General features: G+C 55.0%; 55 protein-coding genes, 1 tRNA gene and 1 pseudogene (1 of these 57 only partly in view). 26 read left to right on the top strand and 31 right to left on the bottom strand.

What is annotated here, in order from left to right; all coding sequences use genetic code 11:
* From EV102420_RS15485 to EV102420_RS15470, 4 genes are all read right to left on the bottom strand, one after another.
* Positions 1-63, bottom strand: the beginning of a protein-coding gene (locus EV102420_RS15485) for a hypothetical protein (protein WP_042393389.1). 360 nt of this gene lie to the left of the window's left edge; 63 of the gene's 423 nt are visible here — the first part of the coding sequence; it begins with the start codon at positions 61-63; its stop codon lies beyond the left edge, outside the window.
* Positions 60-758, bottom strand: coding sequence for a hypothetical protein (locus tag EV102420_RS15480; protein ID WP_042393387.1), 699 nt, complete (start codon positions 756-758; stop codon positions 60-62). The genes EV102420_RS15485 and EV102420_RS15480 overlap by 4 nt, the downstream gene beginning before the upstream one ends.
* Before the next feature lie 365 nt (positions 759-1,123).
* The gene (locus EV102420_RS15475) at positions 1,124-2,152 is read right to left on the bottom strand and encodes a virulence RhuM family protein (protein WP_147282679.1); all 1,029 of its coding nucleotides are present in this window, start codon (positions 2,150-2,152) and stop codon (positions 1,124-1,126) included.
* 249 nt (positions 2,153-2,401) lie between these two features.
* Positions 2,402-2,496 (bottom strand) — tRNA-Sec (locus EV102420_RS15470).
* 287 nt (positions 2,497-2,783) lie between these two features.
* Here EV102420_RS15470 and EV102420_RS15465 point away from each other — a divergent pair.
* Positions 2,784-4,178 carry a glycoside-pentoside-hexuronide family transporter gene (locus EV102420_RS15465; RefSeq protein WP_042393385.1) on the top strand — a complete coding sequence of 465 codons (1,395 nt, stop codon included), beginning with the start codon at positions 2,784-2,786 and terminating at the stop codon, positions 4,176-4,178.
* A gap of 12 nt (positions 4,179-4,190) precedes the next feature.
* The gene (gene yicI / locus EV102420_RS15460) at positions 4,191-6,509 is read left to right on the top strand and encodes an alpha-xylosidase (protein ID WP_042393383.1); all 2,319 of its coding nucleotides are present in this window, start codon (positions 4,191-4,193) and stop codon (positions 6,507-6,509) included.
* Between the two features lie 11 nt (positions 6,510-6,520).
* On the opposite strand, the gene EV102420_RS15455 is transcribed toward yicI, so the two are convergent.
* The 7 genes from EV102420_RS15455 to gmk form a co-directional block, all read right to left on the bottom strand.
* Positions 6,521-8,200, bottom strand: a complete 1,680-nt coding sequence (locus EV102420_RS15455) for an AsmA family protein (RefSeq protein WP_042393381.1) — start codon at positions 8,198-8,200, stop codon at positions 6,521-6,523.
* A 120-nt stretch (positions 8,201-8,320) separates the two neighbouring features.
* Positions 8,321-9,712, bottom strand: a complete 1,392-nt coding sequence (gene xanP / locus EV102420_RS15450; protein ID WP_042393379.1) for a xanthine/proton symporter XanP — start codon at positions 9,710-9,712, stop codon at positions 8,321-8,323.
* Between the two features lie 103 nt (positions 9,713-9,815).
* Positions 9,816-11,897 (bottom strand): ATP-dependent DNA helicase RecG, encoded by a 2,082-nt coding sequence (gene recG / locus EV102420_RS15445; protein ID WP_042393377.1) that lies wholly within the window; start codon positions 11,895-11,897, stop codon positions 9,816-9,818.
* A gap of 4 nt (positions 11,898-11,901) precedes the next feature.
* Positions 11,902-12,591, bottom strand: a complete 690-nt coding sequence (gene trmH, locus EV102420_RS15440; RefSeq protein WP_042393375.1) for a tRNA (guanosine(18)-2'-O)-methyltransferase TrmH — start codon at positions 12,589-12,591, stop codon at positions 11,902-11,904.
* 4 nt (positions 12,592-12,595) lie between these two features.
* On the bottom strand, positions 12,596-14,704 hold the full coding sequence (gene spoT / locus EV102420_RS15435) for a bifunctional GTP diphosphokinase/guanosine-3',5'-bis pyrophosphate 3'-pyrophosphohydrolase (RefSeq protein WP_042393373.1): 2,109 nt from the start codon (positions 14,702-14,704) through the stop codon (positions 12,596-12,598).
* An 18-nt stretch (positions 14,705-14,722) separates the two neighbouring features.
* Positions 14,723-14,998 (bottom strand): DNA-directed RNA polymerase subunit omega, encoded by a 276-nt coding sequence (rpoZ, locus tag EV102420_RS15430; RefSeq protein ID WP_042393371.1) that lies wholly within the window; start codon positions 14,996-14,998, stop codon positions 14,723-14,725.
* Between the two features lie 54 nt (positions 14,999-15,052).
* On the bottom strand, positions 15,053-15,676 hold the full coding sequence (gmk, locus tag EV102420_RS15425) for a guanylate kinase (RefSeq protein WP_042393369.1): 624 nt from the start codon (positions 15,674-15,676) through the stop codon (positions 15,053-15,055).
* A gap of 256 nt (positions 15,677-15,932) precedes the next feature.
* On the opposite strand from gmk, the gene ligB reads away from it, so the two are divergent.
* Positions 15,933-17,612, top strand: coding sequence for an NAD-dependent DNA ligase LigB (gene ligB, locus EV102420_RS15420; RefSeq protein WP_042393367.1), 1,680 nt, complete (start codon positions 15,933-15,935; stop codon positions 17,610-17,612).
* A 9-nt stretch (positions 17,613-17,621) separates the two neighbouring features.
* Here ligB and EV102420_RS15415 read toward each other — a convergent pair whose 3' ends face one another.
* On the bottom strand, positions 17,622-18,347 hold the full coding sequence (locus EV102420_RS15415) for a 4'-phosphopantetheinyl transferase family protein (protein ID WP_042393366.1): 726 nt from the start codon (positions 18,345-18,347) through the stop codon (positions 17,622-17,624).
* Between the two features lie 473 nt (positions 18,348-18,820).
* Here EV102420_RS15415 and EV102420_RS15410 point away from each other — a divergent pair, with 473 nt between their 5' ends.
* Positions 18,821-19,729 (top strand): DUF8812 domain-containing protein, encoded by a 909-nt coding sequence (locus EV102420_RS15410; protein ID WP_042393363.1) that lies wholly within the window; start codon positions 18,821-18,823, stop codon positions 19,727-19,729.
* The gene (locus EV102420_RS15405; RefSeq protein WP_052512375.1) at positions 19,726-20,184 is read left to right on the top strand and encodes a lysozyme inhibitor LprI family protein; all 459 of its coding nucleotides are present in this window, start codon (positions 19,726-19,728) and stop codon (positions 20,182-20,184) included. Before EV102420_RS15410 ends, EV102420_RS15405 begins: the two co-directional genes overlap by 4 nt.
* Before the next feature lie 65 nt (positions 20,185-20,249).
* Here the strand turns inward: EV102420_RS15405 and EV102420_RS15400 are convergent, their stop codons facing one another.
* The 8 genes and pseudogenes from EV102420_RS15400 to EV102420_RS15365 all read right to left on the bottom strand — a co-directional run bounded on the left by EV102420_RS15400 (position 20,250) and on the right by EV102420_RS15365 (position 26,582).
* Positions 20,250-20,906 (bottom strand): HD domain-containing protein, encoded by a 657-nt coding sequence (locus tag EV102420_RS15400; RefSeq protein ID WP_042393361.1) that lies wholly within the window; start codon positions 20,904-20,906, stop codon positions 20,250-20,252.
* A 52-nt stretch (positions 20,907-20,958) separates the two neighbouring features.
* Positions 20,959-21,999, bottom strand: a pseudogene (locus EV102420_RS15395) (bifunctional transcriptional activator/DNA repair enzyme AdaA); the annotation flags it as partial.
* Positions 21,986-22,747, bottom strand: coding sequence for an isocitrate lyase/PEP mutase family protein (locus EV102420_RS15390; protein ID WP_042393359.1), 762 nt, complete (start codon positions 22,745-22,747; stop codon positions 21,986-21,988). The pseudogene EV102420_RS15395 and the gene EV102420_RS15390, both read right to left, overlap by 14 nt.
* A 175-nt stretch (positions 22,748-22,922) precedes the next feature.
* Positions 22,923-23,396, bottom strand: coding sequence for a DUF943 family protein (locus EV102420_RS15385; RefSeq protein ID WP_042393358.1), 474 nt, complete (start codon positions 23,394-23,396; stop codon positions 22,923-22,925).
* A 146-nt stretch (positions 23,397-23,542) separates the two neighbouring features.
* A complete protein-coding gene (locus EV102420_RS15380) occupies positions 23,543-24,004 on the bottom strand; it encodes a DUF943 family protein (RefSeq protein WP_306302608.1) in 462 nt (153 codons plus the stop codon).
* Positions 24,005-24,048: 44 nt separating this feature from the next.
* Positions 24,049-24,522 carry a DUF943 family protein gene (locus EV102420_RS15375; RefSeq protein WP_042393354.1) on the bottom strand — a complete coding sequence of 158 codons (474 nt, stop codon included), beginning with the start codon at positions 24,520-24,522 and terminating at the stop codon, positions 24,049-24,051.
* Entirely contained in the window at positions 24,512-25,357 is an 846-nt protein-coding gene (locus EV102420_RS15370) for a YPO3983 family protein (RefSeq protein ID WP_042393353.1), read from the bottom strand. Before EV102420_RS15370 ends, EV102420_RS15375 begins: the two co-directional genes overlap by 11 nt.
* Before the next feature lie 361 nt (positions 25,358-25,718).
* Positions 25,719-26,582, bottom strand: a complete 864-nt coding sequence (locus tag EV102420_RS15365; RefSeq protein ID WP_042393351.1) for a YicC/YloC family endoribonuclease — start codon at positions 26,580-26,582, stop codon at positions 25,719-25,721.
* 124 nt (positions 26,583-26,706) lie between these two features.
* Between EV102420_RS15365 and rph the strand changes: the two genes are divergently transcribed.
* Positions 26,707-27,423, top strand: a complete 717-nt coding sequence (gene rph, locus EV102420_RS15360) for a ribonuclease PH (RefSeq protein WP_042393348.1) — start codon at positions 26,707-26,709, stop codon at positions 27,421-27,423.
* Positions 27,424-27,513: 90 nt separating this feature from the next.
* On the top strand, positions 27,514-28,155 hold the full coding sequence (pyrE, locus tag EV102420_RS15355; protein ID WP_042393346.1) for an orotate phosphoribosyltransferase: 642 nt from the start codon (positions 27,514-27,516) through the stop codon (positions 28,153-28,155).
* A 60-nt stretch (positions 28,156-28,215) separates the two neighbouring features.
* On the opposite strand, the gene slmA is transcribed toward pyrE, so the two are convergent.
* From slmA to coaBC, 3 genes are read right to left on the bottom strand one after another with little or no spacing between them, the layout of a single operon-like run.
* Positions 28,216-28,812, bottom strand: a complete 597-nt coding sequence (gene slmA, locus EV102420_RS15350) for a nucleoid occlusion factor SlmA (RefSeq protein WP_042393345.1) — start codon at positions 28,810-28,812, stop codon at positions 28,216-28,218.
* Between the two features lie 39 nt (positions 28,813-28,851).
* A complete protein-coding gene (dut, locus tag EV102420_RS15345; protein WP_042393343.1) occupies positions 28,852-29,310 on the bottom strand; it encodes a dUTP diphosphatase in 459 nt (152 codons plus the stop codon).
* The gene (gene coaBC, locus EV102420_RS15340) at positions 29,288-30,499 is read right to left on the bottom strand and encodes a bifunctional phosphopantothenoylcysteine decarboxylase/phosphopantothenate--cysteine ligase CoaBC (RefSeq protein ID WP_106403938.1); all 1,212 of its coding nucleotides are present in this window, start codon (positions 30,497-30,499) and stop codon (positions 29,288-29,290) included. Before coaBC ends, dut begins: the two co-directional genes overlap by 23 nt.
* Before the next feature lie 209 nt (positions 30,500-30,708).
* Here coaBC and radC point away from each other — a divergent pair, with 209 nt between their 5' ends.
* The 4 genes from radC (at position 30,709) to mutM (ending at position 32,892) form a co-directional block, all read left to right on the top strand.
* Complete coding sequence (gene radC, locus EV102420_RS15335) at positions 30,709-31,368, top strand: RadC family protein (RefSeq protein ID WP_077776546.1); 660 nt, start codon at positions 30,709-30,711, stop codon at positions 31,366-31,368.
* A 216-nt stretch (positions 31,369-31,584) separates the two neighbouring features.
* Positions 31,585-31,821: a 50S ribosomal protein L28 gene (rpmB, locus tag EV102420_RS15330; RefSeq protein WP_002436699.1), complete on the top strand. Its 237-nt coding sequence runs from the start codon at positions 31,585-31,587 to the stop codon at positions 31,819-31,821.
* Between the two features lie 22 nt (positions 31,822-31,843).
* Complete coding sequence (gene rpmG, locus EV102420_RS15325) at positions 31,844-32,011, top strand: 50S ribosomal protein L33 (RefSeq protein ID WP_003024094.1); 168 nt, start codon at positions 31,844-31,846, stop codon at positions 32,009-32,011.
* Positions 32,012-32,082: 71 nt separating this feature from the next.
* Entirely contained in the window at positions 32,083-32,892 is an 810-nt protein-coding gene (gene mutM / locus EV102420_RS15320) for a bifunctional DNA-formamidopyrimidine glycosylase/DNA-(apurinic or apyrimidinic site) lyase (RefSeq protein WP_042393337.1), read from the top strand.
* A 49-nt stretch (positions 32,893-32,941) separates the two neighbouring features.
* Here the strand turns inward: mutM and coaD are convergent, their stop codons facing one another.
* Both coaD and waaA read right to left on the bottom strand, forming a co-directional pair.
* Entirely contained in the window at positions 32,942-33,421 is a 480-nt protein-coding gene (gene coaD / locus EV102420_RS15315) for a pantetheine-phosphate adenylyltransferase (RefSeq protein WP_042393335.1), read from the bottom strand.
* Positions 33,422-33,430: 9 nt separating this feature from the next.
* Complete coding sequence (waaA, locus tag EV102420_RS15310; RefSeq protein WP_042393333.1) at positions 33,431-34,708, bottom strand: lipid IV(A) 3-deoxy-D-manno-octulosonic acid transferase; 1,278 nt, start codon at positions 34,706-34,708, stop codon at positions 33,431-33,433.
* 319 nt (positions 34,709-35,027) lie between these two features.
* On the opposite strand from waaA, the gene rfaQ reads away from it, so the two are divergent.
* From rfaQ to EV102420_RS15275, 7 genes are read left to right on the top strand one after another with little or no spacing between them, the layout of a single operon-like run.
* Positions 35,028-36,098: a lipopolysaccharide core heptosyltransferase RfaQ gene (gene rfaQ, locus EV102420_RS15305; RefSeq protein ID WP_072015279.1), complete on the top strand. Its 1,071-nt coding sequence runs from the start codon at positions 35,028-35,030 to the stop codon at positions 36,096-36,098.
* Positions 36,095-37,219: a glycosyltransferase family 4 protein gene (locus tag EV102420_RS15300; protein WP_042393328.1), complete on the top strand. Its 1,125-nt coding sequence runs from the start codon at positions 36,095-36,097 to the stop codon at positions 37,217-37,219. The genes rfaQ and EV102420_RS15300 overlap by 4 nt, the downstream gene beginning before the upstream one ends.
* A complete protein-coding gene (rfaP, locus tag EV102420_RS15295) occupies positions 37,212-38,009 on the top strand; it encodes a lipopolysaccharide core heptose(I) kinase RfaP (RefSeq protein WP_042393327.1) in 798 nt (265 codons plus the stop codon). The genes EV102420_RS15300 and rfaP overlap by 8 nt, the downstream gene beginning before the upstream one ends.
* Positions 38,010-38,052: 43 nt before the next feature.
* Positions 38,053-39,447 (top strand): O-antigen ligase family protein, encoded by a 1,395-nt coding sequence (locus EV102420_RS15290; protein WP_052512374.1) that lies wholly within the window; start codon positions 38,053-38,055, stop codon positions 39,445-39,447.
* Complete coding sequence (locus tag EV102420_RS15285) at positions 39,444-40,454, top strand: glycosyltransferase family 9 protein (protein WP_042393325.1); 1,011 nt, start codon at positions 39,444-39,446, stop codon at positions 40,452-40,454. Before EV102420_RS15290 ends, EV102420_RS15285 begins: the two co-directional genes overlap by 4 nt.
* Positions 40,455-40,472: 18 nt before the next feature.
* Positions 40,473-41,579, top strand: a complete 1,107-nt coding sequence (locus EV102420_RS15280; RefSeq protein ID WP_052512373.1) for a glycosyltransferase family 9 protein — start codon at positions 40,473-40,475, stop codon at positions 41,577-41,579.
* Positions 41,580-41,609: 30 nt separating this feature from the next.
* On the top strand, positions 41,610-42,305 hold the full coding sequence (locus tag EV102420_RS15275; RefSeq protein ID WP_042393323.1) for a lipopolysaccharide core heptose(II) kinase RfaY: 696 nt from the start codon (positions 41,610-41,612) through the stop codon (positions 42,303-42,305).
* 7 nt (positions 42,306-42,312) lie between these two features.
* Here EV102420_RS15275 and rfaC read toward each other — a convergent pair whose 3' ends face one another.
* The 3 genes from rfaC to rfaD are packed head-to-tail and all read right to left on the bottom strand — an operon-like array spanning position 42,313 to position 45,257.
* Positions 42,313-43,266, bottom strand: coding sequence for a lipopolysaccharide heptosyltransferase RfaC (rfaC, locus tag EV102420_RS15270; protein ID WP_042393321.1), 954 nt, complete (start codon positions 43,264-43,266; stop codon positions 42,313-42,315).
* Positions 43,267-43,269: 3 nt separating this feature from the next.
* The gene (rfaF, locus tag EV102420_RS15265) at positions 43,270-44,316 is read right to left on the bottom strand and encodes an ADP-heptose--LPS heptosyltransferase RfaF (protein ID WP_042393320.1); all 1,047 of its coding nucleotides are present in this window, start codon (positions 44,314-44,316) and stop codon (positions 43,270-43,272) included.
* A gap of 8 nt (positions 44,317-44,324) precedes the next feature.
* Positions 44,325-45,257, bottom strand: a complete 933-nt coding sequence (gene rfaD, locus EV102420_RS15260) for an ADP-glyceromanno-heptose 6-epimerase (protein WP_042393318.1) — start codon at positions 45,255-45,257, stop codon at positions 44,325-44,327.
* A gap of 215 nt (positions 45,258-45,472) precedes the next feature.
* On the opposite strand from rfaD, the gene kbl reads away from it, so the two are divergent.
* The 3 genes from kbl (at position 45,473) to EV102420_RS15245 (ending at position 48,867) form a co-directional block, all read left to right on the top strand.
* Positions 45,473-46,669, top strand: a complete 1,197-nt coding sequence (gene kbl, locus EV102420_RS15255) for a glycine C-acetyltransferase (protein WP_042393316.1) — start codon at positions 45,473-45,475, stop codon at positions 46,667-46,669.
* A gap of 9 nt (positions 46,670-46,678) precedes the next feature.
* Positions 46,679-47,704: an L-threonine 3-dehydrogenase gene (gene tdh, locus EV102420_RS15250; RefSeq protein WP_042393315.1), complete on the top strand. Its 1,026-nt coding sequence runs from the start codon at positions 46,679-46,681 to the stop codon at positions 47,702-47,704.
* 128 nt (positions 47,705-47,832) lie between these two features.
* Positions 47,833-48,867: a glycosyltransferase gene (locus EV102420_RS15245; protein WP_042393313.1), complete on the top strand. Its 1,035-nt coding sequence runs from the start codon at positions 47,833-47,835 to the stop codon at positions 48,865-48,867.
* Here the strand turns inward: EV102420_RS15245 and EV102420_RS15240 are convergent.
* From EV102420_RS15240 to gpmM, 3 genes are read right to left on the bottom strand one after another with little or no spacing between them, the layout of a single operon-like run.
* Positions 48,864-49,772 (bottom strand): divergent polysaccharide deacetylase family protein, encoded by a 909-nt coding sequence (locus EV102420_RS15240; RefSeq protein WP_106403937.1) that lies wholly within the window; start codon positions 49,770-49,772, stop codon positions 48,864-48,866. The genes EV102420_RS15245 and EV102420_RS15240 overlap by 4 nt on opposite strands.
* 36 nt (positions 49,773-49,808) lie before the next feature.
* Entirely contained in the window at positions 49,809-51,077 is a 1,269-nt protein-coding gene (gene envC, locus EV102420_RS15235) for a murein hydrolase activator EnvC (protein ID WP_042393309.1), read from the bottom strand.
* Positions 51,078-51,086: 9 nt separating this feature from the next.
* Positions 51,087-52,634 carry a 2,3-bisphosphoglycerate-independent phosphoglycerate mutase gene (gpmM, locus tag EV102420_RS15230; protein WP_042393307.1) on the bottom strand — a complete coding sequence of 516 codons (1,548 nt, stop codon included), beginning with the start codon at positions 52,632-52,634 and terminating at the stop codon, positions 51,087-51,089.
* A 249-nt stretch (positions 52,635-52,883) separates the two neighbouring features.
* Here gpmM and EV102420_RS15225 point away from each other — a divergent pair, with 249 nt between their 5' ends.
* From EV102420_RS15225 to cysE, 5 genes are all read left to right on the top strand, one after another.
* Complete coding sequence (locus EV102420_RS15225; RefSeq protein ID WP_042393305.1) at positions 52,884-53,315, top strand: rhodanese-like domain-containing protein; 432 nt, start codon at positions 52,884-52,886, stop codon at positions 53,313-53,315.
* A 14-nt stretch (positions 53,316-53,329) separates the two neighbouring features.
* Positions 53,330-53,581 (top strand): glutaredoxin 3, encoded by a 252-nt coding sequence (grxC, locus tag EV102420_RS15220; protein WP_042393302.1) that lies wholly within the window; start codon positions 53,330-53,332, stop codon positions 53,579-53,581.
* 32 nt (positions 53,582-53,613) lie between these two features.
* Positions 53,614-54,081 (top strand): protein-export chaperone SecB, encoded by a 468-nt coding sequence (gene secB / locus EV102420_RS15215; protein ID WP_042393300.1) that lies wholly within the window; start codon positions 53,614-53,616, stop codon positions 54,079-54,081.
* On the top strand, positions 54,081-55,100 hold the full coding sequence (gene gpsA, locus EV102420_RS15210) for an NAD(P)H-dependent glycerol-3-phosphate dehydrogenase (protein ID WP_042393298.1): 1,020 nt from the start codon (positions 54,081-54,083) through the stop codon (positions 55,098-55,100). The genes secB and gpsA overlap by 1 nt, the downstream gene beginning before the upstream one ends.
* A gap of 70 nt (positions 55,101-55,170) precedes the next feature.
* The gene (gene cysE, locus EV102420_RS15205) at positions 55,171-55,989 is read left to right on the top strand and encodes a serine O-acetyltransferase (protein WP_042393296.1); all 819 of its coding nucleotides are present in this window, start codon (positions 55,171-55,173) and stop codon (positions 55,987-55,989) included.
* The last annotated feature ends 6 nt before the right edge of the window (positions 55,990-55,995 follow it).

The following is a 55,995-nucleotide window of genomic DNA, read 5'->3' as shown; positions in this document are numbered from 1 at the left end:
GTAAACTAAACCTACAACGATAGCGATCAGCGCTGTGAGTAAAATCTTGTTAGATGTTTTCATATTATTGGTGCCCCCTTTCCAAACTGTATAAAGCTTCCATCGCGTGATGAGACACCAACATTTCCTGATTTCCAGTCAGTAAAAGGGCGAATGGTTTGCATAAAACTAGGCAAAGACCCTTTGTGCGGTTTGGCATTAGAAAAGTGCTCAGGATCAGGGAACAGAAGAGGCTGGAAAGTTTCATTTTTCCATGATCCTATTTTTCCGTAATAGTCCCATCGCTTGAGAGCCTCCTCTTTACTAACTGGGCGTAGCATTGGGAAAGGATTTATACACGACATAATGCGATAAAACCCGAGCAAATCAGAAACAAGATCTTCACCACTAAATCCGCTATCAGTTATTAGGTTGTTAGGGAATGAACCTTGACAGCTTTCAAATTGTTTGGCTAACGTCATCATCGTCGTAAGCGCAATACTTTGGCGCTCAGGATATGTGCGGCCTTTCTTTACACGAAATCTTATGAATTTTCCTATCCGTACAACACGATGCTTGTCTGCCATTGACTGAGAATAAGTTACATCGTAGTACGCATTTCTTTGAGATTCGCCTTTTTGAAACTGGTTCCATAGCTTTAAAATGTCTGAACCTTGAGCATGGCCCAGATCCACCCACCCTAGAACTTCTGTATAAATTAGTCCCCTACGACTTGTTGATGCCAGTGAACCATCAATTATATCTTCTCGTATACTCATCTTAAAAACCCCTTCATCCCTACTTTCGTATCATTAAGAAATCCATGGTGATAAAGTTTATCTGCTTTTTGTTTGGTTTGTCTGTACTTAAAATGCCATATGTGTAAACCAAAATATAGAGCAAATGCTTTATCATAGAGCCAAGAAAAAGTGATAAAGGTGTTACGGATAGGGGATTCACCATATCTAAGTAAGATAAAAGATGTATTGAATTTGTCAGAAGGAAGCGAAAAATTTTGGCGGAAGATCACAGTAGTTGCATTTGATATTTAACCCATTGATGTAAAATAAATATTTCGTTTTCTATAAATGCCCCCTACGCAACCCAAGATGGTTTCGCTTGCGGGGGGCGGGGGCATCCAAAGCTACTTTTTGGCCTCTTTTTCCCACTGAAGCAACGCAGCGATATCCTTCTCACCTTCGGCTTCTTTTAAGCGCCGTTGTTGTTCGACAAATTGACTATATTCTGCCTGCGCTTTTTCATCGGCCAGTTTCTTGCTGATTTTACCAGTACCTTGTAAGACATCTCGGTCGTTAAATTGCAGGAACTGATCTAGCTTGTCTTGCCAGTCATGGATAAAGATCTGCTTACGGCGACGGGCCTGATCCTCGGCAAAATCCAGCCACATGTTAACTACGCGGTTAAGTTCACTGACCTCATCCTGGTTAAGATAGTTTTTAGCTACCGTTACATCGCATTTACGTACCTCATCGCCTTTGTAATTGGTTAAGCCCATATGCGGTTTATTGGCGTCAGCGCGTTTGTGGATGAGTTCAGCGGCAGTATGACCAGTGCAGGCGAAATGCAGCTTGTTCTGGATGGTTTGGAAAAACTGTGTGGTTTCCTTCAGGGAAGGCTGATAGTCGGCGGCTAACGCAAAGATCTCCCGCACCCGCAGATACACCCGCCGTTCGCTGGCACGAATATCGCGGATGCGTTCCAGCATCTCATCAAAGTAGTCAGGTACAACGGATGAACCAACGGGCGGATTTTTCAACCGCTCATCGTCCATCACAAAACCTTTGATCAGATATTCCTGGAGCGTTTGGGTTGCCCACTGGCGGAACTGAGTGCCTCTGATGGAGCGTACTCGATAACCTACGGCAAGAATAAGCGGTAAGCTAAAATACTGAACTTGATATTTTTTTCCATCGGCGGCAGTTGTTCGGTAAAACCGAACAACTGAATTCCCATCAAGTTCACCATCTTCGAAGATGTTCTTTATATGTCCGCTGATGGTTGCTTTAGCTTTACCATAAAGTTCGCAAATCATTGCCTGGGAGAGCCACAGCGTATCGCTTTCGAAACGACACTCGATGCGTACTTTGCCATCGCCACTGGTGAACATCAGAAATTCGCCTGCTGGTGATTGCATTAAGTTTTCATCCGCCATAGCCCCTCCACGTTAGCTTCTCTAAGCACGTATCAATCTGCTTAGTATGCCAGAGATTTAGGATGAACCCTGCTGCGATAGCACTTATCGCTCATTGCATTAAACAATGTTTCGAGCTCGAATATCAGGCGAGGAGTAACAGATTTTCCGATCTAACAGCAAGGTCTACTTTCGAAGAATGTTATTGATAATAAATACAGATATTGCAGGAGATTTTGCTTAGAAGAGTGCAGTTCAAAAGAAGCAAACTGGCGGAAGATCACAGGAGTCGAACCTGCCCGGGGCCGCTGGCGGTCCCAACTGGATTTGAAGTCCAGCCGCCTCACCGGAGACGACGATCTTCCGCGCCTGCATTGCTACATGGAGGCGGGCGCATTATAGCTACTTTCCCGCCTTTACACACATCTATTAGCGCTTTTTTCACTGTCCCGTTTCGTTGCCACCTGCCGTTTCGGTTAAAACCCCATAGTTTCCGCAAGTTACAATCAAATCCGTCCGTTTAGCCTACCGCGATCACAGAAAACAAGAATCGTAATTTGATAACCAGAAAACGGAATACCCGCGCCAGGAGGGATGGTTTACAACGACGTCAACCGGTCTCAGAACGCTTTGTTACTGAAGGATAAGAAAAATGAACAGTCAGGTTATTTCTGTAAAGGAGAAGATTGGCTACGGCATGGGCGATGCCGCCAGCCATATCATCTTTGATAACGTCATGCTGTACATGATGTTTTTCTACACCGACATCTTTGGTATCCCTGCCGGCTTTGTTGGCACCATGTTCCTGTTGGCCCGTGCGCTGGACGCCATCTCCGACCCCTGCATGGGCCTCATCGCTGACCGTACCCGCAGCCGCTGGGGCAAGTTCCGCCCGTGGATCTTGTTTGGCGCTATCCCCTTCGGTGTCGTCTGCGTGTTGGCCTACACCACGCCGGACCTCAGCCACAACGGCAAGCTGATCTACGCCGCCGTGACCTATACGCTACTAACGCTGCTCTATACCGTAGTTAATATCCCCTACTGCGCCCTCGGCGGCGTGATCACCAATGACCCGAGCCAGCGTATCTCGCTCCAGTCCTGGCGCTTCGTGTTGGCAACGGCGGGCGGCATGCTCTCTACGGTGCTGATGATGCCGCTGGTACATCTCATCGGCGGCGAGAATAAAGCACTGGGCTTCCAGGGCGGCATCGCGGTGCTCTCAGTGGTGGCGTTCCTGATGCTCGCCTTCTGCTTCTTTACCACCCGCGAGCGTATTCAGGTGCCGCCGAGCACCACGCCAATGCGGGAAGACCTGCGTGATATCTGGAACAACGACCAGTGGCGCATCGTGGGCTTCCTGACGCTGCTAAACATCCTCGCGGTCTGCGTACGCGGCGGGGCGATGATGTACTACGTCACCTGGATCCTCGGCCAGCCGGAGGTGTTCGTCGCCTTCCTCACCACCTACTGCGTCGGCAACCTGATCGGCAGCGCGCTGGCGAAACCGCTCACCGACTGGAAGTGCAAGGTCAGCGTCTTCTGGTGGACCAACGCGGCGCTGGCGGTGCTGAGCGTGGCGATGTTCTTCGTCCCGATGAGCGCCAGCCTGCTTATGTTTGGGTTTATCTTCGTGATTGGCGTCCTGCACCAGCTCGTGACGCCGATCCAGTGGGTCATGATGTCCGACACCGTCGACTACGGCGAGTGGTGCAATGGCAAACGCCTGACCGGGATCAGCTTCGCCGGCACGCTGTTCGTGTTGAAGCTGGGCCTGGCTCTTGGCGGGGCGGTGATCGGCTGGGCGCTAGCAGGCGGCGGCTACGATGCGGCGGCAAAAGCGCAGAACGGCACCACCATCACCATCATTATTGCCCTCTTTACCCTCGTCCCGGCGGTCTGCTATCTGCTGAGCGCCATTATTGCCAAACGCTTCTACACCCTGAAGACCCCATTCCTCACCGCCATGATGCAGCAGCTCGCCGTGGGCGCGCGCCGCAACCAGCAGGCGTTTGACCAGGAATCGATCGGCAAAGAATTAACGCATTAAAAGGAACAGAGCATGAAAATCAGTGATGGAAACTGGCTTATTCAACCCGGACTTAACGTCATCTCTCCGGTGCAGGTCTTTGACGTGGAGCAGCAGGGCAGCGAGCTGCTGATCCACGCCTCCCCGCGTGACGTGCGCGAGCGGACGTGGCAGCTGGATACGCCCCTCTTTACCTTGCGCCTCTTCTCCCCGCAGGAGGGGGTGATCGGCGTACGGATGGAGCACTTCCAGGGTGCGCTGGATAACGGCCCGCACTACCCGCTGAACCTACAGTCAGACGTAGAGGTTGAGCTGCAAAACGACGAGGCGTTCGCGTCTCTGACCTCTGGCAATCTCACCGCGCGGGTCACCAAAGGCGAAACCTGGTCGCTGGATTTTCTGCGCAACGGCGTGCGGATCACCGGCAGCCAGCTGAAGAACAGCGGCTATGTGCAGGATGCGCATCATGGGAAAAACTACCTGTTCGAGCGGCTGGATCTCGGCGTCGGGGAAGCGGTCTATGGCCTGGGCGAGCGCTTTACCGCCCTGGTGCGCAACGGCCAGACGGTGGAGACCTGGAACCGCGACGGCGGCACCAGCACCGAGCAGGCGTACAAGAATATTCCCTTCTATCTCACCAATCGTGGCTACGGTGTGCTGGTGAACCATCCCGAATGCGTCTCCTTTGAGGTGGGATCGGAGAAGGTATCGAAGGTGCAGTTCAGCGTTGAGGGCGAGCATCTTGAGTACTTCGTAATCGACGGCCCGACGCCAAAGGATGTCCTGAACCGCTACACGCAGCTTACAGGTCGCCCGGCGCTGCCGCCCGCGTGGTCATTTGGTCTCTGGCTCACCACCTCGTTTACTACCAACTACGACGAGGCCACGGTAAACAGCTTTATCGACGGCATGGCCGAACGCAATCTGCCTCTGCACGTCTTCCATTTTGACTGCTTCTGGATGAAAGCCTTCCAGTGGTGCGATTTTGAGTGGGACCCGGTGACCTTCCCGGATCCAGAGGGGATGATCCGCCGCCTGAAGGCGAAGGGGCTGAAAATCTGCGTCTGGATCAACCCCTACATCGGCCAGAAGTCGCCGCGCTTTAAGGAATTGAAAGAGAAGGGCTACCTGCTCAAGCGCCCGGACGGCTCGCTCTGGCAGTGGGACAAGTGGCAGCCAGGGCTGGCCATATATGACTTTACCAATCCCGAAGCCTGCCGCTGGTATGCCGACGAGCTGAAGAAGCTGGTGGCGATCGGCGTTGACTGCTTTAAGACCGACTTTGGCGAGCGCATCCCTACTGATGTTCAATGGTTCGACGGATCCGATCCGCAGAAGATGCACAACCACTATGCCTACATCTACAACGAGCTGGTGTGGAACGTGCTGAAAGAGACGGTGGGCGAGCGCGAGGCGGTGCTGTTTGCTCGGTCTGCTTCAGTCGGTGCGCAGCAGTTCCCGGTGCACTGGGGTGGCGACTGCTACGCCAACTACGAGTCGATGGCGGAGAGCCTGCGCGGCGGGCTGTCTATTGGCCTCTCCGGGTTTGGTTTCTGGAGCCATGACATTGGCGGCTTTGAGAATACCGCTCCGGCACATGTCTATAAACGGTGGTGCGCGTTCGGGCTGCTCTCCAGCCACAGCCGCCTGCACGGCAGCAAATCCTACCGTGTGCCCTGGGCCTATGACGAAGAGTCCTGCGACGTGGTGCGCCACTTTACCCAACTGAAGTGCCGCATGATGCCCTATCTCTACCGCCAGGCGGCGCTGGCTCGTGAGCAGGGTACGCCGATGCTGCGGGCGATGATGCTGGAGTTCCCGGACGATCCCGCCTGCGACTACCTTGACCGTCAGTATATGCTCGGCGACGCCGTGCTGGTCGCGCCGGTCTTCTCCGAGGCGGGTGACGTGCAGTTCTATCTGCCGGAAGGGCGCTGGACGCACCTGTGGCGCAACGATGAGCTACAGGGTAGCCGCTGGTACAGACAGCAGCACGACTTTATGAGCCTGCCGGTCTATGTGCGCAACAACACGCTGCTGGCGTTGGGAAGTAACGACCAGCGGCCTGACTATGCGTGGCATGAGGGAACCGCCTTCCAGCTCTTTGCTCTTGAAGAAGGGTACGAGGCCATCTGTGAGGTGCCGGGTGACGACGGCGCGGTGGTGTTTACCCTGAAGGCGACGCGCGAGGGCAATACGCTGCGCGTAGTGAGCTCCGGCGAGGCGCAGCGCTGGACGCTTTGCCTGCGCAACGTGCAGAAGATCGGCGGCGTGAAAGGCGGCACATCCGCTGGCAGCGAGTGGGGTGTGGTAGTGAGCGCCGAAGGGAGCACGCTCACTATCGAGCTGTAGGCCCGGCAAGCTTACTGCACGATTTCGCCGTTACGCATCGTCTGAGTGAGCTGCTGCTTCATGACGTCGATCGCTTTCAGCTCGCCGTTCACGGTTGGCTTCAGCGGTGCCTCGGCGTTGACCCTGCCGGTGGCGGTGAGCTGGATATTACCGCCGCCGGAGAGGGGCAGCGCAGGCCAGCCCCACTGCTGCAATATGCCGAGCGGAATGCCGCGCCCGTTGAGGTTAACGTTTACCTGCCGCTCTGGTCCCTGCGAGACGGTCGCGGTCCCTTCCAGCAGACCCTGCCCGGTGAAGGCGCTCAGTTCGCTGATGTTGACCGTACTGCGGTCGGCGGCCAGCGCCAGCGACGGACGACGAACGTCGACGCGGTTAAAGGTCGCGGCGGCGGCGTTGAGCTTGGCGCTGCCGCCCCACACGCCCCACTGGCGATCCCGCGCCAGCTGCAGGTTCGCACCATAGCCATCCAGAGCGGTGATCTGCCACGGAAACGCAGGATCGATGTCGATCACCAGGTTACGGCTGGCGCTAAACCTTTTCAGCGTCACGCTGTTCAGCCAGCCGGGAAGCTGCTCCATCCACAGCTGTTTCCAGTTAGTCGGCAGGGTATATTCCAGACCCGCCAGCGCCGTGTCGTCCAGCACCAGCGCTTTACCGTCCCGCAGCCAGTTGCCCGAGGTACGCACCATGCCACCCTCCCAGCGGGAGGTAAACTGGCGCAGCGCCATGCCCTGCGGAGAGAATTCGGCGTTAAAAATCGGATCGAAGAGGTGCAGCGAGCCAAAGATAAACTCGCTGGCGTTCATCGAGAGTCGGCCATCCTCGCTCTGCCAATCGCCCTTTGTCAGGGTCAGGCTGCGGGCGCTGAGGTCGAGATCGGTCACCGCCCAGTCCGGCCCTTGCAGGCGGGCATCGGTTACTTCGAGGCGGCCTATTTGCAATGAGGGCAGGGTAGTCAGCGGGGCGAAGAACTCGGTCAGGGATTTATCGCTCTGCAAACGAATGTCGTTCAGGCGCAGGCTATCGACAATCCAGCCTCCGTCGGCGGTGCGGCGGGCCGTGCCGGTGAGCGATCCGCGCGCCATATCCGCGCCGATAGTGCTCAGGGTCACGTCGCTATTATCAATGCTGCCCTGAATCAGCACGTTGCTGACGGGGACACCGTTCAGCGTCATCGAGCCAGCGCTGAACTGGATCTGCGCTTTGCTGCCCATCACGTTGCCTGCTATCGGTTCCCAGGGCGTGATACCGCCGGTTACCCGCTGGGCGCTAAGATCCCAGCCGGTAGCCGGGCTGTTGAAGGCCATATCGCTCAGTAGCAGGCGATCGGCCTTGAGTGGCAGCGGCGCGGTGGCAGGCGAGAGGTTGAGCGTTCCATCCTGAAGCAAAATAGTGTCCGCGTGCAGCGGATCGGTGAACTGACGGCTGCTGAAGCCAATGTCCACGCGCTTCGCTTCCAGCGTCGCGGGCTGGTCTTTGCGGCCAAATTTGACGTTGGTAAGCAGCAGATGGGAAGGAGAGGAGAAGCGGTGATCGGCGGCGTCAAAGGCGAGGTGATAGTCGGTGTTGCTACTGACCCATTTACCAACCTGCGTTGCACCCCAGCGCGTCTGAACCAGAAAATAGCAGGCCACAATCGCCAGCAGCAGGGCGATCGCGATGTAGAGCAGCATTTTTCCAATCAGTTTCATGGTCTTCCTTCCCAATGAGCATACAAGGAGTTTATGCACGATTTGTGCGCAATGCTCAAGGAAGGAATGGTGAGACAGTGTTACGGCGGCAGCGGGTGAATACCGCTGCCGCGAGGGACGTTAGTTCTTCTCAGGCGGGAAGACAAGGTTCAGTACGATAGCGGTAATACCGCCCGCGGCGATGCCGGAGGAGAGCAGGTTTTTCAGCCAGTCCGGCGCAAACTGCAGGATCAGCGGCTGCTGGGAAACGCCGAGACCAACGGCCAGCGACAGGGCGATAATCATAATCGCACGGCGGTTCAGCGGCTCGCGGGAGACGATACGCACCCCGGAGGCGGCAATAGTGCCGAACATCACCAGGGTAGCGCCGCCGAGCACCGGCTCAGGAATGTGCTGAACGAAGCCGCTTACCGCCGGGAAGAGGCCGAGCACGATCAGCATCAGCGCCACGATAAAACCGACGTAGCGGCTGGCGACGCCGGTCAGCTGGATCACGCCGTTGTTCTGGCCAAAGCAGGAGTTCGGGAAGGTGTTGAACACCGCCGAAACGAAGGAGTTCAGGCCGTTAGCCAGCACGCCGCCCTTCAGGCGCTTCATATAGAGCGGACCAGAGACCGGCTGCTCAGAGACGTCGGAGGTCGCAGTGATGTCGCCGATGGTTTCGAGGGAGGTGATCATAAATACCAGCATCAGCGGCAGAAGCAGGCTCCAGTCAATGCCCAGACCGTAGTAGAGCGGGGTCGGGATCATGATCAGGTCGCTGCTGGTCGGGGCGCTGTTCTGCGGCAGCATGCCCATCCACCAGGCCAGCAGGTAGCCTACCGCCATGGCGATCACCAGCGAGGCCACGCGCAGGTAAGGATTACGCTGGCGGTTAAGTAGGATAATCACTGCCAGCACCACGCCTGCCAGCAGCAGGTTTTTCGGTGCGCCGAAGGTGTGATCCGCCATTGCGCCGTAGCCGCCGCCGATGGAGGTCAGGCCAACCTGAATCAGCGACAGGCCGATAATCATTACCACCACGCCGGAGACTAGCGGGGTGATCACCCGGCGAGCCAGGTGCAGTACGCGGGAGATGACCATTTCCGTACAGCTCGCCAGCATCAGGGTGCCGAACAGCGCCGCCATCATCGTTGGGACGTCCGCGCCGCCGGTTTTCAACGCCGTACCGCCCATGATCAGCGGGGCAACAAAGTTAAAGCTGGTGCCCTGAATCGACAGCAGGCCTGAACCCACCGGACCCCAGGCCTTAATCTGGATAATCGAGGCGACGCCGGAGGCGAACAGCGACATGCTGATAATGTGCTGCGTATCCTGGGCGGGCAGGCCGAGTGCCTGGCAGATCAGCAGTGCCGGAGTGATGACCGCAACAAACATCGCCAGCAGGTGCTGGCAGGCGGCAAAAAGGGTTTGCGCCAGCGGCGGACGGTCTTCCAGACGGTAGATCAGTTCGCTGTTGTGTGGCTGCGCAACCGGTTGCGCATTTTCAGACTCGACGGTGTTAACGGACATCTCAGGCAATTCCACGGTGGAAAAGCGGGCATTTTAGCTGAGCGACCCGTAAAAGCAAACGATTGCATTTATAAATTTTACAAGGTGTTTCTGAGAGGCATTATCAGGCGTTGGAATAACGCTCGGTTTCCGGCATCCAGCGCTCAATCAGCGCTGCGGCCTGCTCCGGGTAGCGTTCGTGAATATGCCGGGCAAGGCGCTGTACTTCAGGGATCATTGCCCGGTCACGCAGCAGATCGGCAACCTTAAACTCGGCATTACCGGTCTGACGGGTTCCGAGTAGCTCACCGGGGCCGCGGATCTCCAGATCTTTTTGCGCAATCACAAAGCCGTCGTTGCTGTCGCGCAGCACCTGCAAACGCATTTGCGCTGTTTTGGAGAGCGGGGATTTGTAGAGCAGCACGCAGTGGGAGGCAACCGCGCCACGGCCAACGCGGCCCCGCAGCTGATGGAGTTGCGCAAGACCCAGACGCTCCGGGTTCTCGATGATCATCAGGCTGGCGTTGGGGACATCTACGCCTACTTCAATTACCGTGGTCGCCACCAGCAGATGCAGCTCGCCCTGCTTGAAGGCCTGCATTACCGCCTGCTTCTCGGCGGGCTTCATACGGCCATGGACCAGGCCAACGTTCAGCTCTGGCAGGGCCAGCTTCAGCTCCTCCCACGTGGCTTCGGCGGCCTGAGCCTCCAGCAGATCGGACTCTTCAATCAGGGTACAGACCCAGTAGGCCTGGCGGCCTTCGTTGGTACAGGCATGGCGCACGCGCTCGATAATCTCGCCACGCCGCGTATCAGCAATTGCCACGGTGGTGACCGGAGTACGCCCCGGCGGCAGCTCGTCGATCACCGAGGTGTCGAGATCGGCATAGGCGGTCATCGCCAGGGTGCGGGGAATCGGGGTAGCGGTCATGATCAACTGGTGCGGATGGAAGCCCTGCTGCTGACCCTTCTCCCGCAGCGCTAGCCGCTGGTGGACGCCAAAGCGGTGCTGCTCATCAATGATCACCAGCGCCAGGCCGTTAAACTGTACCTGCTCCTGGAAAATGGCGTGCGTACCGACCACCATCTGTACCTGGCCGCTGGCAATCGCCTCCTGCTGCGCAAGACGAGCCTTACCCTTCTGCTTGCCCGCCAGCCAGCCTACCTGAATACCCAGTGGCTCAAACCAGCTGCGGAAGTTGTTGGCGTGCTGCTCGGCCAGCAGCTCGGTGGGTGCCATCAGCCCCACCTGCTTGCCGTTGGCGATGGCGCGCAGCGCGGCCAGCGCGGCCACCAGCGTTTTGCCCGAGCCAACGTCGCCCTGCACAAGGCGCATCATCGGAATATCCAGCGCCATATCGTGTTCGATCTCTGCCGTAACCCGTGCCTGGGCAGCGGTGGGCTTAAACGGCAGCGCCGCCAGCAGCTGATTTTTTAACGTATCGTTGGCCTTCAGTGACAGGGCGTGGAACCGCTGCGCCCCGGCGCGTAGTGCCAGCATGCTGAGGTTGTGCGCCAGCAGCTCTTCCAGGATCAGGCGACGCTGGGCAGGATGCTGGCCAAGCTCTAAGTCGGCCAGCTGTAAGGTCGGCGGCGGGCGATGCAGCGTGCGCAGGGCCTCCGGCAGGCTCATCATCCCCTGTGCCAGCTCAGGCGGCAGGAGCTCCGTGATGGCGCAGGTGTCGAGCAGATCCAGTGCCTGGTCGGTCAGCTTACGCAGCGTTCCCTGCTTGATGCCTTCGGTGGTCGGGTAGACCGGGGTGAGGGTCTCCTGCATCTCCGGGGTGCTGAGATCGCCCTGAATGCGGTACTCGGGGTGGATCATCTCCGCGCCGTACTTGCCGCGCTTCGCCTCGCCGTAGGCCAGCACGCGGCGCCCTGGGGAGAGGCTATTTTTCATCGCCGCGTTGAAGTTGAAGAAGCGCATGGTCAGGATGCCGCTGCCGTCGCTGATCTGGCAGGTCATCATCCGACGCCCGCCGAAGGTCACGTTGCTGTTGAGCACTTCACCTTCGACCGTGGCGTAGACGCCCGGCAGTAGATCCGCGATGGGATAGAGATGGGTACGATCTTCGTAGCGCAGCGGCAAATGCAGGAGTAGATCCTGGACGTTCACTAAACCGATTTTGGCCAGCTTGCTGCTTTGCGCCGCGCCAACGCCGGTTAAAGAACTGAGCGGGACAGCATCGAGCAGTTTGCCTTGCATACGCTTACCTTGCTGCCTGCATGGTGGACCACCACGCGGCGTCGGCTTCGATTTCGCCGTCCGCGTTGAGGTCGGGATAGGGTAACCCTTTCTGCTTCGCTACGCGGGCCAGCACCGGGTAACTGCCTTCAAACAGCAGTCGATGCTGGTCGTCATCATCTATGGTGCTGGTATTGCGTGCGTACATCCCGGCGTTCTGCCGCTGGCGCTGCGCCTCATAGAGGATCAGCGCTGAGGCGACCGAGACGTTAAGCGACTGCACCATACCGATCATCGGAATGATAATGTCCTGGTCCGCCAGGTCCAGCGCCTCTTGGGTGATGCCGGTCTTCTCCTGCCCCATCAGAATACAGGTGGGGCGGGTATAGTCGATATCACGGAAATCTACGGATTTTTCAGAGAGATGGGTAGCGAGCACCTGCATCCCCTGGCCTTTCAGATGCCCGACGGCATCGGCAATGGTGCGGTGCGTTTTAACCTGTACCCAGCTGTTACTTCCCGCAGCGGAGGAGGCCATGATGCGCATCCGGTTTTCCGGCCAGACGGCGTGGACTTCATGCACGCCGACGGCATCGGCGGTGCGAATGATTGCCGAAACGTTATGCGGTTTGTGGACCTGTTCCATGCAGACGGTCAGATCAGGCTGGCGCCTGGCGAGCATCTCACGTATACGCGCATAACGTTTCAGAGTCATAGGGCTAGTTTCGGTTACGGGTGACCTTGATCACGTCCGGCAGCACGCGGATTTTGCGCATGATATTCGCCAGGTGCACGCGGTCGCGGCAGGTCAGGCGGATAAAGGCGCTATAGACGCGACCATCTTTCTCTTCCGTATTCAGGCTTTGAATATTGGAAGAGGCCGTGTTGATTGCCGCCGTCAGGTTTGCCAGCGCACCCTGATGGTTGAACATATCAACCTTGATCTCGGTGATAAACTCCTGCGCCGTCTCTTTATCCCACTCAACCGCCATAAACTTCTCTGGCTCTTTCTGGTAGCCACGGATGTTACGGCAGGACTCATGGTGGATCACCAGCCCTTTACCGGGGCTGACGTGCGCAATAATCGGGTCGCCGGGGATCGGACGGCAGCATTTCGCAAAGGTGATCAGCACCCCGTCCGCGCCCTTAATCGGCAGATGACCATGGCTCGGCGTGGTAGACACAGCGGAGGCTTCGCCCTGCTGTAGATTTTTCGCCACCACCACGCTCATCGCGTTGCCGAGGCCGATTTCAGCCAGCAGATCGTCGAGGGAGACAAGCTTCATGCGCACCAGCTCGCGCTGGATATTCTCAGACGGGATCTCCGCCAGCTTGCGGCTACCGCCGAGGGCGTGATTCAGCAGACGACGGCCCAGGCTTACCGAGTCATCGCGCTTGAGGTTTTTCAGCATCTGGCGGATTTTGGCGCGCGCTTTCGAGCTCACGACAAAGTTAAGCCAGGCGGCGTTCGGACGTGCGCCCGGCGCGGTAATAATCTCTACCGTCTGCCCACTCGCCAGCGGCTGTGACAGCGGGTAAGGCTGTCGATCGACGCGCGCGCCGACGCAGGCGTGGCCGATATCGGTATGCACCGCATAGGCGAAGTCGACCGGCGTCGCACCGGCAGGCAGCTCAACGATGCGCCCTTCCGGTGTGAAAACGTAAATCTCATCCGGGAAGAGATCGGATTTAACGCTTTCGATAAATTCAAAGGAGCTACCTGCGCTCTGCTGGAGCTCAAGCAGGCTCTGCATCCAGCGCTGGGCGCGGATCTGTGCGGTGGTGCTGCTCTCGCCGTGCTCTTTATAAGCCCAGTGTGCCGCAACCCCCATCTCCGCCATCTGGTCCATATCTTCAGTCCGGATCTGCACCTCAACCGGCACGCCGTGCGGGCCAATCATGGAGGTGTGCAGAGACTGATAGCCGTTCGCTTTCGGAATGGCGATATAGTCCTTCATGCGTCCTGGACGCGGCTTGTAGAGGCTGTGCATCTGACCCAGCACGCGATAGCAGGTGTCGAGATCCTCAACAATCACCCGGAACGCATAGATGTCCATGATCGAGTGAAAACGCTGCTCTTTCAGCACCATCTTGCAGTAGATCGAGTAGAGGTGCTTTTCGCGACCGCTCACGCGGCAGGGGATGCCCGCCTCCTGCAAACGCCCTTCGATCTCCGAGAGGATTTTTTGGATCATCTCTTTACGGTTGCCGCGTGCGGCCTTCACGACCTCTTTAATCACGCGGTAGCGGTTCGGGTGCAGCGCTTCAAAGCCCAGCTCTTCCAGCTCGGTTTTGATGTGGTGGATACCTAAGCGGTGCGCCAGCGGGCTGTAGATTTCGAGGGTTTCACGGGCGATGCGGCGACGCTTGTCCGGGCGTAGCGAGCCCAGGGTGCGCATGTTGTGGGTGCGGTCAGCAAGCTTGATGAGAATGACGCGGATATCCTGCACCATCGCCATGATCATCTTGCGAAAGTTTTCGGCCTGGGCCTCTTTCTTATCGCGGAAATTCAGCTTATCAAGCTTTGAGACCCCTTCCACCAGCTCGGCCACAGTTTTGCCAAACAGCTGCTCCATGTCCTGGTAGGTGGCGGGGGTATCTTCAATTACGTCATGCAGCAGCGCGGCCATCAGCGTTTCATGGTCGAGTTTCATCTCGGCCAGAATACAGGCCACCGCTACCGGGTGCGTAATGTAGGGTTCACCGCTTGAACGTGTTTGGCCCTCGTGAGCGTCACGTGCAACGAGATACGCCTGCTGGAGACGTTTGATTTGGTCTTCCGGCAGGTAGGTGCGAATCAGTTGATTCAGGCTTTCAAACAGATACAAGGGTGACCTGCAGCGTTATTAACGACGACCTTCAGCAATAGCGGTGACGGCCTGTAACTCCTGGGCTTCCTGCTCTTGCTGCTCCTGGCGCTCACGTACGTCGAGGATCTGGTTGTTGATCAGACCTTCTTCGATTTCGCGCAGCGCGATAACGGTAGTTTTATCGTTCTCTTCCGCTACCAGCGGATCTTTACCGCCAACCTGCATCTGACGAGCGCGACGCGCGGCCACCAGTACCAGGTCAAAACGGTTACCAATTTTCTCTACAGCGTCCTGAACAGTTACGCGTGCCATACTTAAAGTGCTCCACAGATGAAGAAATGACTGGGCATAATACTGAAACCCGGTTCAATCTGCCAATAGTTTGCTGATTAAAGCGTCATGTCGCTGCATTTGGCGGCCCATGCGCAGACGTTCAGCACGGATGATGGTCTTCATATCGCTGATAGCGGTATCAAAATCATCGTTCACAACCAGATAATCATATTCGGCGTAATGGCTCATTTCTGCAACTGCCTGGGCCATACGCTTGGCAATCACCTCTTCGCTATCCTGGCCACGACCGCGCAGGCGGCGATCCAGCTCCAGCTTCGACGGCGGCAATATAAAGATGCTGCGCGCCTGGGGCATTTTTGCGCGGATCTGCTGCGCGCCCTGCCAGTCGATATCGAGGAAGACGTCTACGCCCGTAGAGAGCACCTGCTCAATGGCGGCCAGGGACGTACCGTAGTAATTGCCAAACACTTCCGCATGCTCAAGGAACGCATCATTGTCAATCATGGTCTTGAATTCGTCATGATTCACAAAGAAGTAATGTTCACCGTGCACTTCACCGGGACGCGGCGCGCGCGTGGTATGTGAAACAGAAACCTGGGTGTCGTACAACGGTTGGGTCTTTAACAAAGCCTGAATCAGGCTTGATTTGCCCGCGCCGCTAGGGGCGGAAACGATATAGAGCGTGCCTTGAGCCATGAGTATCTTTATATGTAATGAACGAACGGAAATGTCTACATACGTGCCTATTATACACGTCGGTACCCTTTAACGTAGTTTTTGTCACATTTTCGCACGAGATTATTGCATTTTGCGTACTCTCTTCCTGATTCATCTCTCGTTTGCAGCAACGTTTTAAAAAGCGCTGAAGCCGCCTCGCAGCCTACTGTTTTGCCATTCGCCAGCCGGTTCGCCGCGCGGTATACCGTGCTGGTCGAGGTAAGGGAGGCAGAATATGTGGAAACGTAGAGGATTGGCGCTCGGCTTAACGATCTGGAGCTGCTACAGCACGGCGGCCTGTCCGTCCTGGTCGCCGTTTCGGGCACAGCTGGAGATCGCCCGGCTCCAGCGGCAGGTCGCCCAGTGGAACGTGGCGTACTGGCAGGAGGGGAGCAGCGGAGTGAGCGATGCGGTGTACGATCGCCTCAGCGATCGGCTGGCGCAGTGGCAGCGCTGCTTTATATCTCAGCCGCAGCCCGACGTCTCAGCGCCGCCCGTGAGCGGTACGGTGCCGCATCCGGTGATGCATACCGGGGTACGCAAGCTGGCGGACAAGTATGCACTCAGGCGCTGGATGGGCGAGCGCCGTGACCTGTGGATACAGCCTAAGGTTGATGGCGTGGCGGTGACGCTGGTCTACCGCAACGGGCGGTTCGCAGAAGCCATCAGCCGTGGCGATGGCCGCAAGGGGGAGTCGTGGACCGAGAAGGTGCGCCTTATTCCTTCTCTACCTCAACGGCTTACCGGGCCGCTGGCCAACAGCGTCCTGCAGGGCGAGATCTATCTGGCGCGTGATGGGCATATCCAGCAGCGGATGGGCGGCATCAACGCCCGCGCAAAGGTGGCGGGCGCCCTGATGCAGCGGGAGAACTCCCCCTTACTTAATGAGCTCGCGCTATTTGTTTGGGCCTGGCCGGACAGCCCTGCTGCGATGGAGCAGCGCCTAAAGCTGCTGAGCGAAGCCGGGTTTAACACCAGTGCGCGTTTTAGCCTGCCGGTGAAAAATGCCGATGAAGTCGAGACCATCCGCACCCGCTGGTTCACCTCTCCGCTGCCCTTTGTCACCGACGGGGTAGTGATCCGTGCGGCGAAAGAGCCAGTGGGCAGGCGCTGGCGACCCGGCGAGGGTGACTGGGCCGTGGCCTGGAAATACCCGCCCGTTGAGCAGGTTGCCGAGGTAACCCATATCCGCTTTGCTACCGGACGCAGCGGTAAGATCGCCGTGGTAGCTGAGCTTGAGCCGGTTCAGCTGGATGACAAAACGGTGCGTCGTGTGAACCTTGGCTCTGTCCGCCGCTGGCAAGAACTGGATATTGCGCCGGGCGATCAGGTTCAGGTGAGCCTGGCGGGCCAGGGTATCCCGCGCATTGACCGGGTGATATGGCGTAGCCTGGCGCGCGACAAGCCCGAGCCGCCGCCCGCACATTTCAATTCGCTTACCTGCTTTTATGCTGCACCCGATTGTCAGACGCAATTTTTCGCCCGGCTGGTATGGCTCAGCTCGAAGTCGGTGCTGGATATGACAGGTCTGGGCGAAGCGAGCTGGCGGCTCCTGCATCAGGCGCATCGCTTTGAACATATCTTCTCCTGGCTGGCTCTGACCCGACAGCAGTTAGAGAACACGCCGGGACTGAGCGCAGCCAGAGGGCGGCAGATCTGGCATCAGTTCAACCTGGCCCGTGAGAAGCCCTTTATCCGCTGGATAATGGCGCTGGGTCTGCCGCTCACTCAGGCCGCACTGAGGCTGGTAGGCGACGGCACCTGGCCGCAGTTTATTGGGCGCAATGAGCTTAGCTGGCAGCAACTGCCGGGCGTAGGGCCGGAGAAGGCACGACAGCTAATTGCGTTTGTACACCACCCGCTGGTACAGAGCCTCACGGCATGGCTGGCGAAACAGAGAATAAGGGGGTTTTAAACGGAAAAATTAACCGATGCAGGTAATAACCGCATCGTTGAGAAACGTATAGCTGCCGCTAAAGGCGGTTCCACACTTTAGCTTTGGCGTTAAGGTCCCGGTGAGGGTCAGGGTAAAGCGCTGCTCTACTTCATCGACGTGCGTGACCTTTGCTGCCTGGAAATCAAAGTAGCGCCTCACTTCAGGCCACTGGGATTTATACAGGCTCTCCTTAGCTGAAAAGAGCGTTAGCAGCGCCTGCGGGTAGGGCAGGGCTAACGCGGAGAGCAGCTGCTGTTCGTCTGACGAGGCGAACATGTCTGCCGTCTCCAGCATCACCTCGGGCTGCCACTGCTCAATGTCGATACCCGGCATAAGTCCCGCTGATTCAGGGGCGATAACAACCAGGGCATATTTATCGCTGTGGGAGATACTGCCCCGCCAGCCAGCTGGCCACTGGGGAACGCGCTCATGGGTGCCAATAATCGTTGAGGCTGCCTGCATCTGCCCGAGCAGCACCTGCCCGCAGTAGCGGCTCGCCAGGTATTCAGCTTTGCGCTTCGCCACTGCATTAGTCAGTGCCGCCGGGAACGGCTGCGAGAAATGCTGGAACAGCGCGTCGCTGTAGTGCGCGCGATCATACTCAACGAGGCAGTAGGCCAGCGCAGGCAGATGACGGATGTAACCGGACTCCGCACGTAAGATAAAGGGCGGGGCGTCGAAGGTGCGGGTGGGGCAGAGTAGAGTGTTCGTCATGGGTCGTGGTTTTTATCTGATATTTCTCTACGCATCATAAATGGGTTTGCCAGAGCGAACGGGTAGTTTTGCATACTGGCTGATGACAAGTCCAAGTTCATTTATGCTAGATGCCAGCCTCGGTTTTCATGCAGCGGAAAGGTATATGTTTTGTTTAATTACCAGAGGCAATTCAAATACAGGAATCGGTAAAAAGGTTTTACAGCAGGCTGCTTTAGTACTGCTCTCTGTCAGCACTCCGAATTTTTTCCTGAATGAATGTTTTAAAGGACATAAAGGAGTAATATTGCCAACTCATTAACCTTTTTTTATGTAAGGGTAAAGAAATGGCTTTGGATATGGTTTTTAGGACAAAGCGCCAGCAGTTGCAGGCGGACGGAAGCCTAAGCGGGCTGAAGTACCAAAGGAAACTGCGAAATGTAATGGAAGCTGTTACGTTTACCGATATAGCTCTTAAAAAGGAGTAATATACTGTGTCGTACCATCAACCCCGGGTATTTCGTCCTAATGGTTCTATCGGTGTCTTTGGCACGAATACTCCAGAAGAAGTGAGAACACTTCAAAATATGATGATTAATGCGGGTTACAACCATATTAACGGTAATCACTTACACAATAGTGGTCGTTGTGATCCAGAAACCGAAGCAGCCATTATCTGGTATCAGCGCTTACTAAATATGTCTCCTTCTGGTGTGGTTCACCTACAGCAAATCTGGTTTTACTCAATGTTCAGCAAGGCGATCTCTCCGCGCTGGAGGCCTCGTGATACCGGACCATTGCATGTTCGTGAAGGCCAGATTACATTCGATGCTGAGGGGAAAGACTATCTCACCGCCGTTGAGCCATTCAGGCAGCCGAAAAATACACGACTTTTTTCACGTATACTGCATTGGCCTGAACAAGCTTCTGGAGTAACTCTTGGGCGAGGATATGATATGAAGGCACGTAGCTCAGGTGAGATAATGACGCATCTGAGACAGGCTGGAATAGAAGAATATAAAGCAGTGATTTGCTCCAAAGGCGCTGGTCTTGTTGGCAATGAGGCTCATAATTTTGTAAGAGGATATGGCCCACTTGTTGGAGAGATCACACATTTACAGCAAATCAGGCTTTTTGAGATTTCTTATCAGGCTAAAAAAGATTATGCACGTGGCTTTTACCAGCGGATATCGAAAACCATTCCTAATGCACCTGCGTGGGAAAACATTGATCTAAAAATCAGGGATGTAGTAATAGATATATTTTATCAAAGCGTACATAATGTGCATGGTTTGATTGAGGCAGCTATTAAGGGAAAGGCTGATTTAATAAACTATATAACTAATGATGCGCAATATATGAAGTATGAAAAAAACAGGAACAGGATAGGGTATTTAAAATGAAATTAAACACATGTGCCGTTATCTTTCTTGCCTTTCTTCTGCCTACCAAAGTATGGGCTGAGCTTAGTCAGGGCTCGGAAAATGACATTTGCTACAAGCAAAGTAACGATGATTATCATAGGGCTCATGATTGTCTAACGCATAAGAAAAATGACATTTTCGCTCAGTATAAAAAGATTGTAGATGATGTTAATAACAGGATCCTTAAAAACTATGATGGGCCTGTTTTTAAAAGCGAAGATCCAGATTTAACGGTCGGTACTGTTTATAGTAAGTATTTTCTTGAGTCACAGAAAGACTGGGAGAAATATAGGGAAAAAATTTGCCTTGGCGTGGCCTCTGAAATTGGAGAAGATACATATGATTATCAGCCAGGCATTGATCAATGTGAGATAAACCTGACAAAGCGCCATATTGATGAAATAAAAATGATGGATATCCCTACCGTACCCTAAGTTATCTTGATTAAATGGTAGTCGCCCCTTTTAAGGGGTGTTAAAATACTTATGGTCCCATTAATTTATTCATCACAAAAGCTTACCGATAGCCCGAGTTCTTGCCTTAAGTTATCTATATAGCTAAGCAGGAACTCAGAGCGCTTTTTAGCTAGGCGTTTACCCTCACCCGTATTCATCGTATCGGGTAATTTAAGCAGTTTTGTATAAAAATGATCGAGAGCATACTCTTTATCATTTAAATAGCGCTGCTCTGCAAAAGGGTCGTCACTATTAAAGAGTTTTGTATTTAGTTTCCCTGCAATATAAAATGTGCGGGCTAAACCCACAGCACCTAATGCATCTAGCCTGTCCGCATCCTGCACGTTTTTTGCTTCAATACTGCCTGGTTTGATGTTGGCACTGTAGCTATGACATACAATTGCCTCTTCAACGGCGGCATAGTGATGAGTAGGAAAATCAGGGAAATGTTCAGCAAGTATAGTCAGTGTCTTTTGTGCAGCTAGCTGTGAGGAGCGATGCCGGTCAGGTGCGTTTTTAGGCAGGGAGACAATATCATGGAAGTAACTGGCAACGAGTATGATGTCAGGATTACCGCCTTCATGTTTCTGGATATGTTTACAGTTATTCGCAACCCTCATTAAATGGCCGAGGTCGTGTGCTGCGTCCACATTACCGCTGAGCGTCTCTTTGAGGAATTGAATTATTCTCTGCTCCAGCATTGCAGTACCCCTCCGTTTTATTTGCATCTCTAACGTCAGATGCATTTTTACTGATTGTATTTTCATGGTTAATCAACCATGTCTTACGGGCAATGCCGCCACCGTAGCCCGTCATGGAAGCATCTTTGCCGACAACCCGATGACAGGGGATGATAATAGCCACCCTATTCGCGCCACAGGCCGACGCAATCGCACGCGTGGCCATGGGGTTACCAATATCTACCGCAACCGCTTGGTAATGCGTTGTCTCGCCATAAGAAATTCTCTGCAAACCTTGCCACACACCACGCTGGAATTCGCTGCCTGGCGTATCTAACGCTACGCTGAACTGCCGCCGCTGGCCTGCGAAGTACTCGCCTATTTCTTTCTCTGCCTGGCGAGTGTGACCGTTCTCACCCGCTATGATACTTGCGTTTAATAGACGTTGTAGGTCGCTGAACTCCGTCTCTAGAGCTCGTCGGTCAACAAATTCCAGCAAGCAGATACCGCGATCGGTGGCGCAAACAAACATCGGGCCCAAGGGAGTCGTAAACCGGTGGATTAAAATAACCTGACGTTGCGAGCTTGGCGCGGACCCGGTCAATTTTTTGCATGTATAGCCAAAGCCGCTCAGAGAATCATAACCATTGTCGAAAGCGACATCCGTCGTTGAGCGACCCGCTTTCAGTTCTTGCAGAGCGACATTAACGCGCTGCATACGTTGAAACGCCTGAAAGGTGATCCCATGGTTTTGCAGAAACCAGCGCCTTACCCGCTCTGGGCTAATATTATGCTGGCGTAATTCGGCATCGCTAATGCGTTCTTTTGGCGTATCTCGAACCAGCTCTAGCGCTTTTTCAATAAAATCGGGTGCAGTACAGGCATTTTCCATCGGGCGGCAAATTTTGCATGGGCGAAACCCGGCAGCAAGCGTGGACTTAAGATCCTCATAAAATTCGACGTTTTCACGCTTGGGTTTTCGTGCCCGGCATACTGAGATACAAAACACGCCGGTGGTTTTGACACCGACATAAAATACACCGGTAAACTCTGTAGAGCGGGCGAGCAAGGCCTGATACCACACATCGCATTGAGCATTGTCAGTTATTTTCATAGTCAAAAACGTCCGCAAAAGATTGATGTGCCTGAATTTTACAGAGCGACTCTTTTAATTTGGCTTGTATTGCAGCATGGATAAAATTGCCCATAGAAATACGTCGTACGCCCAGCGAAGCCAGCGTAGAGAAATCGGGTAGCGTCGGCATACACATTACGTTCACAGGTAAGGGGACGTGATGCACCAGAGCAGCAATACTATCAGGTTGAGTCATGCCAGGAACAAAAAATCCATTGGCACCATGGGCTGCGTACAGCTGACCACGATACAGCGTCTCTTCCAGCGCATCCTCTACGTTGAGTAAAAACGTATCGGTACGCACATTAAAAAATAGGTCGGGGCAGGCCGCGGTGAGTTCCTGGAGTTTGCTGGCAAAGGTATGCGCATCATCAAGGCTACGAACGCCGTTCACGACGTGGCTGTCCTCAATGTTTATGCCTACAACGCCTGCCTGGGTCAGACAGTGGATATTTTCAATGATGCGACTTGTGGTATCGCCATAGCCCGATTCCAGATCAACGCTTAAGGGAAGTGATGTGACGGCTTTGATGCGGGTGACCATGAAGAGTAGCTCATCAAAACTCATTCTTTCACCTTCTTCATACCCAAGCAGAGTGGCAATGGCGGCACTGGACGTACCCAGCGCGTTATACCCAGCCTGCTGTGCGATCAAAGCGCTGCTGGCATCCCAGACGTTGGCGATAAGCAGAGGTTGGTTTTGATGGTGAAGTGCATTGAAATCCATGATTCTCTCCGGGTGTGCTGTTTCCAGTGAGTGTGGCGTTTTGCACATCCCTCTCACAACCGAAAAGTGGACGACTATTTTTTTAGTACTGCGGGTAAGCAAGTCTATTAAAGAAAAGTAAATCTCATGATCGGCTCCAATAACTTTAGGTTAGCTTTTTCTGATTAAGAGAGGTTTAATCAGATCCATCTTTCACTAATTCCCCTTTTTTATTTATTCGGTATTCTTCATTGTGAGTGATAAAAGAAATTCCTGAGCTCTTAGTATAAGTGATATAAAGCATCATATTTTTATCTATACAGTTTTTGGGGGATTTAAAATCAGCAAAACAAAATCTGTCATCCTTACTTTCATCACCTTGTTCTTTATAACCCTCTCCGAAATCCCAAACAACGATGCCAAAATCTCCATCTGAATCTGGTTTAGGGATATCATAATGGTTTTTAAGCATCTTTGAGTTTTTTAACCACCAATTTATTTGACCTTTAGCAGTAATTGGAAAGTCTTTTACTAAAAGATAGCTGTAGCTACCGTCTTTATGAACACCAACAATATCCACCGGGCGTAGCGATCTCCAAAAAAAGTAAGCTATCAGTATGAAAATGACTATAAATATTGTGAGGAGTATTTTATTATTTTTGCTTTTCATTGATGATTCCCATCATTGTTATATTTAATCATGTTTTCAAAAAGAACAAGCTTTGCCAAAGTAAATAGTTGCTCAGAGAAAGTCTCTTGGTGCATAAGTAAATACCATGAGTAGTGGGTCTGTAATATCAAAAAAGATTAATTTGATTAGTCTTGGATTTTTTTTACTTCACCCCCTCTTTCCATGCGATATGTCCCATCATAAACCGTAAATATTATTGAACCGTCTCTACCATTTTCGACAGAGAAAACCGCATTTTTATCTATGCAATTTTTAAGCGGCTTCATGTCAGCAAAGCACCGACGGTCATATTTACCTTGCTCTTTATAACCTTCGCCAAAATCCCAAAAATTTATGTAGAAATTGCCATTCGATCCCGGCCTAGGAATTTTATATTTATTTTTTAATGGTTGTTTATTCTTAATCCACCATTTAATTTTTCCCGTGTCTGTTATTGGGAGGTTTTTTACTAGAACTTCACTAAAACTTTCTTCTTGGTGAACGGCTATAATTTTTACTGGAGTTGAGTCTAACCATGAAACATAGCTTGCCGAAGTGAGAAAAAATAATGAAAGCACAATTAAAGTGGTTTTTAAATTTGTTTTCATAATAACCTCCATAGGTTTGTACTGACCTCTTTTATTTTGAATTTTTAATGAGAGTTCATTTTTACTAATTCACCATCTTTTTTTATTCGATATATTGCGTGGTCAGTAACAAACGATATCCCTGTGTCCTTACCAGAGCTTATATAGAATAATTTGCTTTTATCAATACAGTTTTTGGGAGGCAAAAGATCAGAAAAACAAAATCTATCATCTTTGCTTTCATCACCTTTTTCTTTGTAACCATTTCCAAAATCCCAGAAAATGATTGTGAAACTCTTATGTGATTCAGATTGGGGAACGTTATAATGAAATTTTATTGTTTTTTCATTTTCTAGCCACCAATTTATCTTTCCTTCATCTGTAAGAGGAAAACTTTTCACTAGAATATGGCTAACGTCACCATCTTTATGAACATCAACAATTTTTACTGGCCGTAAAAATAACCAGAAATGATAGCCCAGTATTATGCAGATTATGAATGATAAAATGTAAGTGTTTTTTTTATTCTTAAAGTTCATTCGCGCCTCCAATAATTTCTATGTCACTTTCTATATTAGTTATAAAAGGCTTGAATCCGAATAAATTGTATCGTTGAAGTATAAACCAGATACGGAAAAAACGAAATTGGCTGAATTTATTTTTCATAATATCATCGTCATCTAATCCAAAGTGATCCTGCACTTTGTAATGTACCACCGCTTGATAACAATCATTATCAATATGAAGTGATTTAATTGTGATTTGTGTTGCCCACGTGTCATGAACAGTAATGCCCATGCCATTAAAGTTATCTTGGAATCTGTCAAATTTAGGGAGTATACCGGAGCTAATGGCATTATATAGTTGCAATTTCTGACTTTCTGGAAAGATCCTTCTACTCCAATCTATTTTATCAAAAAGAGTTTTTTTTAGTGACAATCGAGTACTATTGTATTGTGAACTATCATTAACTATAACCTCCTTCAACGCCCTGTCCAGCAACATATCACGGAAAGGCGCGCCATTGCCATACTGCATGTGCGTAATCATTTTATCGATCAGGTGACGGTAAGGGCTAAACAGGGCAAACATGCGGGAAAGGTGGCGGAACTCATCAAACAAAATTCTGGCGCACTGCTGCGGGGTCATTTTAGCCGTATCCCCTCGATAACCATACGGCATCACCTGAGACTGGCTGAAAGGTATAACCTTCGTCAATGTGTAAGGATTGACGCGAGTAGACACATTTTCCAGATGATAGTGTTTTCTGAGTTGTGCTTCGGTTAAGTCCCCATAGCGCATGTCTCTGGCCCCGTAGTCATCCATCCATTTCTGGGTTTTGAATATGGTACACGGGAATTGAAGTGCAGTCATAATGTTAACTTCCTTGTACTGTTATCTCTGTATGTAAATAACACACGTTTAACAAACAGAACGTGGTGTTGGATAAGCAATGCATTCCCGGCAGCTTACCCTAAGCATTATTTTAAATATGAATTATTAGTGCGGTTTTTTTCTTAATATGGCGCTGAAATAGCATAGTGCATCTTTCTTATTAATGAAGAACGTAACAAGAGTCGTTATTTTAGATGCTGATTAATTACCTTTACAAGTTACAGCTTTACCTAATAGATAAATTCATCAGCTATTTTCAGTACTGCGATAAAAAACAAAAAGGCCATCTTTTACAATGGCCTTTTGATTTAGCTAGAGCAAGATAAGCTCGCGTTAAGCATCACTCAATATTCTGAATCTGCTCGCGCATCTGCTCGATCAGCACCTTCAGCTCAATAGCAGAGGTGGTGATATCAGCATTGATAGACTTTGACGCCAGAGTGTTCGACTCGCGGTTGAACTCCTGCATCATAAAGTCCAGGCGGCGGCCTACGGCCTCTTTCTTCTTCAGAATGTTGTAGGTCTCTTTCACATGCGCGTCGAGGCGGTCCAGCTCTTCAGCGACGTCGATGCGCTGAGCCATCAGTACCAGCTCCTGCTCAAGACGGTTGTTTTCCAGCTGCACCTGAGCATCTTCCAGCTTGGCAACCAGGCGTTCGCGCTGCCACTTCAGCACTTCCGGCATCTGAGCACGTACTTTGGTGACTTCTGTGCTAACGCCTTCCAGACGCTGCTCGATCAGGCTCTTCAGCGCCTGACCTTCGGTCTCACGGGCGACGATAAAATCATCCAGCGCGCCGTCTAGCGCAGAGAGGATTTCAGCGGCAATCGCGTCCAGATCCTGCTCCTGAGCGGCCATCACGCCCGGCCAGCGCAGAATATCAACCGGGTTAATTTCACCCTCGTCGCTCTGCATTTTGACCCAGTTCGCGGCTGTGACAAGCTGTTTAGCCAGTTTTTCATTGAGAATCAGCTCGCTTTGCGCGCTGACGTCCGGCTCAAAGCGCAGGTTGCATTCGATTTTGCCGCGGGTCAGACGGGTACGGATACGCTCGCGAACTACAGGCTCAAGGCTGCGGAACTGCTCCGGCAGGCGAAACCACGTCTCCAGATAGCGCTGGTTAACCGAGCGCAGTTCCCAGACTGCGCTGCCCCATTCACCCTTGATTTCACGCCGGGCGTAGGCTGTCATACTGCGGATCATAGACGTTCCTGTTTTTAAAGAGGAGATGGGGGGATTATAGCTTTCGGGGCCTTCTCAAGATAGGAATAAGCGTATTTAGTCCGTATAATGCGCAGCCACATTCGTAGAAGCCGGAGAAATCATCATGCGTCCAGCAGGCCGTAGCGCTAATCAGGTGCGTCCCGTCATCCTGACCCGAAACTATACAAAACACGCTGAAGGTGCCGTGCTGGTTGAATTCGGTGACACTAAAGTTCTGTGTACCGCCTCTATTGATGAAGGCGTGCCGCGTTTTCTGAAAGGCCAGGGTCAGGGGTGGATCACCGCTGAGTATGGCATGTTGCCGCGCGCTACCCATACCCGTAACGCGCGTGAAGCCGCGAAAGGCAAGCAGGGTGGCCGTACGCTGGAGATCCAGCGCCTGATCGCCCGCTCTCTGCGCGCCGCCGTAGACTTAAAAGCGCTGGGTGAGTTCACCATCACCCTCGACTGCGACGTGATCCAGGCCGATGGTGGCACGCGTACTGCCTCCATTACCGGTGCGTGCGTGGCGCTGGCAGATGCGCTGAACAAGCTGGTTGCTGCCGGCAAGCTGAAGACCAACCCAATGAAAGGGATGGTGGCAGCGGTCTCCGTGGGCATCGTCAAGGGCGAAGCAGTGTGCGATCTGGAGTATGTTGAAGACTCTGCCGCCGAAACCGATATGAACGTAGTGATGACCGAAGATGGCCGCATGATCGAGGTGCAGGGCACCGCCGAAGGCGAGCCGTTCACCCATGAGGAGCTGCTCTCATTGCTGGCGTTGGCCAGAGAGGGGATTGAATCCATCGTAGCGACGCAAAAAGCGGCGTTAGAGAATTAGTTTTAAGGGCGACCATTGAGTCGCCTTTCTTTTGTCTGTGATATAGCGTGTCAGTAAGTTAACAATGAAAGTGAGATGAGGAGCGAATCCATGAAACCGTATCAGCGCCAGTTTATTGAGTTTGCGCTTAACAAGCAGGTACTTAAGTTCGGCGAGTTTACGCTGAAATCCGGGCGTAAAAGCCCCTATTTCTTCAACGCCGGGCTGTTTAATACCGGGCGCGATCTGGCACTGTTAGGCCGTTTCTATGCCGAAGCGTTGGTGGATTCCGGTATCGATTTCGATCTGCTGTTTGGCCCTGCCTATAAAGGCATTCCCATCGCCACCACCACGGCGGTTGCGCTGGCGGAGCACCACGAGCGCGACGTGCCCTACTGCTTTAACCGTAAAGAGGCCAAGGACCACGGCGAGGGCGGCAGTCTGGTCGGCAGCGCGCTGCAGGGGCGAGTTATGCTGGTCGATGACGTGATCACCGCCGGAACCGCTATTCGTGAGTCAATGGAGATTATCCAGGCCAATGGTGCGACGCTGGCAGGGGTACTGATCTCCCTTGACCGTCAGGAGCGCGGACGCGGGGATATCTCGGCAATTCAGGAGGTCGAACGCGACTACGGCTGTCAGGTGATCTCTATCATCACCCTGAAGGATCTGATTGCTTATCTGGAAGAGCGTCCGGAGATGGCGAACCATCTGGCGTCGGTGCAGGCGTATCGGGAAGAGTTTGGCGTTTAAGCGTTAAATAACCCGGCCGCGCGAATGCGGACCGGGCTTACGGATCGGCAGGCTGAGGGATTAATGTAGCTGGGCCACCATCAGCGGCCAGCGGACGTCAAAGTCGTCCGTCGGTCGATATTTGAACTCGCTGCGGACAAAGCGCGACAGCATACCTTCACACTGGGCCAGCAGCTGGCTCGCCAGCAGCGTCTCATCCACGGTAAAACCTTCACCTTCGCGCATCTTCCGCTCGCGCAGAACCTGCCGCAGCTGCGATTCAATCCGCTCAAATAGCTGATTAATACGGCTCTGTAAGCGATCCTGCTCAAACATCAGCGCGTGACCGGTGAGGATCCGCGTCAATCCAGGATTGCGTTCACCAAAGCCTAAAATCAGCTGAATGATGAGACGCAGGCGTGCCAGCGTATCTTTCTCATCTTTTAGGATTAAGTTGATACGCGTCGTCAAGCTATCTTCGATAAACTCGATCAAGCTGTCAAACATGCGCGTTTTGCTTGGAAAATGACGATAAAGAGCTGCTTCGGAGACACCAACCGACGCCGCCAGCTTGGCCGTGGTAATGCGTTGGCTGCCATCGCTGGATTCAAGCATAAGTGCTAGAGACTGAAGTATTTCTTCGCGACGATTCCTTTTCGCGGTTTGTTTTTCTGCCATCTTTTAGACGCATCCTGGATGATATAAGGACGAGGCGATCTACTGACGCCCGGAATGGCCGAAGCCGCCTTCACCACGTTCAGAGCTGTCAAACTCTTCTACCAGGTTGAACTCTGCCTGCACCACCGGCACAAATACCATCTGTGCAATACGTTCGCCCGGCTCAATCGTGAAGCTCTCCTTGCCGCGGTTCCAGACCGAGACCATCAGCTGTCCCTGGTAGTCTGAATCAATCAGGCCAACCAGGTTGCCCAGCACCACGCCATGCTTATGGCCAAGGCCCGAGCGCGGTAAAATCACGGCGGCCAGCGACGGATCGGCGATGTGAATAGCCAGGCCCGTCGGCAGCAGCGTCGTTGCGCCCGGTGCCAGCTCTACGGCGTCATCAAGACAGGCTCGCAGGTCAAGACCGGCAGAGCCGGAGGTGGCGTAGGTTGGCAGCGGAAACGCTTTGCCAACGCGCGGGTCCATAATTTTAACGTCGATTTTTTTCATCATAACGGGTAACGATCTCGTCCAGTAGTAGTTGTCCCAGAAGTGCTTTGCGCTCAAGCGGCAGGACTTTATCGCCATCCTGCCAGAAAAGGTGTAATGCGTTGTTGTCGCTATTAAACCCTTGATTTGAATCAGATACGTCATTGGCGCAGATCAGATCAAGGTTTTTGCGGATACGTTTTTGCCGGGCGTATTCTTCCACATTATTTGTTTCGGCGGCAAACCCTACCACATAAGGGCGGTTTGTACTCAGTGCCGCAACGCCAGCAACGATATCCGGGTTTTTAACCATTTTTATTGTAATTTCATCGCCTTGCTTTTTGATCTTCTCATCGGCAACGGCGGCGGCGCGGTAGTCAGCAACGGCAGCACAGCCGATAAAAATCTGCTGCGACTGAACCTGAGCCTGTACGGCGGCTTCCATCTCCAGCGCGGTCACCACATCGACACGCTTCACCCCTGCTGGCGTCGGCAGCGACACCGGGCCGCTCACCAACGTCACGTTCGCGCCGAGGCGGGCCGCGGCGTCGGCAATGGCGAAGCCCATCTTGCCGGAGCTTTTATTGGTGATGTAGCGCACCGGATCCAGTAGCTCCTGCGTCGGACCTGCGGTAATCATGATATTCAGATGTTGCAGTGTTTTGACAGGCGAAAAATGCGCTGCGGCCAAATCGACGATAGCCAGCGGGTCGAGCATCCGGCCTGGACCCACGTCACCACAGGCCTGGCTGCCGCTGTCCGGCCCCCACAGCAGCACGCCACGGGCGGCCAGCACGCTGAGGTTATGCTGAGTAGGGGCGGCGCGGTACATCTGCTGGTTCATCGCCGGTACCACCGCAACGGGGGACGGCGTAGCCAGGCAGATGGTCGATACCAGATCGTTAGCCATACCGGCGGTCACGCGGGCAATCAAATCGGCGGTTGCCGGGGCGAGGATCACCAGGTCGGCCCACTTGCCCAGCTCGATATGCCCCATTGCCGCTTCGGCAGCCGGATCCAGCAGGCTATCGGAAACCGGATAGCCCGACACCGCCTGCAGGCTCAGGGGAGTAATAAAGGCTTTGGCACCCTCGGTCATTGCCACACGCACCTCTGCGCCGCGATCGCGCAGACGACGCACCAGCTCCGGCGTTTTATACGCAGCGATGCCGCCGCTCACGCCAAGAACGATTTTTTTACCGGCCAGGCTCATCATGATTCATTCCTGTTGGGGTTTCACCAGAAGGTGGGCATTTTATCACACTCTGCAAAGTGGCGTGCTTTTGCGCATGACACACTTTACGAGCTGCTACGCAAAAGCGAATACCGTAAGTCGAGCCGCTGCGCGTGCCGTGGCAAAATCGGGTTTTCACAGGGGGGAGCGCTATGGAAACGGCGAGATCGCTGACGTCATATGAGAACATGCCGCGTGAAAAGATGCCCCGCGAGAAGATGCTGCGGCTAGGGATTACATCCCTCACCGATATCGAACTGCTGGCGCTGTTTCTGCGTACCGGCACGCCGGAGCGCAGCGTGATGGCCTTCGCTGAATATCTGGTGGCGCATTTCGGTTCGCTGTACGATCTGCTCTCTGCGGATGCGCAGCAGTTTGCCGAGGTATCGGGTATCGGCGTGGCAAAGTTTGCCCAGCTCAAAGGCATCGCCGAGCTGGCGCGACGCTACCACGCCTCCAGCATTCAGGAGGCGCTGACTCTGGACAGCCCGCAAGCGACCAGAGCGTTTTTACAAAGCCAGCTTGCCGACGAGCCGCGCGAGATCTTTCTGGTCATCTATCTCAACAACCAGAACCGGGTGCTCAGGCACAGCCGCCTCTTTTCCGGCACGCTGAGCCACGTTGAGGTGCATCCGCGTGAAATTGTCCGGGAAGCTATCGCGATCAACGCCGCCGCCGTGATCCTTGCTCACAATCATCCTTCGGGTTATGCAGAACCCAGTTTTGCCGATAAACAAATTACCGAACGTGTGGTAAAGTGTTGTGAATTCATGGATATCCGTGTATTAGATCACCTCGTGGTAGGCCGGGGAGAGTGGGTTTCATTTGCCGAACGTGGTTGGATTTAAACCACCCCGCGCGATCCAGCGGGATCTTTGTCTGTTCGGGACTTGAGCACACAGCCGACACAGCGTATACTACGCCACCTTTGAGAATCTCGGGTTTGGCATTTGGGCCTGGCAATCGCGAGTTCACACTGAACCGCCGTGACCGGGCCTTACAGCCTGACGAGGCGTCAAAACCCTATACGAAGCTCGAGCTAATTTGATTTTTGGAGAATAGACATGTCCCGAGTCTGCCAAGTTACTGGCAAGCGTCCGGTGACCGGTAACAACCGTTCCCACGCACTGAACGCGACTAAACGCCGTTTCCTGCCGAACCTGCACTCTCACCGTTTCTGGGTTGAGAGCGAGAAGCGTTTTGTCACCCTGCGCGTATCTGCTAAAGGTATGCGTGTAATCGATAAAAAAGGCATCGATACAGTTCTGTCTGAACTGCGTGCCCGTGGCGAAAAGTACTAAGTACTTAAAGAGGAAATAAATCATGGCTAAAGGTATTCGTGAGAAAATCAAGCTGGTTTCTTCTGCTGGTACTGGTCACTTCTATACCACTACGAAGAACAAACGTACTAAGCCGGAAAAACTGGAACTGAAAAAGTTCGATCCAGTTGTCCGTCAGCACGTTCTTTACAAAGAAGCTAAAATTAAATAAGTTTTAGTTTTCTTGTACAGAAACCCGGCTTCGGCCGGGTTTTTTGCATTCTGCGTCTCTGAGGAGGAAACATGCCTGAATTACCTGAGGTAGAAACCAGCCGCCGCGGTATAGAGCCGCATCTGGTGGGGCAAACTATCCTGCACGCGGTGGTGCGTAATGGCCGCCTGCGCTGGCCCGTTTCCGACGAGATCCATCGCCTGAGCGATAAACCCGTGCTGAGCGTGCAGCGGCGGGCAAAATATCTGCTGCTGGAGCTGCCCGACGGCTGGATCATCGTCCATCTCGGCATGTCCGGCAGCCTGCGCATCCTTCCGCACGATCTTCCTGCTGAGAAGCACGATCATGTCGATCTGGTGATGAGCAACGGCAAAGTGCTGCGCTATACCGATCCCCGCCGCTTTGGTGCCTGGCTGTGGACCAAAGAGCTGGAGGGACACAACGTGCTGGCGCACCTGGGGCCGGAGCCGCTCAGCGATGCGTTCAATGCCGAGTATCTACAGCAGAAGTGCGCCAAAAAGAAAACCGCCATTAAACCCTGGCTGATGGATAACAAGCTGGTGGTGGGCGTAGGCAATATCTACGCCAGCGAATCGCTGTTTGCTGCCGGGATCCATCCCGACCGGCTCGCCTCGTCACTCTCACAGGAAGAGTATGCCCTGCTGGTGCAGGTGATTAAGGCGGTGCTGCTGCGTTCGATAGAGCAGGGCGGGACAACGTTAAAAGACTTTTTGCAAAGCGATGGCAAGCCAGGCTACTTCGCCCAGCAGCTGCAGGTTTACGGGCGCAAAGGTGAACCCTGCCGCGTCTGCGCGACGCCAATTATTGCGACCAAGCACGCCCAGCGCGCGACCTTCTACTGCCGTAACTGCCAGAAGTAGTTGCGCTATGTAGGCCGGGCAAACGCAGTGCCGCCCGGCATAGCGGATCCTACCGAAGCTTCTGCAACAGCGCCTGGTGCACGTTTAGCGGCAGGAAGTCCGTAACGTCACCCTGATGGCGCGCGACCTCTTTGACCAGCGACGACGAGATAAACGACCACTCTTTGGCAGGCATCAGAAAGACGCTCTCCAGCTCCGGCATCAGGTGGCGATTCATATGCGCCAGCTGGGTCTCATACTCAAAATCTGCCACCGCCCGCAGACCCCGGATCAAAATGGTCGCCTGCTGGTTACGGGCAAAGTTTGCCATCAGATCGCTAAAGCCAATGACCTCAACGTTTTCAAGATGAGCAGTAGCCTCCTGGGCGAGAGCAACGCGCTCCTCCAGCGAGAAGAGGGGTTTCTTGCTTGGGCTGGCGGCAATCGCCATGATAACCCGATCGAACATGCCCGCAGCCCGGGTGATGATGTTGATATGGCCGTTGGTGACCGGATCGAAGGTGCCAGGGTAAATTGCGCGCTTTTGCATATAAAAACCTTAATGGGCTTTTGGTGGCAGATAGGGTTCCAGCAATTGTAACAGACGCTGTAGCGCGCCCTGGTTTTGATAGAGCACCTCTACCGCATGGCGACCGTAAAAGTTGCGGTAGTCCTCATCGGTCAGCAGGGAGGCGACCTCTTTGCTCAGCGAGGCGACGTCCGTCACGGTGATCAAACCATCGGCTTGGGTCAGACGGGCGCAGATATCTTTAAAGTTGAAGGTGTGCGGCCCCATCAGCACCGGAATAGCGTGCGCAGCGGCCTCAAGCGGGTTATGCCCGCCGCGCTCTACCAGCGAACCGCCAACGAAGGCGAGATCGGCAATGCCGTAGAGCAGCATCAGCTCGCCCATAGTATCGCCTACCACGACCTGAGTGCTGCTAGAGGGGACTTCTCCGGACGAGCGGGTGGTGTAGCTCAGGCCCGCCTGGCGCACCAGGTTGATGGCATCCGGGAAACGTTCCGGGTGGCGCGGAACCAGGATCAGCAGCAGGTTAGGAAACTCTCTTAACAGCGTCTGATGTGCCTCGATGACCGCGTTCTCTTCACCCTCGTGGGTGCTGGTGGCGATCCACACCGGGCGATGCGGAGCCCACTGGCGGCGCAGCGTCACAGCCCGGGAGGCGAGCTGCGGCGTCACCGAGATATCGAACTTCAGGCTGCCGGTAACGGTGAGCTGGTTACGCTTCGCACCCAGGGCAATAAAGCGCTCGCCATCCTCCTCGTTCTGGGCAGCGATCAACGTGATACGACGCAGCAGGGTACGAATAAAATCGCCCAGCTTTGCATAGCCTTTAGCGGAGCGCGCAGAGAGACGAGCATTAGCGATCACCAGCGGGATTTTGCGCGTGTGCAGGGCGGCGATCAGGTTCGGCCACAGCTCGGTCTCCATCACCAGCACCAGTTTCGGATCCACCGCGTTGAGAAAACGATTGAGCGCGTCCGGCAGATCGTAGGGCAGGTAGACGTGTTGAACGTCATTGCCAAAGGCGGAGAGCACGCGTTCGGAGCCGGTCGGAGTCATGGTGGTGACGGTAATGGGCAGATCCGGATAGCGATGGCGCAGGGCGCGTACCAGCGGAATGGCCGCCAGGGTTTCGCCCACGGAAACGGAGTGCATCAGAATGCCGCCGGGCTTCAGCGGTTGCTTATAGAAGCCGTAACGCTCGCCCCAGCGTTTGCGGTATGCCGGTGCTTTGCGACCACGCACCCAGAGACGCAGCCAAATAAGCGGCTGAATCAGGTAGAAAAGAGTGGTGTAAAGCAATTGAAGCATAGTACGCACTGGCTGATGGATGTGCTGGGAATTCTATGTATTTAGCTGCATCAATGCTATTACTTTTGCCGAATTCGCTGCAAATCCCCCCTTCGGTGGGCGATGAATCCTAAAACCTGTGCTTTTTTGTTGTATTTTTATAAAGTTAGTTGAAATCAGCACGTTGCTGAAAAAACATTCGTGTCGGCTTAGACAGCAAGAAATGCTACACTAGCGCGCAAAAATAAGCGCGTTACGGTGCACGGGTAGCGGGTTAGCCTGGGCGGTAGCGTGCTTATTGTTGTTTATATTGGTCATCATCAACGGATAAGAGCCGCTTGTGGAAAAGCCATTTCAAAGAATTCTGCTGATAAAAATGCGCTTTCATGGGGATATGCTGCTCACGACGCCCGTCGTAAGCACCCTGAAACGCCGCTACCCTGACGCGAAAATCGACGTGCTGCTCTACCAGGATACGATCCCTATCCTGTCAGAAAACGCGGAGATCAACGCGCTCTACGGCCTCAAAAATAAAAAAGCCAAAGCCGGGGAGAAAATCACTAACTTCGTGGATGTGCTCAAACAGCTGCGTGCTAACCGTTACGATCTTATCGTCAATCTCACTGACCAGTGGATGGTCGCCGCGCTGGTGCGCTGCCTGCCTGCCCGCGTCAAGATTTCGCAGGATTTCCCCCATCGTCAGGCAGCGTTCTGGCGTAAAAGCTTTACCCATCACGCTCCCGTCGTAGGCGATCATATTGTTGAGCGCAACCTGTCGGCGCTGCGTCCGCTGGGGATTGCGGAAGATTATCGCGAGCTCACCATGAGCTATGCCGGGCAAAACTGGCAGGCGATGCGCGAGCAGCTGACGGCCGCCGGGGTAGGGGAGCACTATGTCGTGATCCAACCTACGGCGCGCCAGGCCTTCAAGTGTTGGGATAACAGCAAATTCTCTCAGGTCATCGACGCCCTGCATCATCAGGGCTATGAGGTGGTGCTCACCTCGGGACCCGGCGCGGAGGATCTGGCGTGCGTGGAAGAGATTGCCAGCGCCTGCGAAACGCGTCCGGTCACCGCGCTGGCGGGGAAAACGCGTTTTCCTGAGCTGGCCGCGCTTATCGATCACGCCGCGCTGTTTATTGGCGTCGACTCCGCGCCCATGCATATCGCCGCAGCGGTAAAAACGAAAATCATTGCCCTGTTTGGCGCGACCGATCATATTGCCTGGCGTCCGTGGTCAGAGGACGCCGTCGTGCTGTGGGCCGGAAACTACCAGCCGATGCCGACGCGTGACCAGCTCGATCGCAACCGGCGCTACCTCTCCGTGATCCCGGCTGAGGAGGTCATCGCTGCTGCCCGGAACCTGCTTCCGCCGCTCAATGCTGTCGTGCCGGCGGGGAGCTCCCTATGATTGTTGCCTTTTGCCTCTACAAATACTTCCCGTTTGGCGGACTACAGCGTGATTTTATGCGCATTGCCCAGACGGTAGCAGGGCGCGGCCACCAGGTGCGGGTCTACACCCAGTCCTGGCAGGGCGAGTGCCCGGCAGAGTTCGAGCTGATAGTGGTGCCGGTCAGGAAGCGCACCAATCACGGGCGCAACGCCGAATATTATCAGTGGGTAAAAGCGCATCTTGCGCAGCACCCTGTGGCGCGAGTGGTCGGCTTTAACAAGATGCCGGATCTCGATATCTACTACGCAGCGGACGTCTGCTATGCGGAAAAAGTGGCGCAGGAGAAGGGCTTTTTCTATCGCCTGACGTCACGCTACCGCCACTATGCGGCCTTTGAACGTGCGACCTTTGAACAGGGCAAGAAGACGCAGCTGCTGATGCTGACGGATAAGCAGATAGCCGATTTTCAGCGCCACTATCACACCGAGCCTGAGCGTTTTCACATCCTGCCGCCGGGGATCTATCCCGATCGCAAATACAGCGAGCAGATTGCGGACAGCCGTCGCCTTTATCGCGAGAAAAACCGCATCGGCGAGGATCAGAACTTTGTTCTGCAGGTGGGGTCAGATTTTAACCGTAAGGGTGTGGCGCGCACTATCGAGGCCATTGCCGCGCTGCCTGAGGCGCTGCGGCAAAATACGCTGCTGTTTGTTGTCGGCCAGGATAAACCTGGACCCTTCGCTGCCCTTGCTGCAAAGCTGGGCATCAAAGAGAATGTGCACTTCTTTGCCGGACGCAGCGACGTGGCAGAGCTGATGGCCGCAGCGGATCTACTAATGCATCCTGCGAAACAGGAGGCGGCGGGCATTGTACTGCTGGAGGCGGTGGCGGCAGGGCTACCGGTGATTGTCACCGAGGTCTGTGGCTACGCGCCCTATATCGCGGATGCCCGCTGTGGCGTGGTGGTTAACGAGCCGTTTTCGCAGGCAGCGCTGAATGAAACGCTAGCCGATGCGCTGGGTACGCCGTCGCGCCTGAGCGAATGGGCGGCCAACGCCCGTCACTATGCGGATACGCAGGATCTCTACAGCCTGCCGGAAAAGGTAGCTGATATGATAACGGGTAAAGTGAATGGTTGAACTGAAAGAGCCGCTGGCTACCTTATGGCGCGGTAAAGATGCTTTTGCCGAAGTGAAGAAGCTGCAGGGCGACGTGTTTCGCGAACTGGAAACGCGCAGAACGATCCGCTTTGAGCTGGCGGGCAAGAGCTACTTCCTGAAGTGGCACCAGGGCACCTCGGTCAAAGAGGTGGTTAAAAACCTGTTCTCTCTGCGCCTGCCGGTGCTGGGCGCTGACCGGGAGTGGAACGCGATCCATCGCCTGCACGAGTGCGGCGTCGACACCATGCACGGGGTTGGCTTTGGTGAGAGAGGAGTCAATCCACTGACCAAAACCTCGTTCATTATTACCGAGGATCTGACCCCGACGATTAGCCTTGAGGACTACTGTGCCGACTGGCGCGTAAATCCACCCGATCTGCACGTGAAGCGGATGCTGATCCGTCGCGTCGCCACCATGGTGCGCAAAATGCATCAGGCCGGCGTCAACCACCGCGACTGCTACCTGTGCCACTTCCTGCTGCATCTGCCTTTTTCCGGGGAAGAGCAGGATTTAAAGCTGTCGATAATTGACCTGCACCGGGCACAGATCCGCCGCCAGGTTCCACAGCGTTGGCGTGACAAAGACCTTATTGGCCTCTACTTCTCCTCGGTCAATATCGGTCTGACGCAGCGGGATATTCTACGTTTTATGAAGATCTATTTCGCCACGGATCTCAAGGCGATATTTAAGAATGAAGGGCAGTTACTCTCGTCATATGAGCGTAAGACTCATAAGATCGTAACGCATTCGCAGCGCAATAATCTGTAGCGCTTTTTGATAGCTGATTGTTAGTTTTATGATGGGTTTTAATATGATAGCTGTTCAGTCTTTAGCGAAGCTTTCCGCTAAGAAAGTCACCACCTCGCTTCTGCTTTTCTGTTTCTGCGTTCTGTGTTTTGTCTGGCCGATTGAGAACTCAAATCTGCCTGCTAACCGCAACCTGTTTATCTACGTTGGCCTGGCGATGACCCTGTTCCTCTATTTCAAAAAGCAGGGCATGCCGCTGGAGCATAACGTTAAAACGCGTATGCCAATTTACATACTTGCTGGCCTGCTGATCTTCACCTTGCTGAACGGGTTGCTAGTGGCACCGGATCTTAAGCAGATGTTTCGCAGCTGGCAGGGGCAGTATCTGCGCGCCGGGCTGCTGTTTTTCATTGGCCTGCTTATCTACTCCTTTACCGCCAGCTGCTTCCGGGGCCTAAGTAAAACCCGTTTTCTCTCGCTGGTGGTGCTTTGCTCGCTGGGCGTGATATTTATTCATGTTATCCAGACTGCCTTTATGTACCTGCGTAACGGCTATATTGACTGGGGCATTACCTGGATTGTGCGCACCCGCACCGAGATGAGCTTCCAGATTAACTTTATCTGCGGCATTCTCTTTGCCGAGCTGCTTTCACGTCTGTTCCTGCACCGCAAGTTTTTAATCTTTAAGACCAGCCTGCTGCTCTTTTTTATTGCCGTCTGCTTTGTTGCCACCGCGTTAGTCAACACCCGCTGGGGCACGATCGGTTTAATTGGCAGCACGATCTCTATCTGTGCCTTTATTGCCGCAAAAATGCTCAATCGCAGCAATCGCAAGAAGATGCTGCTGACCGGTGCGGCAGTCGCGCTAATGGTCGTTGCCGTAGGGTATAGCTCATGGACCCAGGATCCCCGCTGGCAGAGCCTGCACCAGGATGCGATATCCGGGTGGAATCTGTCGGTGGATAACCGCTGCTACGATGGTTCCAAAGGAGAGGCGCTGCATGACAGCACTGGCCGTCTGCTGGACGAGTCCAATGCCTGCCGCTCAACCTTCTTCCATCAGGGCTGGAAGCTGGTGTTCGAAAATCCTTTTGGTACTGGGCCGCGTAAAGACGCATTTTTGGTGCTGTTGCAAAAGACCTATCATAACCCCACGATTGAACAGGAAAACAGCCACTACGGCGTGATTGATTTTGCGCTGCAAAACGGCTTCCTTGGTCTTGCCGGCTGGTTATGCTTTGTGATCTCATTAATTGTGGCTGGCTGGGATGCGTTTTCTAAAAAGCTCGTTATGCCGGGCCTCTTCTTATCCTTAATGGCGGTGAGCTTCCTCTTCCGCTCCAGCGTAGATAACATGCTCCGCGATCACTTCTTAGAGCAGTTTATGGCCTTTACCGGCCTGATGATCGGGCTGATTGTGACCAAAGATAAAAATAGCGTGCCGGGGAGTGCGTCATGAAGGTACTGATTATTCGTCGCGACAACATTGGCGACCTGATTCTGACTACGCCGCTGATTGCGACCATTGCCCGCGAAACGGGCACTCAGGTCGATCTGCTGGTCAATACCTACAATAAGCCGGTATTGGATAATAACCCGCACGTCGGCAACGTTTTTCTCTACAGCAAGCTCCACCACCGCAGCAAAGGGACGTCGGCGTTAAGCGTCCTGTGGCAGCGGTTAAAAACCATTATCGCGCTGCGCCGCGCGCGCTATGACGTGGCGATTGTTGCCAAAGAGCGCTGGGACAAGCGTCCGCTGCAGTGGGCAACGCTGGCGGGAGCGAAAAAAATCATCGCTATCGGTAATGACTGCCCGCCTGAAGTGACTGATGCACTGCCGGAATCAACTCAGAACGAGCATTTGGTGAAGCTGCTGGCGCGGCTGGCCGAGCCGTTGGGCATCACCGCCGAGCCGGGCCCGCTGGAGCTGTACGTGCGGCCTGAAGAGACGGCGGCCATCAAGCAGAAGATCCACCTTCCCGATGACGGCCTGCCGGTCTATGGATTACAGATCAGCTCCCGTCGGCCCGAGCAGCGCTGGCCGGTAGAGAACTTTGTCGCCCTGGCGCAGCGGCTTGCCGCCGAGCAGCCGTGTCATTTCCTGCTCTTCTGGTCGCCGGGTAGCGCAGATAACAAACTGCATCCGGGCGATGACGAGAAGGCACGCTATATCATCGATAATTGCCAGGACGTCTCGTTAATCCCCGTGGTGACGGAAAGCATCCGCGAGCTGATGGCGGGCATGTCGCTGTGCAATCAAATTGTGACCAGCGACGGCGGCGCGCTGCATATTGCCGCAGGGGTGCATAAACCGATTGTTGCCCTGTTTGGTAATAAAGCGGCCTGGCTCTGGACGCCGTGGGCCGTACCGCATGAACTGCTACAGGGTGAGGGCTATGATGTGCGCAACATCCCGGTCGATGAAGTGTATAATGCCTTCATTCGTCTGCAGGAGCAGCGTTAATAAGACAGGTTTCACTGAATGATTCGAGCACTGAGAAAGAAGATACAGCTAATTCTGGTTAACCTGTTTTTGCGGCTGTATACGGGGAAGAACGGCCTGTCCTCTACCCAGGCGGAATTTGCCCAGGAAGATAAGCGCAATATCAAAAATATTGTTATCTACTCCTCGACGGCGCTGGGTGATTTCATGATGAACTCCCCGGCGATCCACGCCATTCGCCGGGAGTACCCTGACGCGCATATTACCCTTATCTGCCATAAAAAAATGGTGCAGTTTCTTTCGGCGGGTAAAGATTGGGATAGCCTGATTGCCTGGGATAACAAGCTGACCACGGTCTCCGCGCTGGTAGAAAGCATCAAACAGCAGGGCCGACCTGACGCGGCAATTATTCTGCACTCCCATACGCCGTATGATTTTCTCAGCGCTCTCCGCGCCGGGGCAAAATATGTCTTTATCGATAACGATAAGCAGACTATTCCCCTGGTCAGCAAATGGGCCACCAGCCGCCTGAAGAACTTTGTGGGTCATACCATTCAGCGCAAGCTGGAGCTGATTGCTCCCTTCCTGAGTCATGAGCCTTCTCGGGCGATGCGCCTGCCCGCAGAGGTTGTGGTAGATGAAGCGACCCGCGATCCGGCGGTGAAGTATGTTGGCTTCCAGATGGGGGCGTCGAGCCTGCGCAAATGCTGGTCGACAGAGAATTTTGCCCGCCTCGCGACCCAGCTGATTAACGACTATGACGCGGTAAAAATTGTGTTGATTGGCGCACCGAACGAAGTCGCGCTGCAGGATAAGTTCCTGCAGCAGCTCGATACCCGCTATCACGATCGCGTTCTGCCGCTGATTGGCAAAACCACCATTCCCGGCCTGCTGCAGGAGATCAAGAAGATGAGCCTGCTGGTGACGTCCGATACCGGCCCTCTGCACCTGGCGGTGGCGATGCAGATCCCAACCGTCAGCATGTTCGTGGTGACCTCGCCTATGCTCTATGGCCCGTACCAGGATCCAGAGCTACACTCGGTTATCTATAAAGCCTTTACCACATTAGATGAACAACACTACGCCTCCGCATTGGATAAAATCAGCCTTAGCGAAGTGTATGCGCGGGTGAAAACGTTTCTCTAGCTTTTGCCCGCCGGTATAAGGAAAACAATAATGAGCGTGGCATTTAGCCGTAAACAGGGTTTTGAAATCTATCAGCGCGTCAACGATGATGATTTCACCGCCCTGCTTACGCAGTATAAAAATAACCAAATTCCGGTACGCAAACTGGCCAGCGGCAACGCTGACCGGTCAGTGGCGATTATTGCCTCTGAGAAGCGTAAATACATTCTGAAAGAGGATCGCGAGCGGGATAAGCGCCTTGAGAAGAAGATCGCCAACTTTATATTTGGCCCGTTCCAGTCGCGCCTGATCAGGCTCATGGACCGAGCTGTTGACGAGGGCTGCCACGTTTTCCAGGAGCTTTACTTCGTTGCCGAAAAGAACCGTTTTCGCACCACGCAGGATGTCTACGCGCTCTATGAATATATTGAAGGGACGCCGCTCACCGAGGTAGATAACCCCGAGCAGTATATTCCGCAAATCGTCGACTGCATATTGGAGCTGCATCGCCACGGGCTGGCCTCAAACGATATTCACTATGGCAACTTTATCCTGACGCCTGATGGCACTCTCCGCATTATCGATATCTCCTGCAAGGAGAGCGTGAAGGTGTGCCAGGCAAACGATCTGCTGGCCCTGCGCAGGAAATTCGGCGTGGACATTCAAAGCAACAGCCGGGTGTATAGAATCATCCGTGCTAAAGAGACCCTGCGGCGGAAAATCCGCGCCCTCAAGCATAAAAAATAACGCCCTATCAGGGCGTTATCGTTTTAAACACGTTCTCTGCGGTGAGCTGCTGCAGATCGCCATGTGGCGAACGCACCGCCAGCTGATTCTTGCCGTAGCCGCCAATCAGCCCCGGATCGGTCGGACCGTAGAGCGTAAAGTTGGGCCGGTCGAGTGCGGCGGCCATATGGCTCAGTCCGGTATCGACTGACACCACCATCCTGGCACCCGCCAGCTCGCGAGCCACTTTCTCCAGGCTCAGGCGCGGCAGCACTTCCACATAATCAAACCCTTCCGCCAGCCGTCTGGCACGCGCTTCTTCATGAGGGGCCCCCCACGGAAGCTTAATCTTTAACCCCGACGTTGCCATCAGCGCCAGCAGATCCCGCCAGCGGGCTTCCGGCCAGTGCTTATCATCCCGCGTGGTGGCATGCAGAAAGACGGCGTAAGGCGCGTCCGTCGTACTCTCTTCAACAAAGTGCTGCGCAATGGCGTAATCGCCCTGGGTCTGCGGCTTGCTGTAGCCCAGGCTTTTCGCAAACAGCTCCCGGGTGCGCTCCACGGCATGCTGCTGCTTAGCGATGTGGTGGCGACGACTGTAGAACAGGCTGGCCAGCGGCTCGCGAGCACTTTGCCAGTCCATGCCATGCTTCGGTCCGTGCGCCAGCCGGGTGACCAGCGCCGCGCTTTTCACCAGTCCCTGGGCATCGATAATGGCGTCATAATGCACCGCCCGCAGGGTTTTGCGAAACGCCCGGCGTTCCGCTTTCACCGGTTCGGAGAACCAGGCTTTACGCCAGCGGCGCAGGGCCACCGGGATGACACGATCCACCGCCTCATGCCAGGAAGGGATCTGAGCAAAGCCCTCTTCCACGACCCAGTCAAAGCGGATCCCGGCAATCGCCTGCATGGCGTCCGTCAGGGCGGGCAGGGTGTGCAGTACGTCACCCATCGACGAGGTTTTAACGATCAGTACCCGCATCCGTTAGCCTTCTTCATCCAGCAGGAGGCCGTTGAGCGTCTCCAGCACCTGCTCAGGCTGAATATCGATCAGGCTCTGATGGTAGCCCTCTGCGGCATCGCCTTTACGTACTTTGTGATAGCCGGTGATAAGACGGATCACCCGTGCCTTATGCGACAGCGGCGGGGTAAAGTCCGGGCTGCTGGGGCCGTACAGCGCCACCAGCGGGCGGTTAAGCGCGGCGGCAACGTGCATCAGGCCGGAGTCGTTGGTAACTACCGCCCGGCAGGCCGCCAGTAAAATCACCGCCTGCTCAAGCTGCGTCTCACCGGCCAGGTTACGGCACCATGCCTGCTGCTCAAGGCTGAGCATGGTCAAAATTTCGTTCCCGGCCTCGTGATCTTTCGCGGAACCAAACAGCACCACCTGGTAGCCTTCGTCGATCAGCTGCTTCGCCAGCTCGGCGTAGTGGTAGTGCGGCCAGCGCTTCGCCGGGCCAAACTCCGCGCCGGGGCAGAAGCCGATGATGGGGCGATCGGTCAAGATGCCAAAGGTGTTACAGGTGCGGCGCTGCTCGCTCTCTTCCACCTGTAGCTGCGGCCAAAGCAGCGGCTGAGGCAGATCTTTTGCCGAGTCCATCACGCCTTTATCGTAGGCCAGCGCTACGTAGCGCTCGACCATCAGCGGCCAGGCCTGCTTATCGAGCACGCGAGCGTCGTTAAGCACGCCGTAGCGCATCTCACCGCGCCATCCGGTGCGCACGGGGATATTGGCAAAGAAAGGCACCAGGGCAGATTTATAAGAGTTGGGCAGCACGTAAGCGCGATCGTAGCGGCGTTCGCGCAGGCTCACGCCAAGGCGGCGACGCGCGCCAAGCTCTAGCGCCCCATGCCCAAGCGGCATAGGGATCGCTTCATTCACTTCCGGCATCCGCGACAGCAGCGGACGACACCATGCGGGTGCCATCACGTCGATTATCGCCTGGGGATAGCGCGCCTTGAGCGTGCGATAGAGACTTTGCGACATCATCATGTCGCCCACCCATGACGGGCCGATCACCAGTATTTTCATGCAGGTTCTTACGCGTCGCGGTTCAGCCAGGCCATATATTCCGCTACGCCTTCGGCAACGGTTTTAAACGGCTTGTCGTAGCCTGCCGCACGCAGATTGGTCAGATCTGCCTGGGTGAACGCCTGGTAGCGGCCTTTCAGCTTCTCCGGGAACGGGATGTACTCGATCTCGCCCTTCTTGTGGAACGCCAGCGCAGCGTCCGCCACGGCCTGGAAGGACTCTGCGCGACCGGTGCCGAGGTTGTAGATACCAGAGACGCGGTTTTCCCAGAACCAGAGGTTTACGGCCGCCACATCGCCCACGTAGACGAAGTCACGCTTGAAGCCATCGCTGCCTTCAAACAGCTTCGGCGTTTCACCATTGTTCAGCTGGGTGTTGAGGTGGAAAGCAACGCTGGCCATGCTGCCTTTATGGCCTTCACGCGGACCGTAGACGTTAAAGTAGCGGAAGCCGACGATCGGCGAGTTCGCTTCCGGCAGGATCTGGCGCACGTACTCATCGAACAGGAACTTGGAGTAGCCATAGACGTTCAGTGGCTGCTCATACTCGCGGGATTCGATAAAGTCGCTGGTGCGTCCGCCGTAGGTGGCCGCAGAGGAGGCGTACAGGAACGGAATATCGCGCTCCAGGCAGTAGTGCAGCAGCTCTTTGGAGTACTGATAGTTGTTATCCATCATGTACTTGCCGTCCCACTCGGTAGTAGAGGAGCATGCGCCTTCGTGGAAGATGGCTTCGATGTCGCCGAACTCTTCGCCTGCCATAATCTGGATGAGGAAATCCTCTTTATCCATGTAGTCAGCGATGTTCAGATCGGCCAGATTAACGAACTTGGTGCCATCTTTCAGGTTATCGACCACCAGAATGTCAGTGATGCCTTTGTCATTGAGCGCTTTGACAATGTTGCTGCCGATAAAGCCTGCGCCGCCGGTAACGATAATCATAACTGTAACCTTTAAATGTGGATGCGCTGAGACAATCTCAGGCATGAATACCTTTATCATACCATCACATTGCCGACCCTTCAGCCCTTCGCCGCGATCCCAGCGGGCCGTACGTGATTTGTGCTGCAAAAACGATAACCGGTGCGGCATCATCTCGTATCAGCGTAAGGCTTTCGGTAAGATGTGCTGAAATTTGCCCAGTCTGGAGAATTGCAATGCGTGGGGATTTTTACCAACGGTTGAACAGCGACCTTGAAACCGCCCGTGCGGAAGGGTTGTTTAAAGAAGAACGCATTATCACCTCGGCCCAGCAGGCCGATATCACCGTTGCCGACGGCAGCCAGGTGATCAACTTCTGCGCCAACAACTACCTCGGTCTGGCGAACCATCCGGATCTCATCAGCGCGGCGAAGGCCGGAATGGACAGCCACGGCTTCGGCATGGCCTCCGTGCGTTTCATCTGCGGCACCCAGGACACGCATAAAGTCCTTGAGCAAAAGCTGGCCGGGTTCCTTGGCATGGAAGACGCCATTCTCTACTCCTCCTGCTTCGACGCCAACGGCGGCCTGTTCGAAACGCTGCTGGGGGCGGAAGACGCCATTATCTCCGACGCCCTGAACCACGCTTCCATCATTGACGGGGTACGCCTCTGCAAAGCCAAACGCTATCGCTACGCCAATAACGATATGCAGGAGCTGGAGGCGCGTCTGCAGGAGGCACGCGACGCGGGTGCGCGGCAGGTGCTGATCGCCACCGACGGCGTCTTCTCGATGGACGGCGTGATCGCCAACCTGAAGGGCGTCTGCGATCTGGCGGATAAGTATGAGGCGCTGGTGATGGTCGACGACTCTCACGCGGTGGGCTTTGTTGGCGCGAACGGGCGCGGCACCCACGAATACTGCGAGGTGATGGGTCGGGTGGATATCCTCACCGGCACGCTGGGCAAGGCGCTGGGTGGTGCATCCGGCGGCTACACGGCGGCGCGTAAAGAGGTGGTGGAGTGGCTGCGCCAGCGCTCGCGCCCCTATCTCTTCTCTAACTCACTGGCACCGGCGATCGTTAGCGCCTCTATCAAAGTGCTGGAGATGCTGGAGTCCGGCGCGGCGCTGCGGGAAAAACTGTGGGCCAATGCCAGCCTGTTCCGCGAGAAAATGAGCGCGGCGGGCTTTACCCTGGCCGGAGCCGATCACGCCATTATTCCGGTGATGCTGGGTGATGCGGTAGTCGCGCAGAACTTTGCCCGCGAGCTGCAGAAAGAGGGGATCTACGTAACCGGCTTCTTCTTCCCGGTAGTGCCGAAAGGCCAGGCGCGCATTCGCACCCAGATGTCGGCGGCCCACTCTCCTGAACAGATTGAACGTGCGGTGGAGGCCTTCACCCGCATTGGTAAACAACTTGGCGTGATTGCCTGAGGACGAAAGATGAAAGCGTTATCCAAGCTGAAACCGCAGGAAGGGATCTGGATGACCGACGTGCCAGAGCCAGAGGTGGGCCATAACGATCTGCTGATCAAGATCCGCAAAAGCGCGATCTGCGGCACGGACGTGCACATCTATAACTGGGACGAGTGGTCACAAAAAACCATTCCGGTACCGATGGTAGTCGGCCATGAGTACGTTGGCGAAGTGGTGGGGATTGGCCAGGAGGTCAAAGGCTTTAAGATCGGCGACCGCGTCTCTGGCGAAGGCCACATTACCTGCGGGCACTGCCGTAACTGCCGCGGCGGCCGTACCCATCTCTGCCGTAACACCGTAGGCGTCGGCGTTAACCGCCCTGGCTCCTTTGCCGAGTATCTGGTTATTCCGGCCTTCAACGCCTTTAAAATTCCAGACAACATCTCTGACGAGCTGGCAGCGATTTTCGACCCGTTCGGCAACGCCGTCCACACCGCGCTCTCCTTCGATCTGGTAGGTGAAGACGTGCTGGTTTCCGGTGCGGGTCCTATCGGTATCATGGCGGCAGCGGTGGCGAAGCACGTTGGCGCACGCCACGTGGTGATCACCGACGTCAACGAGTACCGTTTGGATCTGGCACGCAAAATGGGCGTGACCCGAGCGGTTAACGTGGCGACCGAGAGCCTGGATGAGGTGATGGCCGAGCTGGGCATGACCGAAGGGTTTGACGTGGGTCTTGAGATGTCCGGCGCACCGCCAGCGTTCCGCACCATGCTCGATACCATGAACCACGGCGGTCGCATTGCGCTGCTGGGTATTCCGCCGTCGGAGATGTCCATCGACTGGAACAAGGTCATCTTCAAGGGCCTGTTTATCAAGGGAATCTATGGCCGCGAGATGTTTGAAACGTGGTACAAAATGGCGGCGCTGATCCAGTCCGGGCTGGATCTCACGCCGATCATCACCCACCATTTCAGCATCGATGAGTTCCAGCAGGGCTTTGACGCCATGCGCTCTGGCCAGTCCGGGAAAGTGATCCTGAACTGGAACTGATCCTCGCCAGCATCCACAGAAGCCAGGCCCAAAAAGCCTGGCTTCTCTTATTTGTGCAGCTTTTAACCTTATCTTAATAATCGGCTGGTAAAAGGGAGGGATATTCTAAGAGATGGAATGATTATCCCATGACAACCCCTACAAAAACGCTGAGCGTCATTATCCCGCTGTATAACGCCGGTAACGATTTTAAAGCCTGCATGGAGTCGTTGATTGCCCAGACATGGACCGATCTGGAGATCATCATTGTTAACGATGGCTCAACGGATAACTCCGTCGAGATCGCTAAGTTCTACGCCGACGCGTACCCTCATATTCGCCTGCTGCATCAGGCAAATTCCGGCGTCTCCGTCGCCCGCAACCGCGCGCTGGACGTAGCAACCGGAGACTATATCGCCTTTGTGGACGCCGACGACGAGGTCTATCCCACCATGTATGAAAAGCTGATGGCGATGGCGATGGCGGACGACCTCGATGTCGCGCAGTGCAATGCCGACTGGAGCTCGCGGGCTACCGGCAAGGTATGGCAATCCATTCCTACCAGCCGCCTGCGCTCGACGGGCGTACTCACCGGGCCGGACTGGCTGCGGATGGGGCTGAGGTCACGCCGCTGGACGCACGTACTGTGGATGGGGATCTATCGCCATGACCTGATCAAACAGCATCGGATCCGCTTTGTACCGGGCCTGCATCATCAGGATATTATCTGGAGCACCGAGTTTATGTTTAATACCCGGCGCGTCAGGTACACCGAAGAGTCGCTGTACAGATATTATCAGCACGATAACTCCGTCAGCCATATGAAGCGGCAGGGAGAGAAGAACCTCGCCTATCAGCGGCACTACATCAAGATCACCCGCCTGCTGGAGAAACTAAACAGCGACTATGCGGGGCGTATCCCTATCTATCTGGAGTTCCGCCAGCAGATTACCTATGAGGCGCTGCGCGTGTTTCATGCCCTGCGTAAAGAGCCGGATACCCTGACCCAGCAACGCATGATTGCCGAGGTGTTCACTTCAGGGATGTATCGCCGGATGCTGACCAACGTGCGCAGCGTCAAGATGGCCTACCAGGCGCTGCTCTGGTCGCTGCGGCTCTACAAGTGGCGCGATAAATCGTTGTCGCACCACCGTATCGCCCGCCGAGCGCTGAACCTCGGTTAACGCTTTCCCCAGCCCTGCCACTGCTGCTGGAACCATGCCGTGACCGAGCTCTGGCTAATGCTTTCACCCAGCACGGTAAAGAAGTGGCTGGCGTAAACCGGCTGCAGAGGCTGCTTCGGTTTACACAGCTTCACGCCGTGGAACGGGTTGCGCGGCGCGTTGGGTTGGCCGTTGCCAGCAGGCGGCGTCAGGTTTGGTCTTGAGGTATCGACCTGCGGCTCGTTAAGCAGGCTGCTCGGCCGCACCAGGGTGATATCCCCCGGCAGGCTGTAGATCATCTGCTGCAAAACGCGCACGGTAGACGGATGGGGATGGCCAATGGCGATCGCCGAGCCGTTGCGACGGGCCAGATCTACCGCCCGGTTGAACTGGCGGCGGATATCGCCTTCGTTCTGCGTATCGTCAAGAAATACTCGACGCTTGATCACCTTTACGCCCGTCCCGGCGGCGGCGCGCATCGCCTGGCTGTTGCCAATCGTCATGCTGTCGAGGAAGTAGAGGTTATAGCGCTCCAGGGCCTGCATCACTTTCTGCATGCCAAACAGGCTTGAGGTCATGGCGCTGCCCATATGGTTATTCAGGCCGACGGCATAGGGCACTTTGCCATAGGCGTCGCGAATGATGCGCTCGATCTCGTCGCTGCTCATCTCCGGGCGCAGGGTATCTTTTTCCAGCGGCTGCTTGCTCAGTGGCGCCATCGGCAGGTGGATCAGCACCTCATGGCCGCTGTTATGCGCTTTAGTGGCCATCTCATGGGCATGAGGGGCATTAGGCAGCACGGCAACGGAAACTTCAGCGGGCATCGCCAGCACCTGGTTTTCCGTATGCGGGCGATAGCCGAAATCATCAATGACAATGGAGAGCTTGCCGGCGTGCGCCGGAACAATGAACGGCAGAAGCGTCATAATCGAGAAAAACAGACGACGAAGCTGAAGCAAAACTTATCTTCCCAACCACGGTTGTGGATTAACCGCCTGACCCTGACGACGAATTTCAAAATAGAGTGACGGACGGCCCTGACCGCCACTGCTGCCCACGAGGGCAATGGGTTGACCGGCGCGAACCTGGGTTCCAACGCTGACCAGTGCGCTCTGATTATAGCCGTAAAGGCTCATATCGCCTTTCCCGTGCTCAACCACAACCACCAGGCCGTAGCCCTGTAGCCAGTCGGCGAGGATCACCCGTCCGTCGGCGATGGCTTTCACCTCGCTGCCTTCGGACGCACCGATCACAATCCCTTTCCACCGTAGCTCACCCTGCAACTGTTCGCCATAGCGATGGAGCAGCGAACCGCGAACCGGCCAGTAGGCCTGGCCGCGCGGCGAGCCCAGTCCGCCGGTGCGTGACATCAGGGAGCGCTCGCTCTCGGTGGGTTTATAGGTGGTGCCTTTGCGTGATGCTTCCTGCTGGCGATCGCGTACCGCATCGGCTTCGCGTGCCTCGCGCTCTGCCCGCGCTTTTGCCGCGGCTTCAGCCCGGGCAAGGCTGTTGCGCAGACGGGATTCATTAGCACGCAGCTCGCTCAGCTGCTGCTGGCCCGCCTGGATAGAACTTTCCAGACTGGTGAGGGTCTTTTTACGCTCGTTACGCGCCTGCTCCAGCTTCGCCTGCTGGGCCTGCTGTTCATAGAGCAGCGTCTGCTGCTGGCTCTGCTTCTCTTCCAGCTCGGCACGCTGAGCAGCCACCTCTTCACGGGTCTGCTTGAGCTGGGCGATGGTCTCCTGGCGAGCCTGGTTCAGGTAGCCATAGTAGGCCTGCATGCGCTCGCCGCGGGCGGTCTCTTCGCTATTGAAGATATACTGCACCCCGGAGTGCTCGCCCTGGCGAAAGGCGGCATCGAGCTGGGCCGCCAGGTTACGCTCCTGGCTGGCTTTCTGCTGCTCAAGCCTGGCAATCGACGCGTTCATGGCGTCAATCTGCTTGTTGAGTTCATTGAGGGTGCTTTGGGTTTCGCGCAGCTTGCGGGCGGCGGCGGAGATCGCCTCTTCCTGGGCCTTAAGCTGGGCCAGAAGCGTAGCGCGCTGCTGCTGCTGCTGCCGTACCGCTCGCTCTTTGCTGGCGATGTCGGCCTGAATCGATTTTAGCTGGTCGCGATCGTCCGCGTGGGCAGGAAAAAAGCACAGCAAAACGCCAGCGCTGAGTGCGCTGGCACAGAACAATGGCCGGACAGTGCCGGCCCATGTAATTGAAAAAATCGCCTTTCCCCTCATGGGGAGCGATTATTCCACGATGAACAGCGGCTTGCCAGTCATCTCTTGCGGGATTTCCATGCCCATCAGGCTCAGCATGGTCGGCGCGATGTCCGAAAGTTTACCGCCGCTGACTGCTTTAACCGATTTACCACCGACGTAGATCAGCGGAACCGGCAGGTTGGTGTGGGCGGTATGGGCCTGGCCGGTGGCCGGGTCGCGCATCTGCTCGGCATTGCCGTGATCCGCAGTAATCAACAGCTGGCCGCCTGCGGACTCTACCGCGTCGGCAACTTCAGCGATGCATTTGTCCAGCGTTTCGACAGCGGCAACAGCAGCCTCAAATACGCCGGTATGGCCAACCATATCGCCGTTCGGATAGTTGCAGATGATGGTGTCGTACTTGCCGCTCTTGATGGCGGCGACCAATTTTTCAGTTAATTCTGCAGAGCTCATCTCTGGCTGCAGATCGTAGGTCGCTACTTTCGGAGAGTTAATCAGGATACGATCTTCGCCGCTGAACGGCTCTTCCACGCCGCCGTTGAAGAAGAAGGTGACGTGCGCGTACTTTTCCGTTTCGGAGATGCGCAGCTGAGTTTTGTCGTTCTTCGCCATCCACTCGCCAAAGGTGTTAGCCAGCGAGGCAGGCGGATAGGCGCAGGTCGCTTTGATGTCGGCAGCGTACTCGGTCAGCATCACGAACTCGCCCAGCTTGATGGTTTTTTTCCGGGCGAAGCCGTCGAAATCGGCGTTGACGAAGGCGCGGGTAATTTCACGGGCGCGGTCGGCACGGAAGTTCATGAAGATCAGCGCGTCGCCATCCTGCATGGCCGAGTCGGCCTGGCCTGCGGCACGGATCACCGTCGCCTTCACGAATTCGTCATTCTCGTCGCGCGCGTAGGCGGCCTGAAGAGCCGCCACGGCGGTGTCAGCCTGATATTCACCCTTCGCCTGGGTCATCAGGTCATAGGCTTGCTCAACGCGATCCCAGCGGTTGTCGCGATCCATGGCGTAGTAGCGGCCAATAATCGTCGCGACGCGGCCTTTGCCCAGCTCGGCAAACTTCTCTTCAAAGCGCTTGAGGGAGGACTCTGCGCTGCGCGGCGGCGTATCACGCCCGTCGAGAAACGCATGCAGATAGATCTTCTCCGCACCCCGTGCCGCAGCCAGCTCTACCATCGCCAGAATATGATCTTCATGACTGTGCACGCCGCCTGCCGAGAGCAGACCCATAATGTGCACGGCTTTACCCTGTGCAACGGCGTTATCCACCGCGCCCACCAGCGCCGGGTTGCTGAAGAAGGTACGCTCTTTGATCTCCACGTCCAGACGGGTGAGATCTTGATAAACAATGCGGCCCGCGCCCAGGTTGACGTGACCCACTTCGGAGTTACCCATCTGGCGGTCCGGCAGGCCTACTTCGAGACCGGATGCGTCAACCAGCGTGTGTGGACGTTTGGCCCACAGCGCATCCATCACCGGCGTTTTGGCGTTAAAGATAGCGTTATCCTGCTGATCTTCGCGGTAGCCGTAGCCATCCAGAATCACCAGTACCATAGGTTTTTTAGTAACCGACATTGCGACAACCCTCAAGCTTATAAGACGAAAAATTTGCCTGATTTTACTACGACTGAATCGATTAAATAGCCGCAGAAGATCAAAGAAAAGGGTGGTGAAAGCGGTGGCTTGGGCCGCTTTTCGCGCTTTTTTCCGTGACGGTACGCAGAAAATGCATTCCTTATTGCTCGCTGGCTGTATTTGCCACACTGCACAGGTATACTCCTTTCCTGGTTTTTTTATTCACTGAGTCGGGAGCTGTTACCCCCCATGCAAGAAATTATGCAATTTGTTAGCCGTCACCCCATCCTCTGTATCGCGTGGGTTGTATTACTGGGGGCGGTGCTGTTCACCACCTTCAAAGGCCTTACCTCCAAAGTAAAAGTGATCACCCGTGGTGAAGCGACGCGTCTGATTAACAAAGAAGAGGCCGTGGTTGTCGATCTGCGTCAGCGTGATGATTTCCGCAAAGGGCACATCGCCGGCGCGGTGAATTTGCTGCCAGCCGAAATTAAAGCCAATAATGTAGGTGAGCTTGATAAACACAAAAGCAAACCCATTATTGTTGTAGATGGTTCTGGCATGCAGGCGCAGGAGCCTGCCAGCGCGCTGGTCAACGCGGGCTTCACACAGGTTTATGTGCTGAAGGACGGCGTGGCAGGCTGGAGCGGCGAAAACCTACCGCTGGTTCGCGGTAAATAATCTGGAGAAGCGTTATGGCCAACATTGAAATCTATACCAAAGCAACCTGCCCGTTCTGCCATCGTGCAAAGGCGTTGCTGGACAGCAAAGGCGTGACCTACGCGGAGCTGCCGATTGACGGCGATGCCGTGAAGCGCGAAGAGATGATTCAACGTAGTGGCCGTACGACCGTGCCGCAGATTTTTATTGATGCACAGCACATTGGCGGCTGTGACGACTTGTATGCGCTGGATGCGCGTGGTGGACTCGATCCCCTGTTGCGCTAAGGCGTTTGAGTATATTACTAAGGGTTTTTCTCATGTCAGAACAAAATAACACCGAAATGTCTTTCCAGATCCAGCGTATCTACACCAAGGATGTCTCTTTTGAAGCGCCGAATGCGCCTCATGTATTCCAGAAAGACTGGCAGCCAGAAGTTAAACTGGATCTGGATACCGCATCCAGCCAGCTGGCTGATGACGTATACGAAGTGGTCTTGCGTGTGACCGTGACCGCAAGCCTGGGCGAAGAGACCGCGTTCCTGTGTGAAGTTCAGCAGGCAGGTATCTTCTCCGTTGGTGGTATCGAAGGCAACCAGATGGCGCACTGCCTGGGCGCGTACTGCCCGAACATTCTGTTCCCGTACGCTCGCGAATGCATCACTAGCCTGGTTTCTCGCGGTACCTTCCCGCAGCTGAACCTTGCGCCAGTCAACTTTGATGCGCTGTTCATGAACTATTTGCAGCAGCAGGCTGGTGAAGGTACTGAAGAACATCAGGATGCCTGATGAGTACACCTAATGCTCATATGACTGTGATCGGTGCCGGCTCTTACGGCACCGCTCTTGCCATTACGCTGGCAAGAAACGGCCACCAGGTTATTCTCTGGGGGCACGATCCAAAACATATCGCGACCCTGCAGCACGATCGCTGCAATGCCGCGTTCCTTCCCGATGTGCCTTTTCCCGACACGCTGCACCTTGAGAGCGATTTAGCGACCGCCGTACAGGCCAGCCGCAATATTCTGGTGGTGGTGCCAAGCCACGTGTTTGGCGATGTGCTGCGGCAGATCAAGCCGCTGATGCGTGACGATGCGCGTATCGTCTGGGCGACCAAAGGTCTGGAAGCCGAGACGGGACGCCTGCTGCAGGACGTGGCGCGTGAGGCGCTGGGCGACACCATTCCGCTGGCAGTGATCTCCGGGCCAACCTTCGCCAAAGAGCTGGCAGCGGGTCTGCCGACGGCCATTGCGCTGGCCTCGACGGATAGCGCCTTTGCTGAAGATCTCCAGCAGCTGCTGCACTGCGGCAAAAGCTTCCGCGTCTACAGCAACCCCGACTTTATCGGCGTGCAGCTGGGCGGGGCGGTGAAAAACGTTATCGCTATTGGCGCAGGGATGTCGGACGGCATCGGCTTTGGGGCTAACGCCCGTACCGCGCTCATTACCCGTGGGCTGGCGGAGATGTCACGCCTCGGCGCTGCGCTGGGTGCGGCGCCTGAAACCTTTATGGGAATGGCTGGGTTAGGCGATCTGGTGTTGACCTGTACCGATAACCAATCCCGCAACCGTCGCTTCGGCATGATGCTCGGCCAGGGTATGGACGTGCAGCAGGCCCAGACGCAGATCGGCCAGGTAGTAGAAGGCTACCGCAATACGAAAGAGGTCCGCGAGTTGGCACACCGCTTTGGTGTCGAAATGCCGATTACCGAGGAGATATTTCAAGTATTGTATTGCGGTAAAAATGCGCGCGAGGCAGCATTGACCCTGTTAGGGCGCACGCGCAAGGACGAGCGTAGCAGTCAGTAATTTCAAATCATCTAAATGGACACGGCCAACGTAGATTGGCCGGTCTCTTTTATTACGTCTGGAGTATGCAATGCCGTGTGAAGAGCTGGATCTGGTCTGGAATAATATTAAAGCCGAAGCCCGGGCGCTGGCGGACTGTGAGCCCATGCTGGCCAGTTTCTATCACGCAACGTTACTCAAGCATGAAAATCTCGGCAGCGCGCTGAGCTATATGCTGGCCAACAAGCTGGCATCGCCCATCATGCCCGCCATCGCTATCCGCGAAGTGGTCGAGGAGGCCTACGCCGCCGATCCAGAGATGATCGCCTCTGCCGCCTGCGATATTCAGGCGGTGCGCACCCGTGACCCGGCGGTAGATAAATATTCTACGCCGCTGCTCTACCTGAAAGGCTTCCATGCGTTACAGGCCTACCGCATCGGACACTGGCTATGGGCAGAGGGCCGCCGCGCGCTGGCTATCTTCCTGCAAAATCAGGTCTCGGTGTCGTTCCAGGTCGATATTCACCCGGCAGCGCGGATTGGCCGTGGCATCATGCTCGACCATGCCACCGGCATTGTGGTGGGTGAAACGGCGGTCATTGAAAACGACGTCTCGATTCTGCAATCCGTCACCCTCGGCGGGACCGGCAAAACCAGCGGCGATCGCCATCCGAAAATCCGTGAAGGTGTGATGATTGGCGCGGGAGCAAAAATCCTCGGCAATATCGAAGTCGGACGTGGCGCGAAGATTGGCGCAGGTTCAGTGGTGTTGCAGCCCGTGCCACCTCATACCACCGCCGCAGGCGTTCCGGCACGCATTGTCGGTAAACCCGAGTCGGACAAGCCCGCAATGGATATGGACCAGCACTTCGCTGCCCACCACGGGTTCGAGTACGGCGACGGGATTTAACAGATT

It is taken from the genome of Pseudescherichia vulneris NBRC 102420 (genome assembly GCF_000759795.1).
Classification (GTDB): Bacteria; Pseudomonadota; Gammaproteobacteria; order Enterobacterales; family Enterobacteriaceae; genus Pseudescherichia; species Pseudescherichia vulneris.
Note: the sequence above shows the minus strand (reverse complement) of the source record. Positions and strands in the feature narration are given on the sequence as shown.

What these genes read in the sequence shown, in the direction of transcription:
- rfaD (WP_042393318.1), bottom strand. Translation starts at nt 45,257, where the DNA reads ATGATTATCGTTACCGGCGGCGCAGGCTTTATCGGCAGCAACATTGTC.
- coaBC (WP_106403938.1), bottom strand. Translation starts at nt 30,499, where the DNA reads ATGAGCCTGGCCGGTAAAAAAATCGTTCTTGGCGTGAGCGGCGGCATC.
- EV102420_RS15390 (WP_042393359.1), bottom strand. Translation starts at nt 22,747, where the DNA reads ATGGATTTCAATGCACTTCACCATCAAAACCAACCTCTGCTTATCGCC.
- secB (WP_042393300.1), top strand. Translation starts at nt 53,614, where the DNA reads ATGTCAGAACAAAATAACACCGAAATGTCTTTCCAGATCCAGCGTATC.
- EV102420_RS15275 (WP_042393323.1), top strand. Translation starts at nt 41,610, where the DNA reads ATGAGCGTGGCATTTAGCCGTAAACAGGGTTTTGAAATCTATCAGCGC.
- EV102420_RS15385 (WP_042393358.1), bottom strand. Translation starts at nt 23,396, where the DNA reads ATGAAAAGCAAAAATAATAAAATACTCCTCACAATATTTATAGTCATT.
- EV102420_RS15480 (WP_042393387.1), bottom strand. Translation starts at nt 758, where the DNA reads ATGAGTATACGAGAAGATATAATTGATGGTTCACTGGCATCAACAAGT.
- tdh (WP_042393315.1), top strand. Translation starts at nt 46,679, where the DNA reads ATGAAAGCGTTATCCAAGCTGAAACCGCAGGAAGGGATCTGGATGACC.
- EV102420_RS15370 (WP_042393353.1), bottom strand. Translation starts at nt 25,357, where the DNA reads ATGACTGCACTTCAATTCCCGTGTACCATATTCAAAACCCAGAAATGG.
- EV102420_RS15465 (WP_042393385.1), top strand. Translation starts at nt 2,784, where the DNA reads ATGAACAGTCAGGTTATTTCTGTAAAGGAGAAGATTGGCTACGGCATG.
- rpmB (WP_002436699.1), top strand. Translation starts at nt 31,585, where the DNA reads ATGTCCCGAGTCTGCCAAGTTACTGGCAAGCGTCCGGTGACCGGTAAC.
- grxC (WP_042393302.1), top strand. Translation starts at nt 53,330, where the DNA reads ATGGCCAACATTGAAATCTATACCAAAGCAACCTGCCCGTTCTGCCAT.
- rfaC (WP_042393321.1), bottom strand. Translation starts at nt 43,266, where the DNA reads ATGCGGGTACTGATCGTTAAAACCTCGTCGATGGGTGACGTACTGCAC.
- rph (WP_042393348.1), top strand. Translation starts at nt 26,707, where the DNA reads ATGCGTCCAGCAGGCCGTAGCGCTAATCAGGTGCGTCCCGTCATCCTG.
- rfaP (WP_042393327.1), top strand. Translation starts at nt 37,212, where the DNA reads ATGGTTGAACTGAAAGAGCCGCTGGCTACCTTATGGCGCGGTAAAGAT.
- EV102420_RS15455 (WP_042393381.1), bottom strand. Translation starts at nt 8,200, where the DNA reads ATGAAACTGATTGGAAAAATGCTGCTCTACATCGCGATCGCCCTGCTG.
- EV102420_RS15240 (WP_106403937.1), bottom strand. Translation starts at nt 49,772, where the DNA reads ATGACGCTTCTGCCGTTCATTGTTCCGGCGCACGCCGGCAAGCTCTCC.
- waaA (WP_042393333.1), bottom strand. Translation starts at nt 34,708, where the DNA reads ATGCTTCAATTGCTTTACACCACTCTTTTCTACCTGATTCAGCCGCTT.
- EV102420_RS15475 (WP_147282679.1), bottom strand. Translation starts at nt 2,152, where the DNA reads ATGGCGGATGAAAACTTAATGCAATCACCAGCAGGCGAATTTCTGATG.
- EV102420_RS15375 (WP_042393354.1), bottom strand. Translation starts at nt 24,522, where the DNA reads ATGAACTTTAAGAATAAAAAAAACACTTACATTTTATCATTCATAATC.
- EV102420_RS15245 (WP_042393313.1), top strand. Translation starts at nt 47,833, where the DNA reads ATGACAACCCCTACAAAAACGCTGAGCGTCATTATCCCGCTGTATAAC.
- rpoZ (WP_042393371.1), bottom strand. Translation starts at nt 14,998, where the DNA reads ATGGCACGCGTAACTGTTCAGGACGCTGTAGAGAAAATTGGTAACCGT.
- coaD (WP_042393335.1), bottom strand. Translation starts at nt 33,421, where the DNA reads ATGCAAAAGCGCGCAATTTACCCTGGCACCTTCGATCCGGTCACCAAC.
- pyrE (WP_042393346.1), top strand. Translation starts at nt 27,514, where the DNA reads ATGAAACCGTATCAGCGCCAGTTTATTGAGTTTGCGCTTAACAAGCAG.
- radC (WP_077776546.1), top strand. Translation starts at nt 30,709, where the DNA reads ATGCCGCGTGAAAAGATGCCCCGCGAGAAGATGCTGCGGCTAGGGATT.
- EV102420_RS15225 (WP_042393305.1), top strand. Translation starts at nt 52,884, where the DNA reads ATGCAAGAAATTATGCAATTTGTTAGCCGTCACCCCATCCTCTGTATC.
- recG (WP_042393377.1), bottom strand. Translation starts at nt 11,897, where the DNA reads ATGCAAGGCAAACTGCTCGATGCTGTCCCGCTCAGTTCTTTAACCGGC.
- gpsA (WP_042393298.1), top strand. Translation starts at nt 54,081, where the DNA reads ATGAGTACACCTAATGCTCATATGACTGTGATCGGTGCCGGCTCTTAC.
- EV102420_RS15280 (WP_052512373.1), top strand. Translation starts at nt 40,473, where the DNA reads ATGATTCGAGCACTGAGAAAGAAGATACAGCTAATTCTGGTTAACCTG.
- xanP (WP_042393379.1), bottom strand. Translation starts at nt 9,712, where the DNA reads ATGTCCGTTAACACCGTCGAGTCTGAAAATGCGCAACCGGTTGCGCAG.
- kbl (WP_042393316.1), top strand. Translation starts at nt 45,473, where the DNA reads ATGCGTGGGGATTTTTACCAACGGTTGAACAGCGACCTTGAAACCGCC.
- EV102420_RS15415 (WP_042393366.1), bottom strand. Translation starts at nt 18,347, where the DNA reads ATGACGAACACTCTACTCTGCCCCACCCGCACCTTCGACGCCCCGCCC.
- rpmG (WP_003024094.1), top strand. Translation starts at nt 31,844, where the DNA reads ATGGCTAAAGGTATTCGTGAGAAAATCAAGCTGGTTTCTTCTGCTGGT.
- ligB (WP_042393367.1), top strand. Translation starts at nt 15,933, where the DNA reads ATGTGGAAACGTAGAGGATTGGCGCTCGGCTTAACGATCTGGAGCTGC.
- EV102420_RS15290 (WP_052512374.1), top strand. Translation starts at nt 38,053, where the DNA reads ATGATAGCTGTTCAGTCTTTAGCGAAGCTTTCCGCTAAGAAAGTCACC.
- trmH (WP_042393375.1), bottom strand. Translation starts at nt 12,591, where the DNA reads ATGACTCTGAAACGTTATGCGCGTATACGTGAGATGCTCGCCAGGCGC.
- dut (WP_042393343.1), bottom strand. Translation starts at nt 29,310, where the DNA reads ATGATGAAAAAAATCGACGTTAAAATTATGGACCCGCGCGTTGGCAAA.
- gpmM (WP_042393307.1), bottom strand. Translation starts at nt 52,634, where the DNA reads ATGTCGGTTACTAAAAAACCTATGGTACTGGTGATTCTGGATGGCTAC.
- EV102420_RS15400 (WP_042393361.1), bottom strand. Translation starts at nt 20,906, where the DNA reads ATGCTGGAGCAGAGAATAATTCAATTCCTCAAAGAGACGCTCAGCGGT.
- EV102420_RS15300 (WP_042393328.1), top strand. Translation starts at nt 36,095, where the DNA reads ATGATTGTTGCCTTTTGCCTCTACAAATACTTCCCGTTTGGCGGACTA.
- EV102420_RS15380 (WP_306302608.1), bottom strand. Translation starts at nt 24,004, where the DNA reads ATGAAAACAAATTTAAAAACCACTTTAATTGTGCTTTCATTATTTTTT.
- EV102420_RS15405 (WP_052512375.1), top strand. Translation starts at nt 19,726, where the DNA reads ATGAAATTAAACACATGTGCCGTTATCTTTCTTGCCTTTCTTCTGCCT.
- EV102420_RS15285 (WP_042393325.1), top strand. Translation starts at nt 39,444, where the DNA reads ATGAAGGTACTGATTATTCGTCGCGACAACATTGGCGACCTGATTCTG.
- yicI (WP_042393383.1), top strand. Translation starts at nt 4,191, where the DNA reads ATGAAAATCAGTGATGGAAACTGGCTTATTCAACCCGGACTTAACGTC.
- gmk (WP_042393369.1), bottom strand. Translation starts at nt 15,676, where the DNA reads ATGGCTCAAGGCACGCTCTATATCGTTTCCGCCCCTAGCGGCGCGGGC.
- slmA (WP_042393345.1), bottom strand. Translation starts at nt 28,812, where the DNA reads ATGGCAGAAAAACAAACCGCGAAAAGGAATCGTCGCGAAGAAATACTT.
- EV102420_RS15365 (WP_042393351.1), bottom strand. Translation starts at nt 26,582, where the DNA reads ATGATCCGCAGTATGACAGCCTACGCCCGGCGTGAAATCAAGGGTGAA.
- rfaF (WP_042393320.1), bottom strand. Translation starts at nt 44,316, where the DNA reads ATGAAAATACTGGTGATCGGCCCGTCATGGGTGGGCGACATGATGATG.
- envC (WP_042393309.1), bottom strand. Translation starts at nt 51,077, where the DNA reads ATGAGGGGAAAGGCGATTTTTTCAATTACATGGGCCGGCACTGTCCGG.
- mutM (WP_042393337.1), top strand. Translation starts at nt 32,083, where the DNA reads ATGCCTGAATTACCTGAGGTAGAAACCAGCCGCCGCGGTATAGAGCCG.
- cysE (WP_042393296.1), top strand. Translation starts at nt 55,171, where the DNA reads ATGCCGTGTGAAGAGCTGGATCTGGTCTGGAATAATATTAAAGCCGAA.